General features: G+C 73.5%; 46 protein-coding genes, 1 pseudogene and 1 riboswitch (2 of these 48 only partly in view). Of the genes and pseudogenes, 17 read left to right on the plus strand and 30 right to left on the minus strand.

What is annotated here, in order from left to right; genetic code table 11:
- The 6 genes from FJK98_RS24975 to FJK98_RS25000 form a co-directional block, all read right to left on the minus strand.
- Positions 1 to 229: the beginning of an amidohydrolase family protein gene (locus FJK98_RS24975; protein ID WP_145921166.1), read on the minus strand. It extends 782 nt beyond the left edge of the window; only the first 229 of its 1,011 coding nucleotides appear in the window; the start codon lies at positions 227 to 229; its stop codon lies beyond the left edge, outside the window.
- Positions 226 to 1,209 carry a creatininase family protein gene (locus FJK98_RS24980; protein ID WP_240762331.1) on the minus strand — a complete coding sequence of 328 codons (984 nt, stop codon included), beginning with the start codon at positions 1,207 to 1,209 and terminating at the stop codon, positions 226 to 228. The genes FJK98_RS24975 and FJK98_RS24980 overlap by 4 nt, the downstream gene beginning before the upstream one ends.
- The gene (locus FJK98_RS24985) at positions 1,206 to 2,987 is read right to left on the minus strand and encodes an iron ABC transporter permease (RefSeq protein WP_240762333.1); all 1,782 of its coding nucleotides are present in this window, start codon (positions 2,985 to 2,987) and stop codon (positions 1,206 to 1,208) included. Before FJK98_RS24985 ends, FJK98_RS24980 begins: the two co-directional genes overlap by 4 nt.
- Positions 2,984 to 4,057 (minus strand): ABC transporter ATP-binding protein, encoded by a 1,074-nt coding sequence (locus tag FJK98_RS24990; RefSeq protein ID WP_145921168.1) that lies wholly within the window; start codon positions 4,055 to 4,057, stop codon positions 2,984 to 2,986. Before FJK98_RS24990 ends, FJK98_RS24985 begins: the two co-directional genes overlap by 4 nt.
- Before the next feature lie 94 nt (positions 4,058 to 4,151).
- Positions 4,152 to 5,195: an extracellular solute-binding protein gene (locus tag FJK98_RS24995; RefSeq protein WP_088644864.1), complete on the minus strand. Its 1,044-nt coding sequence runs from the start codon at positions 5,193 to 5,195 to the stop codon at positions 4,152 to 4,154.
- A gap of 48 nt (positions 5,196 to 5,243) precedes the next feature.
- Positions 5,244 to 6,407, minus strand: a complete 1,164-nt coding sequence (locus tag FJK98_RS25000; protein WP_145921169.1) for an ROK family protein — start codon at positions 6,405 to 6,407, stop codon at positions 5,244 to 5,246.
- Positions 6,408 to 6,823: 416 nt separating this feature from the next.
- Between FJK98_RS25000 and FJK98_RS25005 the strand changes: the two genes are divergently transcribed.
- Complete coding sequence (locus FJK98_RS25005; protein WP_145921170.1) at positions 6,824 to 9,517, plus strand: sugar-binding protein; 2,694 nt, start codon at positions 6,824 to 6,826, stop codon at positions 9,515 to 9,517.
- A gap of 72 nt (positions 9,518 to 9,589) precedes the next feature.
- On the opposite strand, the gene FJK98_RS25010 is transcribed toward FJK98_RS25005, so the two are convergent.
- Together FJK98_RS25010 and FJK98_RS25015 are read right to left on the minus strand one after the other, a co-directional pair.
- Entirely contained in the window at positions 9,590 to 11,311 is a 1,722-nt protein-coding gene (locus tag FJK98_RS25010) for a glycoside hydrolase family 3 protein (RefSeq protein ID WP_370517092.1), read from the minus strand.
- 352 nt (positions 11,312 to 11,663) lie between these two features.
- Positions 11,664 to 12,152, minus strand: a complete 489-nt coding sequence (locus FJK98_RS25015; protein ID WP_088647746.1) for a DUF3145 domain-containing protein — start codon at positions 12,150 to 12,152, stop codon at positions 11,664 to 11,666.
- A gap of 354 nt (positions 12,153 to 12,506) precedes the next feature.
- Here FJK98_RS25015 and FJK98_RS25020 point away from each other — a divergent pair, with 354 nt between their 5' ends.
- Positions 12,507 to 12,836: a hypothetical protein gene (locus FJK98_RS25020; protein ID WP_088647745.1), complete on the plus strand. Its 330-nt coding sequence runs from the start codon at positions 12,507 to 12,509 to the stop codon at positions 12,834 to 12,836.
- A 74-nt stretch (positions 12,837 to 12,910) separates the two neighbouring features.
- Here FJK98_RS25020 and FJK98_RS25025 read toward each other — a convergent pair whose 3' ends face one another.
- The gene (locus FJK98_RS25025) at positions 12,911 to 13,438 is read right to left on the minus strand and encodes a carbonic anhydrase (protein ID WP_240762335.1); all 528 of its coding nucleotides are present in this window, start codon (positions 13,436 to 13,438) and stop codon (positions 12,911 to 12,913) included.
- 285 nt (positions 13,439 to 13,723) lie between these two features.
- On the opposite strand from FJK98_RS25025, the pseudogene FJK98_RS25030 reads away from it, so the two are divergent.
- From FJK98_RS25030 to FJK98_RS25045, 4 genes and pseudogenes are all read left to right on the plus strand, one after another.
- Positions 13,724 to 14,635: pseudogene (locus FJK98_RS25030) on the plus strand (alpha/beta fold hydrolase); the annotation flags it as partial.
- A gap of 303 nt (positions 14,636 to 14,938) precedes the next feature.
- Positions 14,939 to 17,056, plus strand: a complete 2,118-nt coding sequence (locus FJK98_RS25035) for an AAA family ATPase (RefSeq protein WP_145921173.1) — start codon at positions 14,939 to 14,941, stop codon at positions 17,054 to 17,056.
- A gap of 107 nt (positions 17,057 to 17,163) precedes the next feature.
- A complete protein-coding gene (locus FJK98_RS25040) occupies positions 17,164 to 18,078 on the plus strand; it encodes a cation diffusion facilitator family transporter (protein ID WP_145921174.1) in 915 nt (304 codons plus the stop codon).
- A 166-nt stretch (positions 18,079 to 18,244) separates the two neighbouring features.
- A riboswitch (cyclic di-AMP (ydaO/yuaA leader) is annotated at positions 18,245 to 18,376 on the plus strand.
- A 4-nt stretch (positions 18,377 to 18,380) separates the two neighbouring features.
- Positions 18,381 to 19,436, plus strand: a complete 1,056-nt coding sequence (locus FJK98_RS25045) for a hypothetical protein (RefSeq protein WP_145921175.1) — start codon at positions 18,381 to 18,383, stop codon at positions 19,434 to 19,436.
- Between the two features lie 68 nt (positions 19,437 to 19,504).
- On the opposite strand, the gene FJK98_RS25050 is transcribed toward FJK98_RS25045, so the two are convergent.
- Both FJK98_RS25050 and FJK98_RS25055 read right to left on the minus strand, forming a co-directional pair.
- The gene (locus FJK98_RS25050; RefSeq protein WP_145921176.1) at positions 19,505 to 19,972 is read right to left on the minus strand and encodes an SRPBCC family protein; all 468 of its coding nucleotides are present in this window, start codon (positions 19,970 to 19,972) and stop codon (positions 19,505 to 19,507) included.
- Between the two features lie 98 nt (positions 19,973 to 20,070).
- On the minus strand, positions 20,071 to 20,433 hold the full coding sequence (locus tag FJK98_RS25055) for an STAS domain-containing protein (protein WP_067309377.1): 363 nt from the start codon (positions 20,431 to 20,433) through the stop codon (positions 20,071 to 20,073).
- A 343-nt stretch (positions 20,434 to 20,776) separates the two neighbouring features.
- Between FJK98_RS25055 and FJK98_RS33365 the strand changes: the two genes are divergently transcribed.
- Positions 20,777 to 20,920, plus strand: a complete 144-nt coding sequence (locus FJK98_RS33365; protein ID WP_158224263.1) for a hypothetical protein — start codon at positions 20,777 to 20,779, stop codon at positions 20,918 to 20,920.
- A 157-nt stretch (positions 20,921 to 21,077) separates the two neighbouring features.
- Positions 21,078 to 21,476 carry a hypothetical protein gene (locus FJK98_RS25060; RefSeq protein WP_145921177.1) on the plus strand — a complete coding sequence of 133 codons (399 nt, stop codon included), beginning with the start codon at positions 21,078 to 21,080 and terminating at the stop codon, positions 21,474 to 21,476.
- A gap of 206 nt (positions 21,477 to 21,682) precedes the next feature.
- Here the strand turns inward: FJK98_RS25060 and FJK98_RS25065 are convergent, their stop codons facing one another.
- On the minus strand, positions 21,683 to 24,478 hold the full coding sequence (locus FJK98_RS25065; RefSeq protein WP_145921178.1) for a cellulose-binding domain-containing protein: 2,796 nt from the start codon (positions 24,476 to 24,478) through the stop codon (positions 21,683 to 21,685).
- Positions 24,479 to 24,655: 177 nt separating this feature from the next.
- Positions 24,656 to 26,677, minus strand: a complete 2,022-nt coding sequence (locus FJK98_RS33720) for a hypothetical protein (RefSeq protein ID WP_205789199.1) — start codon at positions 26,675 to 26,677, stop codon at positions 24,656 to 24,658.
- 188 nt (positions 26,678 to 26,865) lie between these two features.
- On the opposite strand from FJK98_RS33720, the gene FJK98_RS25075 reads away from it, so the two are divergent.
- Together FJK98_RS25075 and FJK98_RS25080 are read left to right on the plus strand one after the other, a co-directional pair.
- On the plus strand, positions 26,866 to 27,363 hold the full coding sequence (locus FJK98_RS25075; RefSeq protein ID WP_145921179.1) for a redoxin domain-containing protein: 498 nt from the start codon (positions 26,866 to 26,868) through the stop codon (positions 27,361 to 27,363).
- Complete coding sequence (locus FJK98_RS25080) at positions 27,360 to 27,905, plus strand: DsbA family protein (RefSeq protein ID WP_145921180.1); 546 nt, start codon at positions 27,360 to 27,362, stop codon at positions 27,903 to 27,905. Before FJK98_RS25075 ends, FJK98_RS25080 begins: the two co-directional genes overlap by 4 nt.
- Positions 27,906 to 28,066: 161 nt before the next feature.
- On the opposite strand, the gene FJK98_RS25085 is transcribed toward FJK98_RS25080, so the two are convergent.
- The gene (locus FJK98_RS25085; protein ID WP_240762337.1) at positions 28,067 to 30,991 is read right to left on the minus strand and encodes a LuxR C-terminal-related transcriptional regulator; all 2,925 of its coding nucleotides are present in this window, start codon (positions 30,989 to 30,991) and stop codon (positions 28,067 to 28,069) included.
- 163 nt (positions 30,992 to 31,154) lie between these two features.
- On the opposite strand from FJK98_RS25085, the gene FJK98_RS25090 reads away from it, so the two are divergent.
- The 5 genes from FJK98_RS25090 (at position 31,155) to serS (ending at position 36,858) form a co-directional block, all read left to right on the plus strand.
- On the plus strand, positions 31,155 to 31,637 hold the full coding sequence (locus tag FJK98_RS25090; RefSeq protein WP_370516918.1) for a hypothetical protein: 483 nt from the start codon (positions 31,155 to 31,157) through the stop codon (positions 31,635 to 31,637).
- Positions 31,634 to 32,806, plus strand: a complete 1,173-nt coding sequence (locus FJK98_RS25095; RefSeq protein ID WP_145921183.1) for a zinc-dependent alcohol dehydrogenase — start codon at positions 31,634 to 31,636, stop codon at positions 32,804 to 32,806. The genes FJK98_RS25090 and FJK98_RS25095 overlap by 4 nt, the downstream gene beginning before the upstream one ends.
- A gap of 56 nt (positions 32,807 to 32,862) precedes the next feature.
- Positions 32,863 to 34,035, plus strand: a complete 1,173-nt coding sequence (locus FJK98_RS25100; protein WP_145921184.1) for a trans-acting enoyl reductase family protein — start codon at positions 32,863 to 32,865, stop codon at positions 34,033 to 34,035.
- An 84-nt stretch (positions 34,036 to 34,119) separates the two neighbouring features.
- Positions 34,120 to 35,199, plus strand: a complete 1,080-nt coding sequence (locus FJK98_RS25105) for a MerR family transcriptional regulator (RefSeq protein ID WP_145921185.1) — start codon at positions 34,120 to 34,122, stop codon at positions 35,197 to 35,199.
- Between the two features lie 372 nt (positions 35,200 to 35,571).
- Positions 35,572 to 36,858 (plus strand): serine--tRNA ligase, encoded by a 1,287-nt coding sequence (gene serS, locus FJK98_RS25110; RefSeq protein ID WP_145921186.1) that lies wholly within the window; start codon positions 35,572 to 35,574, stop codon positions 36,856 to 36,858.
- 49 nt (positions 36,859 to 36,907) lie between these two features.
- On the opposite strand, the gene FJK98_RS25115 is transcribed toward serS, so the two are convergent.
- The 4 genes from FJK98_RS25115 to FJK98_RS25130 are packed head-to-tail and all read right to left on the minus strand — an operon-like array spanning position 36,908 to position 41,468.
- Positions 36,908 to 37,756, minus strand: coding sequence for a cytochrome c biogenesis CcdA family protein (locus tag FJK98_RS25115; protein ID WP_145921187.1), 849 nt, complete (start codon positions 37,754 to 37,756; stop codon positions 36,908 to 36,910).
- The gene (locus tag FJK98_RS25120; RefSeq protein ID WP_145921188.1) at positions 37,756 to 38,382 is read right to left on the minus strand and encodes a TlpA disulfide reductase family protein; all 627 of its coding nucleotides are present in this window, start codon (positions 38,380 to 38,382) and stop codon (positions 37,756 to 37,758) included. Before FJK98_RS25120 ends, FJK98_RS25115 begins: the two co-directional genes overlap by 1 nt.
- A gap of 21 nt (positions 38,383 to 38,403) precedes the next feature.
- On the minus strand, positions 38,404 to 39,870 hold the full coding sequence (locus FJK98_RS25125; protein ID WP_145921189.1) for an NADH-quinone oxidoreductase subunit NuoF family protein: 1,467 nt from the start codon (positions 39,868 to 39,870) through the stop codon (positions 38,404 to 38,406).
- A complete protein-coding gene (locus FJK98_RS25130) occupies positions 39,867 to 41,468 on the minus strand; it encodes a ferric reductase-like transmembrane domain-containing protein (protein ID WP_240762339.1) in 1,602 nt (533 codons plus the stop codon). The genes FJK98_RS25125 and FJK98_RS25130 overlap by 4 nt, the downstream gene beginning before the upstream one ends.
- Before the next feature lie 317 nt (positions 41,469 to 41,785).
- On the opposite strand from FJK98_RS25130, the gene FJK98_RS25135 reads away from it, so the two are divergent.
- On the plus strand, positions 41,786 to 42,673 hold the full coding sequence (locus FJK98_RS25135; RefSeq protein WP_240762341.1) for a L,D-transpeptidase: 888 nt from the start codon (positions 41,786 to 41,788) through the stop codon (positions 42,671 to 42,673).
- Between the two features lie 34 nt (positions 42,674 to 42,707).
- On the opposite strand, the gene FJK98_RS25140 is transcribed toward FJK98_RS25135, so the two are convergent.
- The 4 genes from FJK98_RS25140 to FJK98_RS25155 are packed head-to-tail and all read right to left on the minus strand — an operon-like array spanning position 42,708 to position 46,251.
- Complete coding sequence (locus FJK98_RS25140; protein WP_088647048.1) at positions 42,708 to 43,331, minus strand: response regulator transcription factor; 624 nt, start codon at positions 43,329 to 43,331, stop codon at positions 42,708 to 42,710.
- Positions 43,328 to 44,467: a sensor histidine kinase gene (locus FJK98_RS34720; protein WP_145921191.1), complete on the minus strand. Its 1,140-nt coding sequence runs from the start codon at positions 44,465 to 44,467 to the stop codon at positions 43,328 to 43,330. The genes FJK98_RS25140 and FJK98_RS34720 overlap by 4 nt, the downstream gene beginning before the upstream one ends.
- A gap of 58 nt (positions 44,468 to 44,525) precedes the next feature.
- Positions 44,526 to 45,317, minus strand: coding sequence for an ABC transporter permease (locus FJK98_RS25150; RefSeq protein ID WP_145921192.1), 792 nt, complete (start codon positions 45,315 to 45,317; stop codon positions 44,526 to 44,528).
- A gap of 1 nt (position 45,318) precedes the next feature.
- Complete coding sequence (locus FJK98_RS25155; RefSeq protein ID WP_145921193.1) at positions 45,319 to 46,251, minus strand: ABC transporter ATP-binding protein; 933 nt, start codon at positions 46,249 to 46,251, stop codon at positions 45,319 to 45,321.
- A gap of 274 nt (positions 46,252 to 46,525) precedes the next feature.
- On the opposite strand from FJK98_RS25155, the gene FJK98_RS25160 reads away from it, so the two are divergent.
- Positions 46,526 to 47,371, plus strand: coding sequence for an alpha/beta hydrolase (locus FJK98_RS25160; protein WP_145921194.1), 846 nt, complete (start codon positions 46,526 to 46,528; stop codon positions 47,369 to 47,371).
- Positions 47,372 to 47,534: 163 nt separating this feature from the next.
- Here FJK98_RS25160 and FJK98_RS25165 read toward each other — a convergent pair whose 3' ends face one another.
- The 8 genes from FJK98_RS25165 to FJK98_RS25200 all read right to left on the minus strand — a co-directional run.
- Positions 47,535 to 47,945: a type II toxin-antitoxin system VapC family toxin gene (locus tag FJK98_RS25165; RefSeq protein WP_145921195.1), complete on the minus strand. Its 411-nt coding sequence runs from the start codon at positions 47,943 to 47,945 to the stop codon at positions 47,535 to 47,537.
- Positions 47,942 to 48,223, minus strand: a complete 282-nt coding sequence (locus FJK98_RS25170; protein WP_145921196.1) for a hypothetical protein — start codon at positions 48,221 to 48,223, stop codon at positions 47,942 to 47,944. Before FJK98_RS25170 ends, FJK98_RS25165 begins: the two co-directional genes overlap by 4 nt.
- A gap of 56 nt (positions 48,224 to 48,279) precedes the next feature.
- Complete coding sequence (locus FJK98_RS25175) at positions 48,280 to 48,642, minus strand: hypothetical protein (protein WP_145921197.1); 363 nt, start codon at positions 48,640 to 48,642, stop codon at positions 48,280 to 48,282.
- Between the two features lie 3 nt (positions 48,643 to 48,645).
- Positions 48,646 to 50,697: a prolyl oligopeptidase family protein gene (locus tag FJK98_RS25180; protein WP_240762343.1), complete on the minus strand. Its 2,052-nt coding sequence runs from the start codon at positions 50,695 to 50,697 to the stop codon at positions 48,646 to 48,648.
- 8 nt (positions 50,698 to 50,705) lie between these two features.
- Positions 50,706 to 52,790, minus strand: a complete 2,085-nt coding sequence (locus tag FJK98_RS25185; RefSeq protein ID WP_145921198.1) for a hypothetical protein — start codon at positions 52,788 to 52,790, stop codon at positions 50,706 to 50,708.
- 34 nt (positions 52,791 to 52,824) lie between these two features.
- Positions 52,825 to 54,006, minus strand: a complete 1,182-nt coding sequence (locus FJK98_RS25190) for an ammonium transporter (protein ID WP_240762345.1) — start codon at positions 54,004 to 54,006, stop codon at positions 52,825 to 52,827.
- A gap of 166 nt (positions 54,007 to 54,172) precedes the next feature.
- On the minus strand, positions 54,173 to 55,855 hold the full coding sequence (locus tag FJK98_RS25195; protein ID WP_168222549.1) for a vWA domain-containing protein: 1,683 nt from the start codon (positions 55,853 to 55,855) through the stop codon (positions 54,173 to 54,175).
- 38 nt (positions 55,856 to 55,893) lie between these two features.
- Positions 55,894 to 57,671 carry the 3' portion of a hypothetical protein gene (locus FJK98_RS25200; RefSeq protein ID WP_145921201.1) on the minus strand. It continues 649 nt past the right edge of the window, so the window shows 1,778 of its 2,427 coding nt (coding positions 650-2,427); the start codon falls outside the window, past its right edge; it ends in the stop codon at positions 55,894 to 55,896.

Below are 57,671 nucleotides of genomic sequence, written 5' to 3' on the forward strand. Positions count from 1 at the left end.
GGTCGGCCTCGTCCTGCCAGCGGGCGGCGGGGGGCTCCGGGTCGGGGAAGCTCCACGCCTGCCGCCACGCCTTCGCGTACGGGGCGGACCCGGCGGCCCGGACGGCCCGCTCGTGCTCCCCGCCCGGGTGCATCCCGGCGGCGTCCTCGCAGGCGTGGATCGTCTCGTCGGTGCCGATCCGGAAGTGCAGGTGGAAGTCGACGATGTCGAGTCCCCGGTCCACGCTCATCGGTCTCCCCCGGTCGCCCCGTCCGCCGCCGTCGGGTCACCGGCCGTCGTGGTCGGCCCGGCCGTCGGGGCCGGGCTGTCGGCCGTCGTGTCGGGCAGCGGGTCGGCGGTGGGTGGGGCGGGCGGCGGGGCGGCCACCCAGGCCGCGACGATCTCCCGCAGCCGCGCGCCGGCCGTGGCCCGCACCTGCCGGCCGGCCGCCTCGGACGCCAACGAGATGTGCCCGGACCAGCCCTGCCACGGATCGGGCCGGGACTCGACCAGCACGTACGGGTGGCCCACCGGCAGCTTCGGCTTCGGCGGCAGGTCGGTCACGGCGTCGAGGCGGACCGCGCCGGGATCGAACCCGAGCACCCCGGAGGTCTCGTACGCGCCGCCGTGCCCCCGGGCGGTCAGCGGCCCGTACAGCTCGGTGGTCTCCGCCGGGGTGACCAGCTGGAACCAGTTGACCAGCAGCAGGCTGGCGGTGCGTTGGCCGGAGACCCACTCCATCGCGGCCCGGACGGTGGACATGTTGGCGTCGTGCCCGTTGACGATCAGCAGCCGGGGAAAACCGGCGGCGACGATCCCCTCGATCACGTCGGCGAGATAGCCGACGGCGATCTCCGGCCGGATCGACACCGTCCCCGGCCAGGGCCGGGTCTGCCCCGGGCAGGCCGCGTACGGCACCGCCGGGAAGAGCACCCCGCGCGGCCCGGGAAGGCCGGTGGTCGTATCCCCCAAGGAGCCGGCGGCCGACGCGGCCCCGGCGGCCGGGGCGGATGCGCCGCCGGCCTCGGCGGCCGGACCGGCAGCGCCGCCGGCCTCGGCGGCGAAGCCCTCGGCGAGGATCAGGTCGGTGCCGAGCGGCAGGTGCGGGCCGTGCCACTCGACGGCGCCGACGGGCAGCACCGCGTAGTCGGCCGCCGCCGCGACGGCGGCCAGCTCACCGCCGGGAATCCGGGTGGCGGGCAGCAGCCCGCCGCCGGCCGGCCAGGTCACGCCGTCCACTTCGCCGCCTCCCGGGTGGCCCGGCCGCCGTTCTGCAGGCGGCCGGAGAACACCATCACCACGAAGATCAACACCACCTGGAGCATGCCGTACGCGGCGGCGGTGCCGACCTCGAACGAGTACATCCGGTTGTTGATCTCGACCGAGATGGGTGCCGTCTCCGAGGTGTAGATCAGCACCGAGGCGACGAACTCGCCCACCCCGTTGACGAACGCGAGCAGCGCGCCGGCCAGCACACCCGGCAGCATCAGCCGCAGGGTGACCGTGCCGAACGCCCGCCACCAGGGCGCGCCGAGATTGCGGGCCGCCTCCTCCAGCGACGGGTCGATCTGCGCCAGCGTCGCCGAACTCGACCGGAACACCAGCGGCAGGAACCGCACGAAGTACGCCAACGGCATGATCCAGAAGGTGCCGATCAGCACCTGGCCGAAGCTGAACGCGTTGCCCGTGCTGAACGCCGAGATCAGGTTGATCGCCACCACCGTGCCGGGCAGCGCCCAGGCCAGCATGACCGCCACGTCGAGCAGCCCCCGGCCCCGGAAGTCGAGCCGGCGCACCGCGTACGCGATCAGCACACCGACCACCACGCAGCCGACCGTGGCGAGCAGGCTCATCTGCAACGAGTTGAGGATCGGCCGGTACGCCCCCGGGTCCGAGAAGATCGTCACGAAGTTCGCGGTGGTGTACTCCGACGGGATCACCTCGGTGGTCCACGAACCGTCCCGGGAGAAGGCGACCAGGGCGATCGTCGCCACCGGGGCGAGCAGCACCAGGGTGGCCAGCACCGAGGCCAGCAGCGCCAGCCACTTGCCGAACGGGTTGGTGATCTCCCGGCGGTGCGAGGCGACGCCCTTGGACTGGGAACGGTAGCTGCGCCGCCCCTCGTACCAGCGCATCCCGAGCAGGAACAGCACCGACGCCACCGCCAGCACCGACGCGTAGGTCGAGGCCATCGGCAGGTCGCCGTTGGTGCGGTTGATGTAGATCTGCATGGTCATCGTCCGGTCCACCCCGAACAGCAACGGCGCGGTGTACGACGCCAGCGACGTCATGAAGACCAGCAGCGACGCCGAGACCAGCGCCGGGGTGAGCATCGGCAGCAGCACGGTGCGCCACACCCGGACCCGGCCCGCGCCCAGGTTGTAGGCCGCCTCCTCCACCGACGGGTCCATCCCCACCAGGGCTGCCGAGGCGGCGAGGTAGAAGAACGGGTACATGGTGAAGGTGTGCACCACCAGCACCCCGGCGATGCCGGTGAACGGCAGCACCGGGTTCTCGGTGCCGAACAGGTGTTGCAGGCCGCGCGGCAGGATGCCGGTCTCGCTGTAGAGCAGCTGGAACGAGATCGCCCCGATCAGCGGCGGCAGCGCCGCCGGCACCAGGATGATCGCCTCGATCAGCCGCCGGCCGGGAAACGAGAACCGCTTGAGCAGGAAGGCCATCGCCACCCCGACGATCCCGCAGAGCAGCACGCTGGCCGCCGAAATGCCCAGCGAGGTGAGCAGCGCCGACCGGGCGACCCCGGTGCCGGTGACGAACTCGGTGTAGTTGGCCACCCCGTCCACCCCGACGCTCTCGGCGAAGGTGGCGAACATCGGCTGCACCACGTAGCCGAAGAGGATCAGCGCCAGCGGGAACACCAGCAGGTACGGGAACCACGGTGAGTTGGCGTTGAGGCCGCGCCGGGGCCGGGCGGCCGGCGGCGGGGCGGGGTCCTGGGTGACCGGCGGCACGGTCGCCGGGCTCGGCGTGGCGGGAATGGTAGTCACGGGGTCACCACCCACATCCGCTGCCGGTTGAGCCGCAGGCCGACCTGGTCGCCGACGGTGATGCCGTCCGGGACGTCGATCGCGGCGACCTGCACCGGCTCGCCGGCCACCTCGACCACGAGGTTGGTGGCCATGCCGGTGAACTCCACCTCGGTCACCCGGCCGGGGAGCGCGCCGGCCTCGGTGGTCGAGGTGAGCCCGAGGTGCTCGGGGCGTACCGAGACCAGGGCGGTGTCCCCGGCGCGCAGGCCGTGGTCGGTGGGGGCGGCGACGGCGGTCTCGCTGCCGTCGGGCAGGCCCACGGTGACCGTCTCGGCCGCGGCGGTGACCACCGGCAGGCTGAGCACGTTGCTGCGGCCGATGAACCGGGCCACGAAGGCGGTCGCCGGCCGGTGGTAGATCTCCTGCGGGGCGCCGATCTGCCGGACCCGGCCGGACTCCATGACGGCGATCCGGTCGGACATCGCCATCGCCTCGGACTGGTCGTGGGTGACGTAGATGGCGGTGGTGCCGGCCTCCTGCTGGATGCGCCGGATCTCCACCCGGGTCTCCTCGCGCAGCTTGGCGTCGAGGTTGGACAGCGGCTCGTCGAGCAGCAGGGTACGCGGCCGGATGACCAGGGCGCGGGCCAGCGCCACCCGCTGCTGCTGGCCGCCGGAGAGCTGGTCGATCCGGCGGTCGCCGTAGCCGGCGAGGTGCACCTGACCGAGCGCCTCGGTGATCCGCCGGGCGGACTCGGCCCGCCCCACCTTGCGGATCTTCAGCCCGTACGCGACGTTCTGCGCGACGGACATGTGCGGGAAGAGGGCGTAGTTCTGGAACACCATGCCGGTGTCGCGCTTGTTCGGCGGCCGGTGGGTGACGTCCTCCGTGCCGAACCGGATCCGCCCCGAGGTGGGGAAGTAGAACCCGGCCACCATCCGCAGGGTGGTGGTCTTGCCGCAGCCGCTCGGGCCGAGCAGGGTGAAGAACTCCCCCGCGGCGATGCTGATGTCGACGTCGTCGACGGCAGCGGTGTCGCCGGCACGCGCGAAGCGCTTGCTCACCGACTCCAGCGTGACATCGATCATGATGTCTTCTCCTTCATGCGGTACCGGACCTGGCCGGGCGGTGTGGCGGGACGGGCGGTGCCGGGGGCGGGACGGCCCCCGGCACCCGATCAGGTCAGCCCTTGTTCTTGATCTGGCTGTTCCAGTGGTTGATCCACTCGGTCTCGTTCTTGCCGATGATGTCCCAGTTGACGTCGAGCGGCTTGAGGTTGAGCTGGGCCAGCCACTCCGGCTGCTGGGCGATCTCCACGGCCGGGATCTGGTAGTAGTCCTTGGCCAGGTCGGCACGCAGCGTGTCGTCGAAGAGGAACTCGATGAACTTCTGCGCGCCGGCGCTGTTGCCGCCCTTGACCGCGGCGAGCCCGTCGACCAGCACCGGGGCGCCGGAGGCCGGCATCACGTAGCCGAACGGCATGTTCGACTGGTTGGCCTGGAGCAGGATGTCCTGGAGGTTCCAGGCGCTCAGGGTGCCCTGCTGGCGGGAGAGCTTGAGGTAGAGGTCGGCCGGGTTGGCCGCGTACGCGCCGGTGTTGGCGTCGAGCTTCTTGAGCCAGTCGTAGCCGGGCTGCGGGTTGCTGCCGTCCGGCGACTGCCGCATGATCATCGCGGCGTAGATCGACCGCATGGTGCCCGAGGCGGCCACGTCACGGATGACGATCTTGTCCTTCCACTCCGGCTTCAGCAGGTCGTCCCAGTCCTTCGGGGCCTGCTCCGGGGTGAGCGCCTTGTTGTTGTACATGATGACCTCGGGCAGCAGGATCTCCCCGAACCAGCGGCCCTCGGCGTCCTTGTACTTGGCGTCCATCTTGCCGGCGAACGCGGGCTGCCAGGCGGCGAGCAGGTCCTCGCCGGCGCCGGCGGCCAGCCCCTGCTGGGTGCCGCCCCACCAGACGTCGGCCTGCGGGTTGGCCTTCTCGGCCCGGACCCGCTCCAGGATCTCCTGGGCGCCCAGGTTGAGGATCTCCACCTTCCCCTTGTACTCGGGGTACTTGGCGGTGAACTTGTCCACGACGAAGGTGGAGACCTTCTTGTCGCGGGCGGTGTAGATCGTCAGCTTCTCCGTCTCACCGGCCGCGGTGTCGTCCGAGCCGCCGCCGCAGGCGGTGCCGGCGGCGAGGACGGTGGCGAGCGCTCCGGCGAGCAGAAGTCGACGTCTCATGGGGTACCTCCGAGGGGTGTGGGCGGGAGAATCAGCGGTTCGAGCAGGTCAAGGGGCTGGCAACAGGGTGGGCAGCCCGGCGGCGGCGGCCGAGAGGGCGTAGCTGACCGCGCCGTGCAGCACCGCCCGGTCGCCGAGCACGGCCCGGCGTACCTCGGTGGTGCTGGGTGCGGCGGCGGTGACCAGGTCCTGGAGCCGGCCGACGGCGGCGTCGTCGAGTTCGGCGGCGGCACCGCTGAGCAGCACCCGCCCCGGGTCGATCACGCAGACGCAGGAGACGATCAGCCGGGACCAGGCGTGCAGCAGTTCGTCGAGGTAGCCGGCGGCGCGCGGGTCGTCGGCGGCCAGCTCGACCAGCGCGCGCACCGGCGAGTCGGGGCGGCGGCCGGGGGCCAGCGCGACCACCCGCTCGGCGATCGCGTTCTCCGACCAGCGCGCCTCGAACGGGCCGATCCCGTCGTGTCCCCGGTCGGCCGGGTCCAGCGGCAGGAAACCGACCTCGCCGGCCGCGCCCCGGGCGCCCCGCCGGACCTGGCCGTCGAGCACCAGGCCCGCGCCGATGCCGTCGGCGACGTGCAGCAGCAGCAGGTCGGCGACGTCGGTGCCGGCGCCGGCGGCGTGTTCGCCGGCCGCCATCAGGTTGACGTCGTTGTCCACCACCACGGGCACGCCGAGCGTCCGCTGGACCGACTCCCCTATCGGGCGGCCCTCGATCAGGCCGACCGAGGGGGCGAGCCGGACCGCGCCGCCGGAGATGACGCCGGGCGCGGCGATGGCCACCCCGCACAGCGCGGGCAGTCCGTCGCCGGCCAGTTCGGGCACCGACCGGCAGATGGTGTCGACGATGTCGCCGGTCAGCCGGACCGCGCGGTGGGCGACCACCGCGCCGTCGCTGTCGGCGATCTCGCAGCTGATCCTCGACGGCTCCAGCGAGACGGCGGCGACCAGTTCGGCGCGGGGGTTGAACTCCAGCATCGCCCGGGGGCGGCCGGACCGTGAGGTGCCCGGACCGCGTTCGATCAGGTATCCCTCGGCGATCAGATCCCGCACCAGCGGGGTGAGCGTGGCAGGGCTCAGGCCGGTGAGCTCGGTCAGCTCGGCCCGGGAGAGCACCCGGACCTGGCGGGCGGTGGAGATCACGGAAAGCCGCTTGATCTCCTTCGACCGCTCCCGGCTCACCGGGCTCGTTGGTGGCGTCACCACGTCTGTCACACTTCCTTCCTACGGCGAACGAATTAAAGAGTCAAGTAACAAGTCCGTCTCAGCCGGGCCACCTCAGACCGTCGGAGCAGCAAAAACGTCCGCAATTGGAAGCGTTGGGCGGGTTCGGGTCACCGTTCCGGCGCACCGTAGGACATCCCGGACACCACCCTCTTTATTTCTTCTGCAAAGGAAGAAATACCTTCCAAAGCATTGACGTGCCGCCGCGCTGGTCCCTAGCGTCACCGGGCGAAGGCCTTCCAGTGTGTACGGAACCCGTACCGCTGCCGTACCCGGTGCACCGCGTCCGACGACGCCCACCGTTCCCGTTCCCGCCGCCTCACCGTCCACCGACGACCCCGCGTCCGACGCCCAGCGTCCGACGCGGACGGTCGCTGCCCGGACATCGTGGTCCCGGAAGGATCTGCATGCGCATCAAGGGTTTCCTGCTACCCACCGCACTCGCCCTGGCCGTGGCCGGGGCGCCCGCCACCGCCGTCGCCGCCCCGGCCGACGTGCGCCCCGCCAAGGCCGTCGACCTCGACGTGCTCTTCGTCAGCGCCCACCCCGACGACGAGGCCGGCAGCCTCGCCACCCTGGGCCAGTGGAAGGAGAAGTACGGCGCCAAGGCCGGCGTCGTCACCATCACCCGGGGTGAGGGCGGCGGCAACGCCGTCGGCCTGGAGGAGGGCCCGCCGCTGGGCATCATCCGCGAGCGGGAGGAACGCACCGCGATCGGCAAGGCCGGCGTGGAGAACCTCTACAACCTCGACCGGGTCGACTTCTGGTACACCGCCTCCGCCCCGCTGTCCGAGCAGATCTGGGGGCACGACGACACCCTGGCCCAGATCGTCCGGGTGATCCGGACGACGAAGCCCGAGATCATCATGACGATGAACCCGTCGCCGACCCCGGGCAACCACGGCAACCACCAGCAGGCCGCCCGGTTCGCCGCCGAGGCGTTCCACGCCGCCGCCGACCCGAACGCGTTCCCCGAGCAGCTCAGCGCCGAGGGCCTCACCCCGTTCCGGGCCGCGAAGTTCCTACGTACCGGCGGCACCGGCAGCTCCGCCGCCGGCCCGCAGTGCGCGACCAGCTTCACCCCGACCGTCCCGACCGACCAGGTCTTCGGCGTCTGGGAGGGCACCCCGAGCGCCAGCGGGAAGACCTGGGCCGAGATCGAGGTGGACGCCCGCCGGGAGTACGTCACCCAGGGCTGGGCCGGCACCGCCGCCGCCCCCACCGACCCGACGAGGATCCGCTGCGACTTCTACACCCTGGTCGACAGCCGCGTCCCGTACGACCCGGCGGACACCTCCCCGGAGGCGATCCTGCGCGGCTCGGTGCTGCCGCCGGCGACCGGTGGCCTGCCCAAGGGCACCGAGCTGTACCTCACCACCGACCGGTTCGACCTGGCCCCCGGCTCGACCGTCGAGGTCACTGCGCACCTGCGCGCCCCGCACAACCGTGCCCTGGTCAAGCCCCGGATCGACCTGCGGCTGCCGGCGGGCTGGAAGGCCAAGGGCTCCGGCGTGCTCAACAACGACGTGCCGTCGGGCAAGGAGCGGACCCGGAAGTTCACCGTCACCGTCCCGGCCGACGCCGACACCAATCAGCAGCAGCTCATCGGGGCCACCCTGACCACCCGCCAGGGTGTCGGGCGCACCGACCGGGCCGTCCGGGTGGTCGCCGACGTACGCGGCACCCTGGAGCCGCTGCCCGAGGTCGGCATCTTCCGCGACTGGGCCGGCGACGGCGGATACCCGCAGCTGGACACCCTGATCAAGCCGGTGCTCACCATCGGCTCCGGAAAGCAGCGGTCGGTCCGGATCGACCTGCGCAACCACGGTCGGGTCAGCCGCGACGGCACCGTCACCCTCGGCCTGCCGGCCGGCTTCACCGCCGACGCGGCCACCAAGAGCTACCCCGCGCTGGCCCCCGGCGCGACCGGCTCGGTCACCTTCACCGTCACCAACTCCGACGCCACCCTGCCGACCGCCAACGAGGGCGGCACGGACGGGGACTACGGCATCACCATCACCACCACCAGCGCCGCCGGCAGCACCGTGGAGACCGGCGCGCTGGAGATCGTGCCCACCACCGAGGTCCCGCGCGCCGGTGACGGCACCGTCGACGGGGTCGCCTCGCCGGGCGAGTACCCCGGCCCGGAGCTGGACTTCTCCCGCATCTGGGAGGGGCAGGCCACCACTGCGCAGGACGCCTCGGCGACCGGTCGGATCGCCTGGACCGCCGAGGGGCTGAAGGTGATCATCCAGGTCACCGACGACGTGCTGGGCAAGAAGGTGGTTCCGCAGGACTGCAAGCGGCAGCGCCGCACCGACAGCGTGGAGATCATCGTCGACCCGAAGGGGAACTCGACGGACACCTCCACCGCGTTCAAGGCCGGCATCTTCCCGATCACCGACGACCCGGCCAACGGCGACCCGCCCTGCTGGCAGCGCGACGCCGACAACCGGCAGGGCCCGGGGGCGACCACCGCACCCGGGATGACCGTGGTCAGCAAGGTCAGCTCCCCGTACACCGGGTACACCATCGAGACGATGATCCCGTTCGCGGTGCTGCCCGACGCGGTGGACCCGGCCCGGATGGGCTTCAACGTGCTGGTCTACGACTCGGACACCCAGGACCTCAGCTCGCAGTCCCGGCTGGGCTGGTCCACCTTCACCGGGGTCCGGGCCGACCCGTACCGCTACGGTCTGGCCACCCTGCCCGGTTACCAGCCGGCGGCCCGGCAGCCCAGCAAGCCGGTGTTCCCGGACACCGCCGCGCGGAGCGTGCACAGCCCGCAGACCATCGCCCAGTCGGCCGTGGACGGGGTGGCCCCGGCCGCCGTGCCCCGGCTGAAGAACTCGGCGCTGCGGCTGACCTCGGCCCACCGGGTCACCGACGGCGTGCAGGTCACCCTGCGTGCCGACCGGGCCGGCACCGCCTACCTGTACGCCTGGGACGGCGACACGGCGCGGGGCGAGCACACCGTACGGCTGGCCGCCGGTGACCGGGTCACCGTGACGGTCCCGGTCAGCGGGGGCACCCCGACGTCGCTGCTGGCGGCCTTCGAGTCCGGTGGCGCGGCCGTGGCCCAGCAGGTCCCGCTGAACTGACCCGTCCAGCACCGTGCCGACCGTGGCCGGCCGTCGACCTCCGTCGGCGGCCGGCCACGCCGGTGTCCGGGGTCAGCCCGGGCAGCTGGTGGCGGGCAGCCCGGTCAGCGGCACCGGGGAACGGCCGGTCGGACGGGCCTTGCCGGCCAGCACCCCGGCGAGCGCGGTCATCGAGGCCCGGCTGGACGAATAGGTAGCCAGCAGGGTCGGCGAGGTCGCCTTCTCCAACACGTACGGGGTGTCCATCGCCACGGTGACCGCCGCGTCGGCGGCGAGATCCTTCGGGCCGTCGCCGTAGCCGACCAGGTGGACCCGGGTGCCGCCCTTGGCCACCACCCGCACGCCCGCGTCGGTCAACGCCGCGGTGAGCGCCGCCCGGGTCCGGTCCCGCCCGTCGGAGGTGGTGACGGTGACCGGGCCGGACACCGCGACGCCGCACTTCCCGCGCAGCTGGGTGACCGCCGCTGCGGCCAGCGCCGTGGCGGCGGCCCGGTGCGGGGCGCTGTCGAGCGTGGACATCGCCGGCGTCGGCCGGTCGGCGAGCCGGAACTTCATGGTCAACACCCGGGTGACCGCCGCCACCAGCCGGTCCCGGGGCAGCGTGCCGTCGCGCAGCGCGGCCAGCAGCCCGTCGTACGCCTGGCCGACGTTCGGGGTCATCAGGATCAGGTCGTTGCCGGCGAGCAGGGCCTTCACCGCCGCCTCGCCCGGCGGGTAGCGCTTGGCCGGCGGCATGTTCATCCCGTCGGTGATCACCACCCCCTGGAAGCCCAGCTCGCCCCGCAGCACGTCGGTGAGCAGCTTGTGGGAGAAGGTGGCCGGGGTGCCCGGGTCCACGGCGGTGACGTCGAGGTGCGCCGACATCACCGCCATCGCCCCGGCGTCGATACCGGCCCGGAACGGCGGGAAGGCGGTGCCGTCCAGCTCGGCCCGGGACTGGCCGACCACCGGGACCTCCTGGTGCGAGTCGGCGGCGCTGAGCCCGTGCCCGGGGAAGTGCTTGACGCTGGCCGCCACCCCGGCGCTCTGCAACCCCTGGACCGCGCCTGCGACCTGCGCGGCGGCCCGCTTCGGGTCGGCGCCGAAGGACCGCGAGCCGATGACCGTGCTGCGGGTGGCCAGGACGTCGGCGACCGGGGCGAAGTCCAGGTTCACCCCCATCGCCGCCAGTTCGGTGCCGGCGGCCTTCCAGGCGGCCTCGGTGCGGGCCGGGTCGTCGGCCGCCCCGGCGGCCAGCGCGCTGGGCAGCGTGGTCACCCCGTCGGTGATCCGGGTGACCACGCCGTACTCCTGGTCGGTGCCGACCAGGAACGGCGCCGGGCCGGCGGCCAGCTTCCCGGCGGCCTCGCGCAGCCCGGCGGTCAGCTTCTTCACCTGCGCCGGGTTGTCGACGTTGGTGGTCGACTGGTTGCCCGAGGTGGGATCGTCGGCGCTGAACCCGACCAGGATCAGCCCGCCCAGCCGGTACTTCGCGATCATCTCGGCCGGGGTGTCGACCCCGGCGAGGGCCTGGTTGCCGGCGGCCGAACCGGGGGTCACCGTCGTCGCCGAGCTGCCGTACGCGTAGGGCATCAGCACCTGGCCCACCAGGTCCTCGTCACCGAGCGTGCCGGCCAGCGCGGCGGCCCGGCCGGCCGGGTCGGCGGCGGCGGACGGGACGACGGTCGCCGTGGCCGTCGGGGTGGCTTCGGGGCGGACCGGCGCGGGAGCCTGCCCCTCCCCCGCACATCCGGAGGCGAGCAGCGCGGTCAGGGCGGTGACGGCGACGCCGGCACGTCGCGGGGAGATCGGCACCCGGCCCATCCAACCCGCGCCGGAGATCAGCGGCAACCCGGCCAGGTCAGGCGGTGGGCACGGCGTGCCCGTCCCCGACCGGGTGTCCGGCTCCCGGGCGTGTCCTGGTCGGGGCGCGGCCGGTGCGGGTGAGCGGATTCACCCGGGCCCGACCCGGCGTGCGCCTCGGGTGCGGGACAACTTCTCCGCGAGCTCTATGCCTGTCCGTCATAAATATGACGGACAGGCATAGAGCTCTCTGCGGGACCGTGCTTCGGGAGGGCAGCGGTCATGGAGACCGGCGTCGGTGCAGCGCCCGAGGAGGCACCGAGACTGCCGAGGGCCGCCCGCAGGGTGAGCGGCGGGGCCGCGGTCAGCCGACCCGGGTCAGCAGGGTCACCGGCGCGCCGTCCCCGGCGTAGCGGTAAGGCTCCAGCTCGGCGTCCCAGGCGGTGCCCATCGCCTTGTCCAGCGCGTGCGCGAGAGCCTCCGGGCGTACCGACGCCATGATGCTGCGCAGCCGGTCCTCGCCGAGCTGGATGTCGCCGGCCGCGCCCACCGCGGCCCGGAACAGGCCCCGGCCGGGCACGTGCATGAAGCGTTCGCCGTCCGCGCCGGTACTGGGTTCCTCGGTCACCTCGAAACGGATCATGGGCCACTGCCTCAGGGCAGCAGCCAGCTCGGCACCCGTCCCCGGCCGACCGGTCCATCCGCACTCGGCCCGGCGGGCGCCGGGATCGACGGGCTGGGCCGTCCAGTGCAGGTTGACCGGCGCGGCGAGGACGCGCGCGATCGCCCACTCGACGTGTGAGCACACGGCAAGCGGGGTCGAGTGGACGTATACGACGCCACGCGTTGGCACGGTGACCTCCCGGAGGGCGAGGTGCGTCTTCCCCTACGACCTCGACACCCGAGTGGCTGTTGCCACACATGATGACTGCTGTGACGGATGGTGCGCCAGGGAATCGGAAAATTCGCCGCCGGGAAATACCCGGACCGGTGACCCGGGTTGTGCACTCCGACGGGCACGGTGAGCTGCCAGGCACCGTGGTCGTGTATATTTCTCTGGGCGGTTCTGTGCCGTCGCACCACTTCGCGGGCCGACGACCCACCCGGGCGTCAGACGACCACCGAGCGTCAGACGACCACCGGGCGTCACCCGCTACAGCCCCCGGACGTTCCCCGTCCTCCCGTACGTCTTGCAAGGAGCATCTCCGTGGCGAGCAACACCTCGAAGACCGCGCGCGCGTCAGTCCGGGCCGGCCAGGCTGGCCAGGGTGGCGCCCTCAGCGTGCTGGGCGAGTTCAAGTACCTCATCCCGCTCAACGGCGGCAAGCACGCCTACGTGCGGAACCTGACCAACGGCAAGACCGCCCACCTGCGTACCGACTCCGACGCCTTCGTCGAGGAGATCCGGACGCTGGCCACCGCCGGTCACGCCGCCAAGATCCGCGCCGAGATCAGCAACCTCGCCGCCACCCACCCCGACCACGGGTGGGACAAGACCGAGAAGCGTCTCGTCGAGGCCGGCGTCTTCGAGGGCTGAGCCCTCCCCCGAGCACATCCGGAACCGCCCGTCGGGTCACCCCGGCGGGCGGTTCCGCGTCTGCGCCCACCGGGTCAGGCCCCGTCGTCGAGCAGGGTGACCTCGCCGGTGTCCAGGTCGTACAGGGCGCCGACGACGTCCACCGCACCCGCCGCGACCGGGCCGGCCAGCATGTCGTCGGCGCGCAGCGCCCGCACGGTACGGCGCACGTGCCGGCGTACGGCCAGGGGGTGCACGGCCGGGTCGTGCGGACCCGCCTCGGTCACCGCCGGGGTGATCCGCTCGACCAGGTAGCCCAGGTCACCGTCCGGACGCCGTCCCGTCCGCACGCTCTGCACCGTCGAGGCGACCGCGCCGCACCGTTCGTGCCCCAGCACCATCACCAGGGTCACCCCGAGCTGCGCCACCACGTACTCGATCGAGCCCCGCACGGCCCGGTCGAGCACGTGCCCCCCGGTGCGGATCACGCAGATCGAACCGAAGGTCTGGTCGAAGATCGCCTCCAGCGGCACCCGTGAGTCGATGCAGCCGAGCAGCACCGCGTACGGCTGCTGGTCGCCGGAGGCCACGGCCGCGGCGGCGGTCACGTCGTGCCCGTGCACCGGCCGACCGCTGACGAAGCGCCGGTTGCCGGTGAGCAGCTCGGCCAGCGCCGCCCGGGGGTGCGGGCGGCACGGGGCGGCCCGGCGGCGACGGGCGGCGGCACGGGGGTCCGGGCGGCCCCGGTGGGCGGACTCGGCATGGCTCCAGCCTGACCGTCGGCCCGGCCGTGTGCGGGCGGGTCGGGAATCTTCTCACCGACACGGTTGGCGTGGTCTGATGTCGGGTAGCCGGTGTTACCGCCGGGTTACGCCGGTGAATGTGTCCCGGGTGCCTGGGAGGTGGCGATGCCGGATCAGCGGGAGTTGCGGCTGCCCGACGGGGTACGCCTGCACGTCGAGGTGACCGGCCCGGCCGGGGCCGAGGTGACAGTGGTCCTGCTGCACGGCTGGACGCTCGACGGCCGGGCCTGGCACCGGCAGCTCACCGACCTGCGCAGCCGCTTCGGCGACCGGGTCCGGGTGGTCACCTACGACGCCCGGGGGCACGGCCGGTCCAGCTGCATGGCGCTGCGCACGGCGACCCTGGCCCAGCTCGGCGACGACCTCGCGGCGGTGCTGGACGAGCTCGACCCGGCCGGGCCGGTGGTGCTCGTCGGGCACTCGATGGGCGGAATGACCGTGATGGAGTACGCCCACCGGCACCCCGCCCACTTCGCCACCCGTACGGCCGGACTGGTCTTCGTCTCCACCACCGCCGAGGGGCACACCCACACCGTGTACGGATTGTCGCCGCGGATCGCCCGGCTGATCCGGCTCGCCGAGACCACCGGGGCGGGGGTGCTGGCCCGGTGCGGCTCCTGGCGGCCACCCCGTCCACTGCTGCGCGCCCTGGCCCCGAGCATCAGGTGGATGCTGTTCGGCGACCGCTGCTCGGGTGCCGACATCCGGCTGGTCACCTCGGCGGTGGCCCGCGCCTCGCTGCGCTCGATAGGTGGGTTCCGCGCCTCGATCGGGGCCCAGCACCGGCTGGCCACCCTCGCCGCGTTGGCGCACCTGCCGGCGGCGGCGCTGGTCGGGGACCGGGACCGGCTGACCCCGCCGCCGTGCGCCGAGTCGATCGCGGCGGCGTTGCCGGCCACCGAGCTGACCGTCTGCCCCGGGGCCGGGCACATGCTGATGATGGAGCGCCCGGACGAGGTGAACGCCGCCCTCGCCGGGGTGCTCGACCGGGTGCTGTCCGCCGCCCCGGCGGGTCCGCCGCCCGGTCCCCGCCGCCCGGTCGACACCCCGGGCGACCGGGCACCCGCCGGCATCCCGGGCCACCCGGCGTCCGCCGGGCGGACGACGCGCTGAGCCGACGCGCCGACGCCCCGCGCCGCCGCGTCCCGACGGGTCGACCCGTGCGTGGGGGCGTGCGACCACTGCCCCGGGCAGGTCGCGCGGAGGTGGTGGAGGTCGCGGTACGGGTATCGGCCCGCCGTGGGGTCGGCGGCTGCCCGTACCCTCATTCCGCCTGGCGTGCACCCGCGCCCGGCGTCGCCGTCGCACAGGAGCGGTACGTTGACCGACCAGAGCACCCTGGAGCAGGAGATCGCCGCCGAACAACGGCATCTCGACCGGGTGTACGCCCGGCTCGCCGAACTGCGCCGCTCGGCCGCCCGCGCCGAGCGGGACGGCTACCGGCTGGCCCGGGTCGGCAACTTCGGCGCGCTGGTGGAGCGGGATGCGATGGTCTTCCACGCCGCCCAGCGCCGGCACCTGCTCGACGCCGAGCACGAGGGGCTGGTCTTCGGCCGACTCGACCTGCGCGACCGGCAGGTGCTGCACGTGGGCCGGCTCGGGGTACGGGGCGAGGACGCCGAGACGCTGGTGGTCGACTGGCGGGCCCCGGCCGCCGCCGCCTTCTACCGGGCCACCCCGGCGGAGCCGCTGGGGGTGGTGCGGCGGCGCACGATCAGCTCCTCGGACGAGAAGGTCACCCGGATCGAGGACGACCTGCTCGACCCGGAGGCCGCCCCGCCGGACATGCCGGTGGTGGGCGACGGGGCGCTGCTGGCGACCCTGTCCCGGGCGACCGGCCGGGGGATGCGGGACATCATCGCGACCATCCAGCGGGAGCAGGACGAGGCGATCCGCTCCCCCGGTTCGGGGGTCACGATCGTCTCCGGCGGGCCGGGCACCGGGAAGACGGCGGTGGCCCTGCACCGGGCGGCGTACCTGCTCTATGCCGACCGCAGCCGGTACGCCGGCGGCGGCATCCTGGTGGTGGGCCCGTCGGCGGTCTTCGTGGAGTACATCGCCTCGGTGCTGCCGTCGCTGGGTGAGGAGACCGCCACCCTGCACTCGCTGGGTTCGCTCTTCCCCGGCATGTCGGCGACCCGCACGGACGGGCCCGAGGTGGCGGCGGTGAAGGGGTCGCTGCGGATGCGTCGGGTGCTGGAGCGGGCGGCCCGGGACGCGGTGCCGGACGGCCCGACGGAGTTGCGGCTGCTCTACCGGGGTGCGTTGCTGCGTCTGGAGCGGCGCGAGCTGGACGGCGTCCGGGACCGCGCGTTGCACCGGGGGGCCCGCCGCAACGAGGTCCGTCGGGTCGGCTTCGACGGGGTGCTCGCCGCGCTGTACGCGCAGGCCCGACGGTTGGCCGTCCCCGGCCTGCCCGAGCAGCCCGTCTTCGAGGACGAGATCATCGAGCGGCCGGAGTTCCGGGAGTTCCTCAAGGCGTGGTGGCCCCGGCTGCATCCCCGGCACGTGCTGGGCTGGCTGGCCCGGCCGGAGCGGCTGCACCGGTACGCGGCCGGCGTCCTGTCCCGGGCGGAGATCGGGTTGCTGGTCGGGGCGTACCGGTCGCTGGACACCGAGGGGCTGACGGTGGCCGACATCGCCCTGCTCGACGAGCTGGACGCGCTGCTGGGGCAGCCGGTCCGCCCGAAGAAGGCCCGCCGGGACCCGTTCCAGCTCGCCGGCGGGGTCCGGGAGCTGAGCACCTTCGGGGAACGGCAGCGTGCCGCGCGGGCGGCGGCGCGGGAGCGGCCCGAGGACTACCGGGACTACGCGCACGTGGTGGTCGACGAGTCGCAGGACGTCTCGCCGATGCAGTGGCGGATGATCGGCCGGCGCGGTCGGCTGGCCTCCTGGACGGTGGTGGGTGATCCGGCGCAGACCGCCTGGACGGGTGACCAGGCGGAGCTGGACCGGGCCCGGGACCAGGCGCTGGGCCGGCGGCGGCGGCACCGGTTCACGCTGTCCACCAACTACCGCAACTCGGCCGAGATCTTCGCGGTGGCGGCGGCGGAGATCCGCCGGCTCTATCCGGACCTGGAGTTGCCGAGCGCGGTGCGCTCGACCGGGGTGGACCCGGTGGCGTTGCACGTGCCGGCGGCGGAGCTGGCCCGCGCGACGGCCGACGCGGTGGACGCGTTGCTGGCCGAGGTGGCGGGGACGGTCGGCGTGATCACGCCGGTGCCCCGCCGGGACGAGGTCGCCGGCTGGTTGGGCGGCCGGGGCGGGGCCCGGCTCCAGGTGGTGACCAGCCTCCAGGCCAAGGGCATGGAGTACGACGGGGTGGTGCTGGTCTGCCCCGGCGAGATCCGGGCCGATCCGGGCTCCGGGGTACGGACGCTCTACGTGGCGTTGTCCCGGGCGACCCAGCGCCTCACCACCGTCGAACCGACCGGCTGACCGACCGGCACCCGGCCTACCTGGCCGAACGTCCGACCGTCACTTGCATACATAGCGATGTGAGCATAGATTGGATCCGGTCCGCAGCGGCGACGGAAGGTGTGGACGTGGGCGCAGGTCATGACCACAGCGCGACGGTGAGCAACGCCGCGCACCGGCACCGGGGTCGGCTCTGGGCGGCGTTCGGGCTGCTCACCGTACTCATGGTGGTCGAGGCGGTCGCCGCCTTCGGCACCGGTTCACTGGCCCTGCTCTCCGACGCCGGGCACATGTTCACCGACGTGCTCGGCATCGGGATGGCCCTGGCCGCGATCACCGCCACCCGGCGGGCCGCACGGGACCCGCAGCGCACCTTCGGCCTCTACCGGCTGGAGGTGCTCGCCGCCCTGGCCAACGCCGTCCTGCTCAGCGGGGTCGCGGTCTACGTGCTGATCGAGGCGGTCCGCCGGTTCGGCGAGCCACCCGAGGTGCTGGCCGGCCCGATGCTGGTGGTGGCGGTGCTCGGCCTGCTCGCCAACATCGTCGCGTTCGGCCTGCTGCGGGAGGGCGCCCAGGAGAGCATCAACCTGCGCGGGGCGTACCTGGAGGTGCTGGGCGACCTGCTCGGCTCGATCGGCGTGATCGTGGCGGCGCTGCTGATCGCCGGCACCGGCTGGTGGTGGGCCGACCCGCTGGTCGCCGTGGCGATCGGCGTGTTCATCCTGCCCCGCACCTGGCGGCTCGGCCGGGCGGCGGTACGCATCCTGGTGCAGGCCGCCCCGGAGCACCTGCCGGTGACCGCCGTGCACGACCGGCTGACCGCCGTGCCCGGTGTCGCCGAGGTGCACGACCTGCACGTCTGGACGCTCACCTCGGGCATGGACGTCGCCTCGGCCCACCTCACCCTGGCCGGTGACGCCGAGGTCGGCACGGTGCTGGCGGCTGCCCGGGGCGCCCTGCGGGAGGACTTCCACATCGAGCACGCCACCCTCCAGGTCGAGCCCGGGGCGACCCCCGGTGCCTGCGGCCCCGCCCACTGGTGACCCCCACCCCGGCCCGGACGGTCAGCCACTGCGGGTACTCCCGCACAGAGATCATGGGAATTTGCGCCGTTTGCACCTTTTAAGGGTATTCACTCTCGTACCCTCAGTCACGAGGTAGGCAGGTGTCACACGCGTACCGGTAGGCTCGGCCCCGGCCTCCGCCAGGCGGAGGCCGCCGCCTAATCGCCCGCCCGGGCGAACCGGGGAACCACGTTCCTGGGGTGCATCCGCGTCAGCGGTAGGGATCTTCCGTCCCGAACCCGTCAGCTAACCCGGTCGGCGGCTGACGGAAGGACATCCGCATGCACGTACGCACCACCACGCGGCTGCTGGCCGCGGTCGTCACGGCGCTGGCCCTGGGCGTGTCGGCCGCACCGTTCACCCCGGCCGTCGCCGCGCCCACCACCCGGCTCGCCGCCCCCGGCGACGACGAGGGCGGCACCCCGGCGCTGCGCGACCAGCTCGACGCGGCCAGCAAGGGCTGGCTGGAGGCCAAGGCCGCCCTGGAGCGTTCCACCAAGCGCCAGCAGGAACTCGACGGGCAGCTCAAGACCATCGAGTCGCAGTTGGTCACGCAGACCGCCAAGGTCGGCGAGATCGCCGGCGCGGCCTACCGCACCGGCCGGCTCGGACCGATGTCCGCCCTGCTCAACAGCAACACCCCGAGCGGCTTCCTGGACCGCGCGGCAGCGCTGGAGACGGTCGCCACCCGGGAGGACCAGGAACTGCGCACGATGATCGAGACCCGGGACCAGGCCACCCGGACCCGGGCCGCGGTCAGCCGGGAGATCACCGAACAGCGCAAGCAGGTCGCCACCATGGGCAAGCGCAAGGAGCAGGCCGAACGGGCGTTGGCGGTGGCCGCCGCCGACAAGCCGGCCCCCACCTCCCGCGACTCCGGCAGCTCGGACGGCACCTCCACCAGCAACGCCAAGGGGGCACCCCGCAACTCCGACGGCTCCTGGCCGTCCGAGTCGTGCAGCGTCAACGACCCGACGCCGGCCAACGGCTGCATCACCCCGCGTACGCTCAATGCCCTGAACCAGGCCAAGGCGGCCGGATTCACCAGGTACGTCTCCTGCTACCGGCCCAGCGGTTCCGGGGAACACCCCAAGGGCCGGGCGTGCGACTTCGCCGCCCAGAAGAACGGCTTCGGCGGGGTGGCCAGTGGCGGCGACCGGACGTACGGCAACAACCTCGCCGCGTACTTCATCCGCAACGCCGACCGGCTCGGCGTGCTCTACGTGATCTGGTTCAAGCGGATCTGGCTGCCGAGCAGCGGGTGGAAGGCGTACAGCGGGGGCAACGGGGACCCGTCCAGCGACCACACCAACCACGTGCACCTGTCGATGATCTGAGCCCGCCCGGTGGCCCGTCAGACCCGGGCGGGCCACCGACGCGAGCGTCAGGCGGGTCCCGGTGGTGGTCAACCGGCGGCGGGCGGGTCGCCGGCCCGGCCGTCCAGGACCGCGCCGAGGCGGCTGGCCAGCCCCAGGTGGGCGGCGCGGGCCTGCCGGAAGGCGTAGCCGAACAGCGGCGCCGGTGCGGCGAGGGTGATCTCCACGTCGATCCGCAGCAGGTCACCCTCCATCCGCAGCCGGGTGTGGTTGCGTACGGTGGTGCCGGGCTGCTGGCGGGCCACCGTCACGATCTCGTCGTCGCCGGCCAGCAGGACGTCGGCCTGGTAGGTGACGGGGAACCGCAGCGGCCCCAGCTCCAGCCGGTCGGTGATCGCGTAGCTGGCCAGGGCACCCGGCCGGGCGGGCAGCCGGCGCACCCGGACGATCAGCGGATGCAGCTCCTCCTGCCGGGACAGGTCGCTCAGCAGCGCCATCGCGTCCGCCGGTGAGCAGCGCGCCTGCACCGTGTAGCTGAAGCTCTCCCGCCGGACCACCGGGCCTCCTGACCGTCGTCGGTCGCACGATCGTGCCGCACCGGGGACGGACTGGCAACGTCCCTGGCCGGACGGCACGGAAGCCGACGGTGACCCGGTCAGGCGCCGGGCAGCACCTCCGGGGTGGCGGCACCGGCGAAGTACGGCTCCGGGGCACCGAAGAGACCGAGCAGGCCGGTCACCCAGAGCTGCCGGTGCACGAACCGGCTCGGTTCGGTGACGATGAGTTTGACGCCGCTGACCTCGGCGGTCTGGAAGCCGGCGACCATGGCGCTGATCCCGACGGAGTCGATGAAGGTGACGAGTCGCATGTTCAGCTCGATCCGCGCGGGCCGGCCCTTGGCCAGCACCTCGGCGATCGCCTCACGTACCTCGTAGGCGGTGTCGACGTCGATCTCACCACGGGGGGCGATCTCGATGACACCGGCCGGCAGGACCGACTTCACGATCGACAGGCTCACGCGAGCACCTCCACTCGCCCGTCCCCGGGCGCCTCATCAGTACGCGGGCCGCGACCGAGAGTATTCCTCCGATGGCCTCGGTCGCCACCCCTCGGGATGAGCAATTCGCGGATCCGGACGGACCGGACCGTCCCTCTCCACACCGTTGCTGGTCCTGTTCTCTCCGACGAACGGCTCAGCTCGACCGTTCCAACCGTCCCAGAGTAGCGGCCCCGGTCCATCGGTACCCGGATGCGGTGGGCCGGGCGAGCCCCGGCGCGGCCCGCCGACTCCCCCGGTGCAGGTTGTGACAGGTGCCTACCGTGGGCGAGAGATGGGTCACCACGATCGAGGAGACGGATCGATGCTCAAGAGACTGCTCGGCCTGGCCGGGGTCGGCGCGCTACTCGCTCTCGTACTGGCCTGCGGCTTCGGCGGCGGGGACGACGACGATGACGACGACGGGGACGATTTCGCCCGCGCCACGTCCGTGGTCGTGGTCCGCTGAGCGGTGGCGGTCTCCCCGGCGCACCGGGTTTGCGACCCGGCCGGGCGGGGCACTGCTCGGATACCGGCCGGGCGACCGGTCGGCGCGAGGACCGTCCCGCGGCACAGAGACGACGTCCGAAGTGGCCGCAGACTTCGGCATTCGAGGAGGTAACACGATGATCGGCAGCAACCTTCTGGAGCGCCGCAGCAAGCCCGAGCGGATCGCCGACCAGGCCTGGCACCACCTGCTCTCGGCGGTGGACTCCGCCGGTGACAGCGTCCGGGACGCCGCCCGGTCGGTCCGGGACTCGGGGCTATCCGACGCCGGCGACCTGGTCGGCTCGACCGCCGACGAGGCCCGCCGTCGGGCGACGCTCGCCTTCGACGCGCTCGCCGGCCGGCGTCCGGCCCTGCCCTGGACCCTGCTGATCGGCGCGGCGCTGGTCGGCGCGGCGATCGGCTGGGCCGCCGGCACCGCCGCGCGGGCCGCCGGCAGCGGGGGTGACCGGGCCGTCGACGACATCGAGTTCGTCGACGTGGACCGGCCGAACTCCCCCGTCGGGCTGGACGACTGACCGTCCCACGGCACGCACAGGCCCCGGTCGCGCTCCTCAGCGTCGACCGGGGCCTTCGCCGTCTCTTGATCCACTCCGTTGGGGCGATGTTGCGGTAAGGATCCGTGGTTGATGCCGCAACTTCGCCCCCACTGAGTCGATCACCCACAGGCCGGACGTGCCGCCGGCTCCCCCGATCGGGGGAGCCGGCGGGTGTCGGATAGTTGTCAGCGGCTGGTGCAGGTCACCGTCGGGACGGCGTTGGTGCCGGTCACGTTGGCGGTGAAGCCGATGCTGGTGCTCGCGCCGGCGCCGAGCGCACCGTTCCACCCGGCGTCCCGGACCGAGACGTTCGCCCCGGTCTGGGTGAAGGTGCCGCCCCAGAGCGAGTTGACCGTCTGGCCGTTGCCGAACGTCCAGTTCACCGTCCAGCCGGCGATCGCGCTGGTGCCGGCGTTGCGGACCGTCACCTCACCCTGGAAGCCACCCGGCCACGACCCGGTCACCTTGTACGTCGCCGCGCACCCGCCGGTGGGCGGCGGAGTCGTCGGCGGCGGAGTCGTCGGCGGCGGCGTGGTGGGCGGAGGCGTCGTAGGCGGAGGCGTGGTGGGCGGAGGCGTCGTAGGCGGAGGCGTGGTGGGTGGCGGCGTGGTGGGTGGCGGGGTCGTCGGCGGCGGCGTGGTCGGGTTGGGGGTGGTCGGCGTCGGGGTGGGGGTGCCGCCGAGCCGGTCGGCGACCAGGATGCCCCGGCCGTTGGTGCCCAGGTAGACCCGGCCGTAGACCCGGGGGTCACCGGTCAGCGCCTCGCCCGCGTTGCCGTACTGGTGCTGGTCGTCGTTGATCCGCACCCAGGCCGCGCCGGTGTTGTCGGAGCGGTAGACACCGCTCTTGCCGTCGACGGTGCCGAAGGTGAACACCGCCGGGTACGTCTGCCCGGGGGCCGCCTTGCCGAAGCCGACGTTCACCGCCGAGGACACCCCGGCCAGCTTGGTGAAGCTGGCCCCGGAGTCGGTGGAGCGCCACAGCCCGCCCTCGCCGGCCAGCCAGATGTCGCCCTCCTTGCCGGGCACCGCCTTGTACTTGACCGTGCCGGTGGTCGGCAGGCCGGTGGCGGCGGACGCGGTGAAGCTGGCCCCGCCGTTGGTGCTGACGTAGAACTTGCCGCCGCTGAAACCGTAGAACTTGTTCTTGTTGACCCGGTCGGACTCGACCACCGCGTTGGCCGGGATGCCGGTGGCGGCGGTCCACGAGTTGCCGAACCCGACCGAGCGGATCACCTGCTGCCCGGCGTCACCCGGGGCCCAGACGAACTGGCTGCCGTCGGCGGCGGCGGCGACCGTGCCGCCGTTGTTGACCCCGCCCGGCTCGCTGCCCTGGAACCAGTTCGCCCCGCCGTCGGTGGAGAACGCGACGTGGCTGTCGTTGGGGCGGTCGGCGTCGGTGAAGTTGCCGGCCCGGACCATCGTCGCCGGGTTCGCCTCGGCGTAGTCGAGGCTGGTGGTGCTGGTGAAGACCGGCTGCGTGAACAGCATCGGCGGCACCGCGTTCAGGTCGGTGTGCCGGAACCCGCCGATGTCACCGAGCCCGCTGACCAGCGGCGCCCCGGTGGGCGGGCTGATCAGGTCCAGCACGGCGGTCTCCTCCAGGCCCTTGACCATCGGCTTGATGGTGAGCTTGCCGCCGGTGTCCCACTTGGTGAGGTCGGTGCTGCCGTAGATGGTCGCGCCGGTGCCGTACATGAAGCGGTTGGAGTCGAACGGGTCGATCTCCACCGACTCGTTCATCCAGCCCAGCTTCGGGGACTCCTCCGGCGGGGCCGGGTTGGCCCCGAAGGTCAGCCACGGCACCGAGCTGATGTCCATCGTGAACTTCTTGGTGCGCTCCGGGTAGCTGCCGAACTCCCAGATCCGGGTCCAGGTCGCGCCGCCGTCGGTGCTGCGGAAGAAGATCGCGTCCGGCCACCAGGAGATCTGGGTGGCGACCATGAGGGTGTTCGGCTTCTGCCGGTCGATGGTCAGCCCCGAGTAGCCGAAGTAGGCGTCGCTGCTGGACGACGGGATCGGGCTGATCTGCGTCCACGCGCCGGTGGCCCGGTTGAACTTCCACACGTCACCCTTGCCCCCGTCGTACGGGCCGCCGGTGTCGCTGGTGGCGATGTAGAGGAAGCCGCCGACCGGGTCGACCACGCCCTTGTGGGCCAGGTAGCCGGTGGGCTGGCCGGCGATCCGCTCCCAGCTCGTGCCACCGTTCGTGGAGCGGTACACCGGGTTCGCCTTGTCCGCCACGCCGACGTAGATGGTCTGCGTGGCGTTGCCCGCCGTACCGGTGCTCTTGTCGAAGGTGACCCAGGTCAGACCCTGGTTCTGGCTCTGGTAGCCGGTGGTGTCGTTGGGGTCGGCCCGGTAGTTGCCGACGTTCGGGAAGTTCGCCACCTTGGCCCAGGTGACCCCGTAGTCGGTGCTGCGCCACAGGCCGTTGCCGCCCTCGGCACCGTAGTACAGGATGCTGTTCTTGTTGGGGTCGACGGCGAGCCGCTCCCCCATGCCCCGGCCGGGCATGTTGCCGCCGTTCTTGAACGGCAGCGCGGTGGCCTGCCAGGTGGCGCCCTTGTCCGACGAGCGCAGGATCGCGCCGTTGTTCGGGTCCCAGTCGTTGGTGTACATGCCGACGGCCGCGTACACCCGGTTGGTCTGCACCGGGTCGGTGGCCAGGCTGACCACGCCGTTGTAGCCCCACTTGTCCGCGCCGACCCAGTCGAGCAGCGGCGTCCAGGACTGGCTGGCCTGCTCCCACCGGTACGCGCCGCCGATGTCGGTACGCGCGTAGATCAGGTTCTTCTCGGTCTGGTTGAAGATGATGCCGGGGACGAAGCCGCCGCCGTCGATCCGGACGTTCTTCCAGCTGTACGGCTCGGCCGCCGCCGCGGCGGCCGGTGTGGACGGTGCGACGGTGAACTGTACGGCCACGACGGCCGTCGCGGCGGCCAGCACGGTGGTGACCGCGCCGACGAGACTTCTCCGCATCTGCGGTTCCTCTCGGGATGCCAGGGTCAGGGTGCGACGGCCCCGTGGGGGGACGTCGACGGGTGCGAAGAGCTGCCCTGGCTCCCCGCCGGCACGCTTGGCTCCCGCTGCCGAAGAAGAACCCAACAGTAACCGGTACGCCGCCGAATTAGGAAGCGCTCCCAACTAACTCGGCCCTCAGAGCCGGTAGATGACGTCCTCGCCGACGATCTCGCGACTGATGCCCAGCCCGTCCACCGGTCGGGCGGCCACGTCCGCCCACGGTGTGCCGGCCGCCCAGCCGGGCAGCAGCACCACCGTGCGCACCCCGACCTGCCGCAGGTACGCCACCGAGGTGGCGTCCGGGAAGGTCATGCTCACCGCCCTGATCCGCTCCTGGGACTGCGGGGTGAACGAGGCGAGCCCGTTGACCACCTTGGGGAACCCGTCGGTCGACCAGAGCATCACGTGCAGTTCCCGGATGCCGTCGCTGGGCAGCACCAGCGCCGGGCCGGTCAGCCCACGCAGCACGGCCGGCTGCTCCGGCGCGGGCACGTGCGGGGTCCGGTTGACCCCCTCCACGCCGACCAGCAGCAGCGGCACCAGGAGCGCCAACCGGGCCAGCCGCCACTGCCGGCCGGCCCGCTTCGGGGCCGGCTCCCGGGTGACCGCCTGCTCGGCCGCCGATCCGGACCACGCCGCCGACCGCAGTGCCGGCCGTGGTCCCGGTGCCGCCTCCGTCGGTGCGGACGCCTCCACCAGCACCGGCGCTCCCGCCGGTCGCAGCGCCGGCACGGCCGGCTCCGACCCGGGTTCCGCGTCCGGGCCCGGCGACTGGTCCCCGGCCGACCCTGCCCCGGGCTCCGCGTCCGGCCCCGGCGGCTGTTCCCCGGCCGGCTCCGACCCCGGGGCCGGCTCCGCGCCGGGGTCGGCCTGCCGCGCCGGCTCGCGCACCGTCAACGCCCCGGCGGCGAGCAGGCCGAGCAGCAGCGTCGTCCACAGCACCAGCCGGCCCGGGGTGCGCACCCCGTCCCAGCCCGGGGCGTGCTCGACGAGCGTCACGTACCCGGGGTTGCCGTCGCCACCGAACGTGGTGCCCGCGGCGAGCGCCACGCTGACCAGCGCCGCGCCGGCCAGCATCAGCCGGTGCCGCAGCCGCCACGCGGAGAAGAACAGCCCGGCCACCGCCAGCGACAGCAGCACCACCCCGGGCAGCAGGGTCATCTCGCCCGGGAACCCGAGCGTGGCGCGCGCCGCCTCGTGCCGCTCCCCCCACAGCCAGGACTCCGGCGGCGCGGTGACGAACCCCCGCCACGGCGGGGAGAACATCTCGATCTGGGCCACCGTCCGCCGGCCCGACGGGTTACGGGCCACCACCTCGAAGTACGGCGCGGCCATCGCCAGGGTCACCCCGGCGAACCCGATCCCCCCGGCCAGGTCGGCCAGGAGCAGGCCGCGCGGCACCACCGGCCGGGTCCGCCGCCGCAACCACACCACGCCGTACGTGACGACCGCGCCGAGGCAGAGCAGACCCAGCACGTACGCGAAGGGCAGGCCGATGCCGAAACCGAGGGTGACCTGCCAGGCGGCGACCGCCCACCCGGCGACCACCCAGCCGGGACGGACCCGGTCGGGCCGGTGGCCGTGCCGCAGCGACCAGCCGTGGCCCCGGGCCAGCATGGCCAACGCGAGGGCGATCCCGCCGATGCTGAGCACGTGCAGGTGCCCGGCCTGGGCGAGCTTCCACGGGGCGTACGCGAAGGACACCCCGGCCACCGCCGCGCCGGCCCGACCGGCCCCCACCTGCCGGGCCAGCGCGTACGCCCCGAACAGGGCGAGGGCGTGGGTCAGCATGTAGAGCAGGTTGTAGCGGATCACGGCGGCCACCGGACCGTCCCCGATCATGCCGAACGGGGCGTACCCGAGCAGGGTGTCCGAGTAGGCGTAGGTGTACGGCTCGGGATAGAACGTGTTGGAGTGCCAGACCTGCAACGGGTTGGTGAGCAGGGCGTGCCCGCCCCAGGCCACCTGCCACGCCTGCAACGTCGGGTCGCCGGTGTCCTGTGGGATCGTGCTCGCCGGATCGCGCAGGGTCGGCCAGGTCAGCACCACGGCCAGCAGCAGCGCGGCGAGCGCCGCCAGGGTCCACTCGTGCCGGGCCACCCGCCACGACACGCCCGCCAACCGGCGACCGAAAACCCGCATCTGATCGACGTCCATCTTTCCACCCCGTCCTTCGCCGTCCGTCAGACTGCCCGAGTCCGATCCGGTTGTCGACACCGCGACCCGCCCGAATTTCGCCACCGGGTCCCCTTCGGCGGTCCGAATCCGATCTGACGACGCCGTGCCGCAGGACCACCCGGGTCGGGTGAGCCGCCCTCACCCGACCCGGCGGGACGGTGGGCGACATGACTGGACCCGACGGACTGATCCGACCCGGGACCCCGGCCCCCGAATTCACCCTGCCGGCCACCCCGGACGGGCGACGGACCGGACCCGCGCAGTTCCGGGGTCGGCCGGTGGTGCTCGCCTTCTACCCCGCCGACTGGTCCCCGGTCTGCGGCGACCAGATGGCGCTCTACCAGGCCGCGATGCCGGAGTTCGAGCGGTACGACGCGGCGGTGCTGGGCATCTCGGTGGACAGCCTCTGGTCGCACCGCGCGTTCGCCGAGGCGAAGGGCGTCCGGTTCCCGCTGCTGTCCGACTTCGAACCCAAGGGCGAGGTGGCGCGGGGCTACGGGGCGTACACGCCGCAGGGGCAGGCCGGCCGGGCCCTGGTGGTGCTCGACCCGGCCGGGGCGGTGGCCTGGAGCTACCTGTCCCCCGCCGAGGTCAACCCCGGCGCCGACGGCATCCTCGACGCGTTGGAACAGCTCGGCACCGAACGGCAGGTGATGACCCGATGAGCACCCCGTTGCAGGTCACCGCCCGACTCCGGGTGCCGGTGACCGAGACCGACCATGTCCGTGGCCCCCTGGACGCCCCGGTCACCCTCGTGCAGTACGGCGACTTCCAGTGCCCGTACTGCGGGGCGGCGTACCCGAACCTGGCCGAGGTGCTGCGGCAGCGGCGGGACACCGTCCGGCTGGTCTACCGGCACTTCCCGATCACCAACCTGCACCCGTACGCCGAACGGGCCGCCGAGGTGGCCGAGGCGGCCGGCCGCCGGGACCGGTTCTGGGAGATGCACGACTGGCTCTACGAACACCAGGACCAACTGGACCCGGTGCACCTGTCGCTCGGCGTGGCGCAGGTGGGGCTCCCGCCGGACGAGATCGACGCCGAGGTCGACCGGCACGCGCACGCCGACCGGGTACGCCACGACTTCACCGGCGGCATCCGCAGCGGCGTCAACGGCACACCCACCCTCTTCGTCGGCGACCACCGCCACGACGGCCCACTCGACCTCCCCACCCTCCTCACCACCGTGGACACCGCCACCCCCTGACCCAGCCCAGCCCCGCCCCGCCCTTGGTGATCAAGAGGTTTAGGTCAGTTGATCAAGAGGTTTGCGTCAGGTTGAAGATCAATCTTGACGTAAACCTCTTGATCACCGGGGGCGGGCGGGACGGGCAGGCGGGGCGGGGATGGGCGGGGCGGGGGTGGGGGTTAGAGGAGGTGGAGGTCGCGGGCTCGGCGGACGGCTTCGCGGCGGCGGGTGGCGTCGAGCTTGCGGTAGATGTTGCGGACGTGGGTCTTGACGGTGTTGACCGACAGGGACAGCTCGCTGGCGATCTCCACGTTGGACAGGATGCTCTGCAGGTACCGCAGGATGGTCAGCTCCCGCTCGGTGAGCGGCTCGTCCAGGGGGCGCTCGGGGTCGTCCCGCCGGGGATCGGCCGGCCCGCGCCGGGTGCCGTACGCCCCCTGGCCGGACGGCGGGGCGACGTCCCGCACCAGGTCACTGACCTGCGGCCAGTACGCCGTACCGGAGTCCAGGTGGGCCGCGAGCAGTTCCCGCACCTCCGGTTCGGCCCGGGTGAACACCCGCCGGTGGCCGTGCCGCCCCGCCAGGTCCAGCACCCGTTCCAGCAGCCGCCCTGCCCGGCGTTCGTCACCGGCCCGCCGGGTCAGCAGCGCGTCCAGGACTCCGGCGGCGAGCCGTACCGACAACGGCCAACCAACCGCGCCCGGGGCGTCCCAGTCGGGCAGGGCGTGCCGGGCGGCCCGCAGGTCACCGGCCCGCAACTCCACCCGGGCCAGCGCCAACGCCAGCACCGGCACCGGGTCCGGCCCGTGCGCCCGCTCGCCGAGCAGCCGCCGGGCCGTGTCCACGTCACCTTGCTCGCCGCGCAGGTCCGCTTCCAGCGCCAGCAACCGGTCAGCCAGCTCCCCGGCACCGCTGGTGGTCAGTTCGTCGCGGGCGCGTTGCACCGCTGCCATGGCCGCCGCCGGCTCGCCCGCGTCCCGGAGCAGGGCCGCCCGGCACAGCGCCGCCACCGCCCCGGCCAGGGTCGTCCCGGTCACCGCGCCGGCCGCCGCCAGCTCGGCGGTCGCCTCGGCGGGCTGGTCGCGCAGTACCGCCACCAGCGCCAGTGCCAGGTGTGCGTGGCCGCAGTCGACCCGCCCCGACCAGCCCTGGCAGGGGGGCATGGCCAGGGCCGCCCGCGCGGTCTCCTCGGCCGGCGACAGCTCACCGGCGAGGGCGAGCAGCAGCGCCGCCCGGCTCGCGCCGACCAGTTCGGTCCGGGGTCGGCCGACCCGCCGGGCCGCCGCCAGCGCGGCACGGAACCACGCTGCGGCCCGGCCCAACTCCCCCTCGGCGAGGTCGGTCAGGCCGAGCGCGGTGCCGGCCACCGCCCGGACATCCGCGTCGTCCTCGCCGGTCCGTGGATCATCCCCGGTCACCACATCTTCGCCGGTCACAAGGTCGGCACCGGTCGGCGGGCCGAGCACGTCGGTGCCGGCGGGCGGATCAGGAGGAACCGGGGCGACGGAAGCCGCACCGGTGGCCAGCCCCGAACCGGCAGGCGGCACCGAACCGGCAGGAAGCGCCGAACCGGCAGGAAGCGCCGAACCGGTGGCGAGCAGGCGGGCGGCGGCAGCGCGTACCGTCGCGGGGTCGCCGGACAGCCGGGCCAGGGTGAGTTCCAGTGCCACGGCCAGCCGCCGGAACCGGTCCCGGCGGGGGGCCGGCAGCGTGCGGGCGGCCTGCACCGCGTCCCGCAGGCGGGCGGTCGCCGCCGCCACGTCCCCCGCGTACGCCCGCTCGGTGCCGGCGGCCAGCGCCAGTTCCGGGTCCCGGCGCACCGCCCCGGCGGGCGGTGGCGGGGGCGGCGGCAGGGGCGGCGGCTCCTGCTCGTACGGGACCAGCTCCGGCCAGTGGGCCAGCAGCAGTTCGGTGGCGCGGTCCCACTGCCCGGCGGTCAGGGCGTGGTGCAGCGCGTCGGCCGGCCGGTCGTGCTCGGCGTGCCAGTCGGCGGCCCGCCGGTGCAGTTCGCCGCGTTCCCGCCCGTCGAGGCCGGCGAGTTCCTCGCGTAGCAGGTCGGCCAGCATGGGGTGCGGCCGGTACCAGGGTGGATCGCTGTCGTCGCGGTGCAGGAATCCGCCGTCGCGGGCCAGTCCGGCCAGGAGCTGACCGGTGTCGGCACGTCCGGTCAACGCGTCGGCCAGGTCGGCGCGGACCGCCCCGCCGACGGCGCACCGGCGCAGCACCTCCCGGGCCGGCCCCGGCAGCGGGGCGAGCACCTCGGCGCGCAGGTAGGCGGCGACGTCCGGATGGTCGCCGCCGAACCGCCGTACCCAGCGTTGCGGGTCGGCCTGGCCCCGGGCGGCCAGCGCGGCGAAGCGCAGGCCCGCCGGCCAGCCGCCGGTGCGTTCCCGGAGCCGGGCGACCGCCGCCGCCGGCAGCGGCACCCCGTGCGCCACCAGCAGGTCGGCCACCTCGTCGGTGGTGAAGGCCAGGTCGTCGGGGCCGATCTCGGTCGGCTCGCCGGCCAGCCGCAGCCGGTGCAGGGCCGGCGGCAGGCCGGTCCGGCCGGCGGCGACGAGACGTAGCCGCCCGGCGGCGTGCCGGAGCAGGAACTCCAGCCCGGTGAGGACGTCCGGATCGGTCATCCGGTGCAGGTCGTCGAGGACCAGCCGGACGGGGCGTTCCCGGGCGGCCAGCGTGGCGGCCAGCGCCTCCAGCCCGTCGGGCCGCCACGGACCGGCGGGGGCCGGCGTCAGGTCGTCCGGCCCGGCCCGGAGCGCGCCGCGCAGGGCCCGGGTCAGGTACGCCCACAGCCGCTGTCCGCTGTCGCCGGCCTCGACCTGCACCCAGGCCACCGGGTCCCCGGTCGGTTCCGCCGCCTGCGCGGCGGCGGTGAGCAGTGTCGTCTTGCCCCAGCCGGCGGGCGCGCGGACCACGGTGAGGATGCCGGCGGCCCCGTCGTCGAGGCGGGCCAGCAGCCGGGGCCGCAGCAGCATCGGCTCGGGCGCGGCGGGCGGGGTGAGCCGGGAGGCCAGCAGCGGCGGCTCGGCGGACGCCCGGGTGGTCGCGGCGCCGCCGGGGTGGGGTGTCGGGTCGAGCGCCCGTACGGGCTGCTGCGGCATTGCACCCCACCCCCAGTCGGCGCGTTCCTCCCCCGGTCGGCGGCGGTTACCCGGCGCGGCCCGGTTCACCCCTTCGGGACGAGCCCGGTTCACCCGGGCCGCGCCGACGATGGGCGAGCCGGACGGCGTGGACCGGTCCCGGCGGGAGAGGCGGGTGGTACGGATGGGACGGCTGACCCGGGGCGCGGTCATTGTCGCCGCCACGGCGTTCGGCGCGGCGACGGCCCGCACCGCGACCGGCCGTACCCCGAGGACCGGCCGGACCGGGCAGGGGCGGTCGGGGCGCGTACCCCGGCGGTCGGCGGCCGGGTCGGGGCGTTGGCAGGTGGTGACGGTCGGGGTCCCGGCGGCGGAACTGCTGCCCGGCGGACGCTGGCCGGAGCCGCTGCGGCCCCTGGCCGGCGCGGTGGAGCTGGACCTGCGGCCGGCCCCCGGCGGGCGCGGCACCGAGCTGGCGGTCCGGCCGCTCGGCGGGCTCGCCGCCCTCCCCGGGATGGCCGCCCACCTGGTCGGCGACGACCCCGACGGCTACCTGTGGCAGGTGTTGCGCGCGGTACGGCAGCTCGTCGAGACCGGTGAGGTGCTGCGCGCCGACCGGCCGGCCGTCGAGCGGCCCGCCCCCGACCGGCCGGCGGTGCCCGGATGAGGGCGCTGTGCTGGGAGGGCGTCGACCGGCTCGCGGTACGCCAGGTGCCCGATCCGGAGCTGCGCAACGCCCACGACATGATCGTGCGGGTACGGCGCAGTGCCACCTGCGGGACCGACCTGCCGTTGCTCGCCGGGCGGGTGCCGGGCCTGTCCGCCGGTGACGTGCTCGGGCACGAGTTCCTGGGCGACGTGGCCGAGGTCGGCCCGGCGGTACGCCGGCACCGCGTCGGGGACCGGGTGGTGGTCTGCGCCGCCGTGGCCTGCGGGAACTGCTGGTACTGCCGGCAGGGGCTGTACTCCTGCTGCGACAACGGCGCGCCCGCCGCGACGGTCACCGAGGCGGCCTGGGGGCAACCCACCGGCGGCTGTTACGGCCATCCCCGGACGGCGGGTGGGTTCGCCGGCAGCCACGCCGAGTACGTCCGGGTGCCGTACGCCGACGTGGGGGCGTTCACCGTGCCCGACCCGGTCAGCGACGACCGGGCGGTGTTCGCCTCGGACGCCGCCCCCGCCGGTTGGATGGGTGCCGAGCTGGGTGCGGTCCGCCCCGGTGACGTGGTGGCGGTGTGGGGGGCGGGTGCGGTGGGTCAGCTCACCGCGCAGGCGGCGACGGTGCTCGGCGCGGACCGGGTGATCGTGATCGACCGCTACCCGGAGCGGTTGCGGATGGCCGAACGGCACACCGGTGCCGAGACGCTGCACTACGAGCACACCGACGTCCCCGCCGAGCTGCGGGAACGCAGTGGGGGCCGGGGTCCCGACGTGTGCGTGGAGGCGGTCGGGGTGGCCGACGGCGGTGGCCGTCCGCTGTCGCTGGCCGACCGGTTCACCGGCCGGGGCGGCCCGGTCGAGGACCCGTTGGCGCTGCGGGAGGCGGTGCACGCCTGCCGTAAGGGCGGCACGGTCTTCGTCTCGGGCACCTTCACCGGTTTCGTGGACGCCTTCCCGCTGGGCGCGGTGATGCACAAGGGGCTCACCCTGCGCAGCGCGCGGCAGCACGGCCAACGGTGGATTCCGATGCTGCTGGACCGGATGGCCCGCGACGAGCTGCGTACCGAACACCTGGCGACGCACCGGTTCGACCTGGACCAGGCTCCGACCGGGTACGCGCTGTTCCGGGACCGGGCCGACGGCTGTGTGCGGGCGGTGTTCACCCCGCACGGCTGAGCCGCCCGGTGGCCCGCCAGCCGCTGCGGGTCGGGCGCGGGTGGCACACTCGGCGGATGCGCCCCGACCGCCCGTACGACCTCGTCCTGTTCGGCGCGACCGGTTTCACCGGCGGGCTGACCGCCGAGTACCTGGCCCGGCACGCCCCGGCGGGGCTGCGCTGGGCGCTGGCCGGCCGCAACCCGGCGAAGCTGTCGGCGGTGCGGGACCGGCTCGCCGCCATCGAGCCGGCCCTGGCCACGCTGCCGCTGCTGACCGCCGACGTCACCGACGCCGGGTCGCTGCGGGCGGTGGTGGAGGGCGCCCGGGTGCTCGCCACCACCGTCGGGCCGTACGTGCACCACGGGGAGCCGCTGGTCGCCGCGTGTGCCGCCGCCGGCACCGACTATCTCGACATCACCGGCGAGCCGGAGTTCGTGGACCTGATGTACGTGCGGCACCACGCCGAGGCGGTCCGCACCGGGGCCCGGCTGGTGCACGCCTGCGGCTTCGACTCGGTCCCGCACGACCTGGGCGTCTGGTACACCGTCCGGCAGTTGCCGGCGGACGGGCCGATCAGCGTCGACGGGTTCGTCCGGGCCGGGGGCAGGTTCTCCGCCGGCACGTACCATTCGGCGCTCACCGCGTTCTCCCGTACCGCGCAGACGAAGCGGGCGGCGCAGGCCCGGCGGGCGGTCGAGCCCCGGCCGGACGGACGCCGGGTCCGTGCGGTGGCCGGGAAGCTGGGCCGGTCGGCGGCGACCGGCATGTGGGCGGTGCCGCTGCCCACCATCGACCCGCAGGTGGTACGTCGGTCCGCCGCCGCCCGCCCGGAGTACGGCCCGGACTTCCGCTACCGGCACTTCGCCGCCGTCAGGCGGCTGCCCACGGTGCTGGCGGCGGGGGCGGGGATGGCCGGGGTGGTGGGGCTGGTGAAGCTGCCGCCGACCCGGCGTTGGCTGCTCGGCCGGCTCGCCTCCGGGCAGGGGCCGAGCGCGGAGCAGCGGGCCCGGTCGTGGTTCCGGGTGCGGTTCGTCGGCGAGGGCGGCGGCCGGACCGTCCGCACCGAGGTCGCCGGCGGCGACCCCGGCTACGACGAGACCGCCAAGATGCTCGCCGAGTCGGCCCTCTGCCTGGCGTACGACGAGCTGCCCGCCACGTCCGGGCAGCTGACCCCGGTGGCGGCGATGGGGGACGCGCTGCTGGACCGGTTGGTGCGGGCGGGGATCACGTTCCGGGTGCTCCCGTAGTGGGGACGACGGCCGGGTCGCGGGGCCGGCGGCGGCCGGTGCGGGCTTGACCCTCGACCTGGTTGAGGCGACAGCATCGTGGGCATGGAGAGCGAGCTGCTGAGCATCGGCGAGCTGGCCCGGGCCAGTGGCCTGACGGTCAGCGCGCTGCGGTTCTACGACCGGTGCGGGGTGCTGACCCCGACGCTTGTCGACCCGGTGAACGGGTACCGCTGGTACACCGCCGCGCAGGTGACGCCGGCCCGGCTGGTGGCCGGCCTGCGCCGGATCGGCATGCCGCTGGCCGGGATCACCGCCGCGTTGCGGCTGCGCGACGAGCCGGCGCGGGTCGGGCGGCTGCTCGACGCGCACCTGCGCCGGTTGGAGGACGGTCTCGCCGACGCCCGCCGCGAACTCTCCCGGATCCGTGCCCTGATCGATCCCGAGGAGTGTCCGATGACCACCCGAATCACCCTGTCCCCCGTCGCCCTGGCCGCCGCCGTCGACGCCGTCCGGTTCGCTGTCGGCACCGACCCCGACCTGCCGGTGCTCGGCGGTGTGCTGCTGGACGTGGAGTCCGACGGCGTACGGCTGGTGGCGACCGACCGATACCGGATGGCGCTGGCCCGCGCCGGTGGCCGGGTGGACGGCCCGCCGGTGCGGGCGCTGCTGCCGGCGGCGGCCGTCGACGAGTTCCGGGCGCTGCTGGACACCACCGAACAGGTGCGGCTGACCGTCGCCGGCGGGGAGGTCGCCGTCGCCGTCGCCGGGGTCGAGGCCCGCTCGGCGGTGCTGCCGGACGAGTTCACCGACTACCGGCGGCTGCTGCGCCGTCCGGCGGACGCCACGGCCCGGCGGGTTCCGGTCGACGTGGCGGCGCTGCGTACCGCGCTGCGGTCCACCACCCCCACGGTGACCCGGGAGCACGAGGGGGTGGCGCTGCCGGTGACGGTGCTGGGGGTGGACGACCGCGACGGGCTGCGCCTGGTCGACGCCGCCGAACTGGCCGGGCCGGACCCGACCGACCTGCTGGTCGGGGTGAACGGGGACTTCCTGCTCGATGCCCTGGACGCCGCCGGCGGCCCGCAACTGGTGTTGGAACTCGACGGTCCGATCGCCCCGCTGGCCGTGCGCCGCCCCGACGACGAGGACACCTTCTCGATCCTGATGCCGATCCGGCTCTGACTCCCGCCTTCCGGTAGCGGTGGCGGGCACCCCGCGTTCAACGGCGTCGTTAGGGCAGCAGGCCGCAGCAGGGCTCGAAAGCGGCACCGACAGCGATTACCGGGAGTGAATTGAGAGATCAACCCGGCATCGTCACCTTCGGTGATGGGCAAAGTCGCCGGCCGTCAAGCCGGGCCGGGCACGAGGCAGAGGGCCGGGTGGCGAAGGCAGGCGCGTCCCCGTCGCCAGCGGCGGGTGCGGATGACGCCGGTGCGGGCCCCCGCCCCGGGGGTCCCGGGCAGCGCGCGTCAGCACCGGGGCCGGGGGCCGGCGGGCGCGACGGTAGCATCGGAGGGTCCCACCTGACCGCCTGGACGGAGCGTACGGAGCAGCATGCTCGACATGGAGTTGATCCGGAAGGATCGCGAGGCGGTGGCGACCGCGCTCGCGAAGCGACTGGATCCCGCCGAGGTCAACCGGGTCCTGGACGACATCCAGCGACTCGACCAGGAACGCCGCGCCCTGATCACGGAGATCGACGCCGAGCGGCAGCGCCGCAAGGCCGAGGCCCGGGCGTACGCGCAGGCGAAGCGGGCCGGCACCACGCCGGAGTCCGTCGCGCCGGAGGTCGAGCGCAAGCAGCTCGCCGAGCTGGAGTCCCAGCTCGACGAGGTGCAGTCCCGGCTGCGCGGCACGATGAGCGAGCTGCCCAACCTGCCCGCCGACGACGTGGTGCCCGGCGGCAAGGAGGCCAACCGGGTGGTGAAGACCTTCGGTGCGCCGCCGGTCATCGAGACGATCCGCGACCACGTGGAGCTGAGCCGGGCGCTCGGCCTGGTCGACCACGAACGGGGCGTCAAGCTCGGCGGTTCGGGCTTCTGGATGTACACCGGCCTGGGCGCCCGGCTGGAGTGGGCGCTGATCAACTGGTTCATCGACGAGCACGTGCGGGCCGGCTACGAGTTCCTGCTCCCGCCGCACCTGCTGCTGGACACCGCCGGTTTCGCCGCCGGCCAGTTCCCCAAGTTCTACGACGACGTCTACCACCTGGACCGGGAGTCCGCCCCGCGCGGGCAGTTCCTGCTGCCCACCTCGGAGACGGCGATCCTCGGCGCCTACCAGGACGAGATCCTGGAGACGTCGAAGCTGCCGCTGAAGGCGTTCGCGTACACCCCCTGCTACCGGCGGGAGGCGGCCGGTTCGCACTCCGACGAGCGCGGCACCGTACGCGGGCACCAGTTCAACAAGGTGGAGATCTTCCAGTTCACCCTGCCCGAGCAGGCCGACGCGGCGCTGGAGGAGATGCTCGCCCACGCGGAGAGCCTGGTCGAGAAGCTGGGCCTGCACTACCAGCGCAGCCTGCTGTCGGCCGGTGACGCCAGCGCTTCGATGAAGAAGACCCTCGACATCGAGGTGTGGATGCCGAGCACCGGCAAGTACAAGGAGGTGTCGTCGGTCTCCTGGGCCGGTGACTACCAGGCCCGCCGGGCCGCCATCCGCTACCGCGAGCCGGGCGGCAAGCAGACCCGGTTCGTGCACACGCTCAACGGTTCGGCGCTGGCCACCAGCCGGCTCTTCCCGGCCATCCTGGAGCAGTTCCAGCAGCCCGACGGTTCGGTACTGGTGCCCGAGGTGCTCCGCGACCGGCTCGGCACCGACCGGCTCACCCCGGTGCGCTGAGGCGTCCGGTGGGCGGCGGGGTCCTGCGGGCACCCGCCGCCCACCGCCCTCACGTCCGCCCGGCGTCGCGGGTGCGGGTGCGGTGCCGCAGCGCCGCCACCGCGAGCAGCACGACCAAAAGCCCGGCGAGCACCGCCGGGCCGGCCGTGTCCAGCGCCGTCACCAGCGTCCGTTGGACCCGGGCCGCGCCGACCACCACCGGGTCGCCGAAGGCGTCGTGCCGGCCCTGGGCGAGGCGGACCTCGTACCAGCCGTACCAGGCGACGTAGCCGCCGGCGACGAGCAGCACCAGACCGCTGAGCCGGGGCACCCACGCGCCGACGCCGCGCAGCCCACGGACCACCCGGCCGCGCAGCAGCGCCACGCCGAGCGCCGCCACCGCCACCACCAGCCCCATCCCGATCGCGTACGCGACGAACAGCGCCAGCCCGCGCAGGGTCGACCCGGCCTGGAGGCTGGTCACCACGATCGCCAGGAACGGGGCGATCGAGCAGCTCAGCGACGCCAGCGCGTACGCCATGCCGAACAGCGCCATGGACGGCAGCGAACGGGTCAGGCGGGGGGCGCGGGCCGACGGGCGCGGGGTGGGCAGCCGGCGGCCGGCGAGCAGCCAGCAGCCCAGCGCCAGCAGACCCAGCCCGAGGGTCACGGTCAGCCACGGCAGCCGGGGGCGCAGCCAGTCGGCCAGCGGCGCGACGGCCAGCCCGAAGGCCCCGAACACCACGACGTACCCGCAGGTCAGGCCGGCCGCCGCGGTGAGTGCCCGGCCGACCGTGCCCCGGCCGTCGGCCGGCCCGGCGACCAGCAGCGACAGGTACGCCGGCAGCATCGCGAAGCCGCACGGGTTGACCGCGCCGAGCATCCCGGCGGTCAGCGCGAGCAGCAGCGGGCCGGTCATCAGCCGGCCAGGGCGGCGACCCGGCGGGTGAGGTCCTCGCCGTCGAGGAAGCCCTGGTGGACGACCTTCCCCTCCCGGTCGATGATGAGGAAGGTGCTCTGTTCGACGATCTCGAAGCGCCGCCACAGCGCGCCGGCCCGGTCGTCGATCTGGGTGGTGCCGCCGAGTTCGAACTCGGTGACGAAGCTGCGCATCGCCTTCTGCTCACCGAGGCCGGCCACCCCGACGATCGGCACGGTGTCCCGGTACTTCGGGGCGATCTCGGCGACCGTCCACGCCTGGCTGGCGCAGGTGGCGCACCAGGGCGCCCAGAACCACAGCACCACCGGGCGGCCGGCCAGGTCGGCGGCGGAGAACGCCGTACCGTCGAGGGTCCTGGCGGTGAAGCGCAGCGCGTCGGGCACCACGGCGGGTGCGCCGGTCGGGGTGGTCGCGACGGACGACGGCGCGGCGGAGGTCGACGCGGTGGCGACCGGGACGGCGACCTCGGCGGCCGGCTGCGCCGACGTCGGCCCGACGGCGCAGGCCGAGGCGGCCAGCAGGGTGCCGGCGAGGGTGGCGGCGACGGCGAGCCGGGCGGCCGGTCGACCCTCCGGCCCGTTGCTGGGTGACGACGACGACCGCATCCGGTGCTCCTCTCGGTGGTGCTACTCGGCCTCGACCAGCCGCAGCGCGAGTTCGGGGCAGACCTTGACCGCCTTCATCGCACCTTCCTTCAGCCAGGTCGGCACAGGGGTGGACGGGAAGGCGGGGTAACCGTTGCCGTCGAGCCGGATGAAGTCCGGTACGACGTGGGCGCACAGCCCGTGCCCGTCACAGCGGGACCAGTCCAGGGTGAGCTTGCGGGGGTTGGCGTCGGGCGCGCCGGGCAGCCCCATCACGCCCTTGACCCGCTTGCCGCACCCCTCGCCGGTGGTGTGTTGCCGCAGGTCGTCGGCGAACACCTCCATCGCGGAGAGCGCGAAGCGGGACGTGCCGTCGGGGTGGCTGCACGCGCCCCGGCCCTTCACGTCACCGGCGGCGGCCCGGACCACCTCCACCGGGGCGCTGCCGGAGACCGCCAGGTCGACGGCGCGGGCCAGGTCGGGCAGGCCGCGCTTGCACGGCCCGCACTGGCCGGCGGACTCCCCGGCGAGGTAGCGGACCACCTGGGCGGCCTCGCCGAGCGGGCAGGTGTCCCGGCCGAGCGGGATGATGATGCCGGCACCGAGGGTGCCGCCGACGCTGGTGAGGCTCTTGCGGGTGATCTCGGCCCGCTGCGCCGCCTCCCAGGTGATCCACCGGCCGTGGTAGCCGCCCATCAGGATGCCCGGCCCCTCCGGCACCTCGCACAGGTCGAGGATGTCCCGCAGCGGGGTGCCGGCGGCGCATTCCACCACGGCGGCGCGTTTGGCCTGGCCGGTCACGGTGAGCAGCACGGTGCCGGGCTCGTCGTCGGTGCCGAGCGCGGCGTACTCGTACGGGCCGAGCCGGGCCGCGATGGCCACCTGGGCGTACGTCTCGGCGTTGGACAGCAGGGTGGGCAGGTTGCGTACGCCCGAGTCGCTGGACCGTTTCTTGGTGCCGGGCGGGATGTGCGGCAGTCCGTTGATCCCGTTGACCAGCGCGCCGCCCTCGCCGGAGATGAACCGGTGCGGCACGGTGACGATGGTGGTGGGCACCGGCATCCGGCGTTCGGCGAGGGCCTCGGTGAGCGATTCCCGGCCGATCAGGTCGTCGGCGACGCAGAGCACGATCTCCTCGGCGTCCAGCGCGTACGCGGCCAGGGCGGCGCCGTCGAGGATGAGGTGCGGGGCCCGGGTGAGCAGCACCTTGTCCTTCCAGCTCGCCGGTTCCCCCTCGGTGGCGTTGACCACCACCACGGCGGGCAGGTCCTGCCGTTCGCAGGACTCCAGCACCGCCTTGAACTTGCGGTAGAACGGGAAACCCGCCCCGCCCTTGCCCTTGAGCTGGATGGCTTCGGCCAGCCGGAGCAGGTTGGCCGGTTCCATCGGGCCGATCGGCCCGTGCTCCATCTCGTGTGCCATCAGGTCGAGCCGGCCGAACTCGGCGAAGCCGGCGGTCAGCCGGGGCTCGCCGATGCAGGCGACCGGTGGGACCTTCGTGCGCATCACTTGGCCTCACCGCGCAGCCCGGCCCAGTACGCCCCGTCGACGGCGTCCGCGTTGGCCTTGCCCTTGCGCCGGCTGCGGCTGTCGCCGGTGGCCTTGCGGGCCCGCCGGGACGCCAGGTCGACCAGGGTCGGGGTGTCGTCGACGGGGATGTCGTCGGCGACGTAGCGGGCCGGCGGGCGCCAGTAGTCCGGCTCCTCCGGCACGTCCGCCTCGACGCTGTGCCGGCCGGAGCCGCTGCGCGGGGCGGCGGAGATCGGCTCGGCCGAGACGGGCCGGTCGGACCCCTCCCACCGGCGCGGGCTGTCCCACGGCTCCTCCGGCTCCTCGGTGCGCCGCCGGGGCGGGGCCGAGTAGCGGGCGGCCAGGTCGTCGTCGTCCCGTCGGGCCCGGCGGCCGGTGGAGACGGGGGCGATGTCCTCCTCGTAGCGGGAGCGGCGGCCACCGGACACCGGGGCGACGTCCTCGTCGTAGCGGGAGCGCCGGCCGCCGGAGACGGGGGCCACGTCCTCGTCGCGGTCGCGGCGGCGGCTGCCGGACACCGGAGCGACGTCCTCCTCGTAGCGGGAACGCCGGGCACCGGAGACGGGGGCGGCGTCCTCGTCGCGGCGGCGGGGCCGCTCGTCGCGGTCGTCCCGCTCGGCGGTCCGGCGGCGCGCGGCCGGTTCCAGGTCGCGCTCGCGGCGGGGGGCCGGCGCGGTCTCCTGGGTGGTACGGCCCCGGCCGCCCCGCACGGGTTCGCGCAGGGTGCCCGGTTCGGGGACGACCGGGACGGTGAACCGCTCGGGGTCCCGACGCCGGGCGCTGCCGGTCGGCGCGTTCCAGGACGGGGCGAGGGCGGTCTCGGCCCAACTGCTCCGGCTCTCCCTCTCCTCCTCCTTCTTGCGGCCGAGCCCGGTGAGCAGCGTCCGGCCCTTACCCTCGTCGACGCCCTTGCCCGTCATGGCCTTGTTCAGCGCGACGGCCTGCTGCTGCTCGCGGCTGCGCTTGCCGAGGTAGACCGACATCCGCACCAGCAGCGCCACCACGACCAGCAGGACGCAGGCCAGGTAGCTGAGCACCACCCAGGACTTGGCGGCCCGGCCGGCGTTGAGGCCGTGGAACAGGGCGAACGGCCAGGAGAGGTACGCCAGGGAGTGCAGGCTGCGCCAGAACCACTTGGGTCCGACGCCGGCGAAGCGGACCCGGACGATGCCGGTCCACAGCACGCTCACCATGAGGAAGGCGGCCACCGTGCCGAGCCCGACGTAGAGTCCGCTGCCACCGATGAACGGCACCACGGCGTCGGTGGGTCCGGCCCGACCGATGGCGATCTTGGTGATGACGTGGAAGACCAGGCCGACGACGCCGAGGATGCCGGTGGCCCGGTGCGCGGACTGCAGGAGCACCCGGTGGCGGATCATGAGGACCAGCCGGTCGGTGGCGAGCAGGCCCATCATCACGGTGAGGCTGAGCGACACCAGGGCGACCACCCCGGCGAAGAACTCGGTGAAGAAGAAGCCGTACGCGTACATCGCCGTGCCGTTGCCGGTCATCTCGACCCCGGCCCAGAACAGCCCCAGCGCGGACGCCACCATCAGCGCCATCGTGCCCTTCGACATTGTCCGGACACCACGGCTGCTGGTGGAGGTCCGGACGGTCGCCGCCTTCTCGTTCTGCTTTGCCCGGGCCATCTGCTCCTCGATCGTCTAACGGCGGCGCCACCACCGGCCGACCCTGCTCCCACCTCCAGTACGGACCTCCGACGCGTACGGATCAGTGCCGCCGCCGAAAATTCTCGGCGGATCGTCGAACCACCCCGGTCCGGGACGCGTGTAAGGCTCGGCGTACGACGTCCCGGCGGGTGGACGGCCGGGGATCGGGAGCCTGTCGGGACGATTCGCGCCGGGTGGAGCCACCTACCCCTTAGAGTGTTTTCGTGGCTTTTGACCGGATGATCGAACGGTGGGGGCGGGGGCCGCTCGTCGCCGTCGTCGGCGTACCGGCGCTGCTGGTGCTGGCCCTGCTCGTCGGTGCGGCGCTGCGCTACGACGCACCCACCCCGACCCGTCGGGCGGCGACCCCGCCACCGACCGTGGCCGTCCCGCACGAGGACGAGACCGTGCCGCCCGCCGCACCGGCCCCACCCGGGCTGCCCGTGATCGACTACGACCCGGCCCCCGCCGGTTTCCCGGCCGACCCGCACCCGCTCGACGTCACCCCGTTGACCGAGGGCGTCACCCCGACCCGCAACATCGCCGCGTACGACGCACCGGGCGGACGCCCCCGCGCCCTGCTCGCCCCCACCATCAGCGGGGTTGAGCTGACCATGCCGGTGGTGCAGCGGCGCACCGGCTGGACGGCGGTCCTGCTGCCCTCGGCGAGCCGTCGACTGGCCTGGCTGCCCGAGGGGGGCTGGAGTCCGGTCGTCCTGCGGGACCAGATCGTGGTGCAGCGGCGCACCCACCAGCTCACCTGGTACCGGCACGGCCAACCGGTGCACACCTGGCCGGTCAGCCTCGGCCAGGCCGGCCAGGAGACCCCCCTCGGCCGCACCTTCATCCTCGGCACCACGCCACCGCCCGAACCGGTCTACGGCGGGGTGGACGTCTTCGCCCTCGGCGCGGTCCCCGACGACCCGGAGGCGGTGCCCACCGGGCTGCGGGGCGCGCACATCGGCCTACACACCTGGCAGGACGACGACACCCTCGGCGAGGACGTCACCAACGGCTGCATCCGGCTGACCCGCACCGCCCAGCAGACCCTCCTCGACGAGGTACGCCCCGGCACCGAACTGGTCGTCGTCGACGCCCTGACCACCTCCTGAGCCGGCCGCCACCGCCACCCGGCCCCGGCGGGGCTCAGTCGCCGAGCAGCCAGCCGTTCTGTTCGGCGAGCCGGACGGCGGTGGCCCGGTTACGGGCGCCGGTCTTGCCGATCGCCGCCGACAGGTGGTTGCGGACCGTGCCCTCGGACAGGTGCAGCGCCGCCGCCAGATCGGCCACCGTGCCACCGCCCCGGGCCGCCCGCAGCACCGCCGTCTCCCGTTCGGTCAACGGGCTCGTCCCCGCCGCGAGGGTCTCCGCCGCCAGCGCCGGGTCGACCACCCGCAGCCCGGCGTGCACCCGGCGGACCGCGTCGGCGAGCTGCCGGGCCGGGGTGTCCTTGACCACGAAGCCGCCCGCCCCGGCCTCCATCGCCCGCCGCAGGTAGCCGGGCCGACCGAAGGTGGTGACCACCAGCACCCGGCAACCGGGCAGCGCGGCCCGCAGCGCGGCGGTCGCGGCGATCCCGTCCAGCCCCGGCATCTCCACGTCGAGCAGCGCCACGTCCGGGCCGGTGCGGCGGGCCGCGTCCACCACCTCGTCACCCCGACCCACCTCGGCCACCACGTCGAGATCCGGTTCGAGGGACAGCAGCGCGGCGAGCGCGCCCCGGACCAACGCCTGGTCGTCGGCGAGCAGCAGCCGGATCGGGTCGCTCACCGCCGCTCCACCGGCACGGTGACCCGCAGCAGGAAGCCGGTGCCGTCCGGCCGCCGGCCGACCGTCACGGTGCCGTCGAGCCGCCGGCCGCGTTCCCGCAGGCCGAGCAGCCCGTGCCCGCCGTCGCCGGCCGGCTGCGGCCCGGCCGGCCCGCGCCCGTCGTCGGCGATCTCCACCCGGTCCGGGTGGACCCGGATCACACACCGCCGCGCGCCGCTGTGCCGCACCACGTTGGTCACTCCCTCCCGGACCGCCCAGCCGAACAGTTCCTCCCGCGCCGCCGGCAGCGTCGGCAGGTCGTCCGGCAGGTCACCGACGATGCCCGCCGCCGCCAGCGCCGTCCGGGCGCCGGCCAACTCGCCACTCAGGCTGATCTCCCGGTACGCCCCGACGGTACGCCGTACGTCGGCCAGCGCCTGCCGGGCCAGCCGCTCGACGTCGGCGATCTCGGTGCCGGCACGGGCCGGGTCCAGCTCCAGCAGCCGCCCGGCCAGCTCCGCCTTGACGGCCACCACGGTCAGCGAGTGCCCGAGAATGTCGTGCAGGTCGCGGGCGGTGCGGGCGCGTTCCTCGGCGACCGCGAGCCGGCGGATCTCGGCCTGGGCGGCCCGCAGTTCGCCGTTGCGCTGCGCCAGCCGGCTCACCCCGAACATGGCGAACGAGGCGAGCAGCACCGCGAAGACGACGGTGCTCTCCGCCTCCCAGCCGGGCACCAGCGCGGCGGCGACCGGTGGGGCCACCGCGCACAGCACGACCACCACCAGGGCGTCCACCGGGGGCAGCAGGAACACCGCCGCCGCCGCGACGAAGACCAGGGTGGTCAGCCAGTCCCCCGCGGTGCCGGGGATACCGGCCAGGCCGAGCCCGAGCAGCAGCCCCACGGACGCCCGCGCCCGGCCGACCGGGATCGGCCGGTGCGCCTGGCGCAGGCCACGCGCCCACTGGAAGATCAGCACGTAGAGCACGCCGAAGACGACCAGGGTGCCCACCCCCACCGCCCGCCGCCAGGGTTGTGCCTGGTGCACGGCGGTGAACAGCGGGATGTTGAGGAAGAACAGCCAGACCCCGGCGAGCAGCCAGCCGGTGATCCGCCAGCGGCGGGTCACCGGCGACGGCCGGTCGAACGGAAGGTCCATCGGATCCACGCTAGTCTCCGCCGGCCGGTGTCCGGGCCCGCCGGTGCCGGGCCACGGCTCAGACCCGCTGGGTGTCGCGGCGGAACAGCCGGGCCGCGCCGAGGGCGAAGCCCGCCGTCCAGCCGAGCACGTTGACGAGCACCCCGACGGTCACCGGGTCACCGGTCAGCGGGGCACGGGCCAGTTGACCCACCCCCCACACGGGGGTGAACTGGGCGATCCGCTGCATCACGTCGGGCAGCATCTCCACCGGCAGGAACAGGCCGCCGAACATGGCGAGCAGGGCGAGCACCGGCCCCATGAACTGCATGACGTTCTCGGCCGGGCCGAGGTAGCCGATGAGCAGCCCCAGCGCGGCGAAGACCAGCGAGCCGAGCCAGGCCGCCGCCCCGGACAGCAACCAGACGGACACCGGCAGCCGGACCCCGGCGGCGGCCCCGACCGCGAACTCGATCACCACCGCGACCAGCCCGAGCACCATCGCGGTGGCGACCTTCGTGGCGACGTACGCGGCCGGGTGCAGCGGGGTGAGCCGGAGCTGACGGCTCCAGCCCAGGGCACGTTCCGTGGCGACCGCCGCGCCCGCGCTGGTGGTGGCGACCATCGCACCGTAGACGGCGAGGCTGACCATGATCCAGGCGAGCACCTGCCGGCCGTTGGGCAGTGTCTCGCCCCGCTGCGGCAGCCCGAACAGCAGGAAGAACACCGCCGGCATGACCATGGTGAACAGCAGGGTCCGGCGGTTGCGCAGCACCCGGCGCATCTCGATCAGCAGCACCGCCGGGGAGAACCCGCCGAGGGCCGGCGGCCGGCGGTCCGCGGTGGGGGTGGTCAGGGCGGAGGTGGTCATCTCAGGCTCCAACGGTCGCGGTGGGGGTGACTTCGGGCAGGACGGCTTCGGTGGCGGTCAGGGCCAGGAAGGCGTCCTCCAGGTTGCGGGAGGTGATCTCCAGGTCCCGGGCCGCGGTGCGGGTGAGCAGGTGCCGGGCGACGGCGTCCGAGTCGCCGGTACGGATCAGCACGGCGTCGCCGCGTACCTCGACGGCCTCCACGCCGGGGAGCGCGGCCAGGCCGGACTGGTCGGCGTCGGGCAGGGTGGCCCGGACGATCCGGCCGGCGGCCAGGTTCTTGATCTCGGCGGTGGTGCCGTCGGCGACCACCCGACCCTGCCGGACCAGCACGATCCGGTCGGCGTACGCGTCGGCCTCGTCGAGGTAGTGGGTGGCGAAGATGACGGTGCGGCCGGACCGGGCGTCGGCCCGGATCGCCTGCCAGAAGTCGCGTCGCCCCTCGACGTCCATGCCGGTGGTCGGCTCGTCGAGGACCATCACCTCCGGGTCGGAGAGCAGGGCCAGCGCGAACCGCAGCCGCTGCTGCTGGCCCCCGGAGCACTTCCCGACGAGCCGGTCGGCCAGGTCGGCGATCCCGGCCCGGGTCAGCACCTCGGTGACCGGCCGGGTCCGGCCGAAGAAGGACGCGGTCATCCGTACCGTCTCGGCGACGGTGAGATCCTTGAGCAGGCCGCCGCTCTGCATGACGGCGGCGACCCGGCCGTGGCGGACGGCCTCGGCGGGGGTGCCGCCCAGCAGCCGGACCTCCCCGGCGTCGGGGCGGGCCAGGCCGAGCAGCATGTCGATCGTGGTGGTCTTGCCGGCCCCGTTGGGGCCGAGGAACGCCACCACCTCGCCCGGGTGGATGGTCAGGTCGAGCCCGTCGACGGCGGTCACCGGCCCGAAGCTCTTCCGCAGGCCGCTCAACTCGACGGCCGGACACTCACTTCTCATGCCACCGAGCATGCGTCCGCCGGGCCGCCCCTCCCCGGCCCGCCCGTCACCTTCCACCCGTGACAAATGTCAGCGGTGTCGCACCCGGTGTCCGTTCCGCGCGGGAGTCGTATGCCTGCTGGGCATATTTATGACTGACAGGAATAGCGGTCCCCAGCGACCTGTGTCCGCCGGCCCACGCGCCCCACCCCGCCGACAGTCGGGCCCGCGTGGGGCATCGGGCGGTGGAAGGTGGGTATGCCGCCGCGGTCGGGGCGAGGTCGGGGAGGACGGCATGGGGAACGCGTCGGACGGGCAGGTCGACACGGTCGTGTTCGTGCACGGGCTGTGGATGACGTCGCGCAGTTGGGAAGGCTGGGCCGAGCGGTACGCGGCACGCGGGTTCCGGGTGCTCGCCCCCGCCTGGCCGGGCTTCGACCGGGAGGTGACCGCGCTGCGCGCCGACCCCGGGACGATCGCCGGCACCACCCTGCGCCAGGTGATCGACCACTACGCGGCGGTGATCCGTGAGCTGCCCGGCGCACCGATCGTGATCGGCCACTCGTTCGGCGGGCTGGTCGCCCAGGTGCTTGCCGACCGGGGGCTCGGCGCGGCCGTCGTGGCGGTCGCGTCCGCCCCGGTCAAGGGGGTGCTCCGGCTGCCGATCAGCACGCTGCGGGCGTCGTACCCGGTGCTGCGCAGCCCGGTCAACCGGCACAGGGGGGTGCAGATCAGCCCGGACGAGTTCCGGTACGCCTTCGGCAACACCCTCCAGCCGGACGACTCCGACCGGGCCTGGCGGCGCTACGCCGTCCCGGCCGCCGGGCACGTGCTGTTCGAGGGGGCGTTCGCCAACCTCGACCCGCACTCCGCCGCGACCGTCGACACCGGCCGCGACGACCGCCCGCCGCTGCTGCTGATCGCCGGTGGCGAGGACCACGTGGCCCCGCCGTCACTGGTGAAGGCGAACGCCGGGCTCTACCAGAAGTCCCGGGCGGTCACCGCGTACCACGAGTTCCCCGGCCGCTCCCACTTCACGGTGGGTGAGCCCGGCTGGGAGGCGGTCGCCGACTACGCCCTGGACTGGGCGGTACGCATGGCACAGGCTCCGGCGACGGCGGGCGGCCCGTCCTGCCGCTGAGCCGGGACCGCCCCGCCGGACGAGCTACACGAGCGTAGGCCGAGCCTGACTGACCGTTCGACCGTGCCGGCCTACCCGCCGGGCAGCCCGGCACGCACCGTCACCGCCGACAACCGCTCGCTGTCGTGGTCGGGCCGGTGCAGCGAGCACTTTTCCGGGAACGTCAGTCCCAGGTCTCGCTGATGTCGAGGATCTCCATTCCCGGGGGCAGCGCCGGCGTCAGGGCCTTCGGATCCCGGGTGACCAGATAGCAGCGGTAGAGGACAGCGGTGGCGACGGCGTGCGCGGCATCCAACGACACCTGTGTGCGCGCCGCCAGGCGCGCCACCCGCCGGCTCGTGGCGGCGTCGTAGACGGCCACCTGAATGTCACGTTCCTCGGTGAACAGCAGGTCGAGCAGGGCGGCGGAGGCGGTACCCGCCAGTTCGAGCTGCGCCTGCCCGAGGCAGAGCGCGGGCACCCACAGCTGCTGCTCCGGGTCCTCCTCGGCGAGGGTGAGCATGGCACCGGGCTCGACACTGGTTCCCGAGGCGTAAGCGAGCAGCGCAGAGGTGTCGAGGACCAGGCCGTTCACGCCGCGGCGCTGCCGTCCTCGTCGAACTGGCGGAGCCATTCGAGATTCCGGGCATGCTGCTCGTCACTGATCGGGGGAAGAGCTGCCAGACGACTCCTCGTCGACTCGACGTCGTCGTCGGTGACGACGTAACCGAGCTGCGCCCAGCGCGCCCGGAGGTCGTCCGCCCGCATCTTCCGACGGAGGACTCCCGCGATGAAACCGGACGTGTTGCCCTGGGTGCGTTCGACGTAGGCGGCCACGTCGTCGGGCAAGCTGATCGTGATACGACGAGTCATACTCTCAGCATATCTGCTGCATACTGACGATCGGCCCATCACGTCATGACGCGCCGTCACCGCCGGGGGTGCTGCTGTGCGGGCCACCCCACGTGTACCCCGCCGGAGATGTCGCGCGCCTGCACCACCGGGCCGGTGACCTGGCCGGACACCGTGTTGGTCACCGCTTCGGCCCGTACGGTCGTCTGGTGGAAGGTCGCCCAGCGGCGGCGTAGCTCCTGGTCGAAGTCGGGATCACGGTCGGCGGCGTCGACAAGTGCCCGGCGCACCGCGACGGTCCGGTCGTCGCCCCCGCCGGACGCGGGCTCGGCGGTGAGCGCGGCCCGCAGCGCACGGTGCTCTGCCGCCTTCCGGCGGACGAGGCGCATCACCGACGCGAGGGATTCCCGTGCCGCGTCGGTGAGGCCCTCGACCGGCACCGGTCACCGATCGCCCAAGCGCCGCCACAGAAAGCGCACCGTCAACGCCGACAGGAACGCCCGCTGCTCGTTGTTGCTCGCCGCCCCGTGCCCGCCCTCGACGTTCTCGTAGTACGACACGTCGTAGCCGTACTCGCCCAGCAGCGCGGCCATCTTGCGGGCGTGCGCCGGGTGCACCCGGTCGTCGCGGGTCGAGGTGACGAACAGGACCGGCGGGTACGTCACCCCGGGCCGCACGTTGTGGTACGGCGAGTACCCCCGCAGGAACGCCCAGTCGGCCGGGTCGTCCGGGTCGCCGTACTCGGCCGTCCAGGAGGCCCCGGCGAGCAGCAGGTGGTAGCGCCGCATGTCCAGCAACGGCACGTGCGCCACCACCGCCCCGACCAGCGCCGGATAGCGGGTCAGCATCGCCCCCATCAGCAGCCCGCCGTTGCTGCCGCCCTCGATGCCGAGCTGTCCCGGGGTGGTGATCCCCCGGGTCACCAGGTCGGTGGCGACGGCGGCGAAGTCCTCGTACGCCCGGGGGCGGTTCTCGCGCAGCGCCGCCCGGTGCCAGCGCGGCCCGTACTCGCCGCCGCCCCGGATGTTCGCCACCACGTAGGTGCCGCCCCGGGCCAGCCAGCCCCGGCCGAGCACCCCGTCGTAGTGCGGCGTCAGCGAGATCTCGTAGCCGCCGTACCCGGTGAGCAGGGTGGGCCCGGCGGACGCCGTCGGGTCGCCGACCACCGAGTAGGGCACCCGGGTCCCGTCGGCCGAGGTGGCGAAGAACTGGCGCACGGTCAGCCCGGTGGCGTCGAAGAACGCCGGCTCCCGCTTCAGGGTCTCGACGGGGCCGCCGATGCGGCCCAGCCGCAGCGTCGCCGGCCGCAGATAGCCGGTGGAGGCGATCAGGTAGTCGTCGCCGAGGTCCGGGTCGGTGTCCACGATCCAGGTGTCGTCGTCGGCCGACACCCCGGCCAGCGGCGTCCGCCGCCAGCCCGACCCGCCGGAATCCCCCGGCCCGTCGGGGGTCAGCACCTCCAACCGCCGCCGTACGTCGACCAGGGTGGCCAGGATCAGGTGGTGCCGGGTCCAGACGTGGTAGCTCAGCGCGGTCCGCTCGTCGGGCTCGAACAGCACGGTGAGGTCGCGGCCCCCGGCGAGGAAGTCGTCGAACCGGGTCGCCAGCAGCGCCCCCGCCGGGTGGGTGACCCCGGCGACCTCCCACGGGGTACGCAACCGGACCAGCAGCCACTGCCGGTGCACGTCCCACTGGGCGTCCTCCGGCACCGGGACCGGGACCTTGTCGCCGTCGGGGGTCAGCAGGAAACTGCGGGTCCGGTAGAAGTCCAGGCTGCGGCCGACGAAGTCCCGTTCGTACCCGGGTGTCGGATCGTGCGAGGCGTACGCGGAGACGTCCCCGGCCTGCCCCTCGTAGACGATCTCGGCCTCGCTCACCGGGGTGCCCCGCCGCCACCGGCGGACCACCCTCGGGTAGCCGGAAACGGTCAGCGAGCCGGGGCCTAGGTCGGTGCCGACGTAGATCCGGTCGGCGTCGATCCAGGTGACGTCGCTCTTGGCCTCGGCGAGGGTGAACCCGTCGGGCACGAAGCCGCGCGTGTCGAGGTCGTACTCGCGGACCACCACCGCGTCCTTGCCGCCCCGCGACAGGCTGACCAGGCAGCGGCGGTGACCGGGCCGCAGCACCGTCACCCCGTCCCAGACCCAGTTCTCGTCCTCGGCGGCGGCCAGCGCGTCCAGGTCGAGCAGCACGTCCCAGGCCGGCTCGGGCCGCCGGTACTCCGCCGGCGTGGTACGCCGCCACAGCCCCCGGGGATGCGCCGCGTCCCGCCAGTAGTCGTAGTAGTACCCGTCGCCGCGCCAGCCCGGGTACGGGATGCGGTCGTCGGCGTCGAGCACCTGCCGGATCTCGGCCTGCACCTCGACGAACGCGTCGTCGCCGGTCAGCGCCGCGACGGTCGCCGCGTTGCGCTCCCGGACCCAGGCGGCGGCCGGCTCCGCGTCCAGCTCCTCCAACCAGCGGTACGGGTCGTCACCCTCATCGATCAGCGTCACCCCTTCCACTATTCCCGACCGGTCAACCCACGGAGTCCCTCGAGGATCTCCGCCCCGGCCCGCACCTGTGGGTCGAGACCGGCGACCAGGCCGCTGAGGTCCGTGAGCCCCGGCTCCTCCAGACGCCCCTGCACGAGCACGATCTGCTGGACGATCTCCTCGGTCCGCTCGGTGAGGATCTCCATCGCCCGGCCGATCATCGCGGTGCCGCACAGGTGGGCCAGGGCGACGAAGGACTCCCGGTATTCGTCGGCGGCGGTGTCCAGGTCCTCCAACCACCGCTGCCGTAGCTGGTGAAGCTCGGCCGAGCGCTTCCGGTTCCGGGCGAGATAGGTGTAGAGGACCCCGGCCACCACGGCGACACCTGCGGGGAGCACGGCCACCGCCGTCCCAGCACCGACCAGTGTCGCCAGCACGGTCAGGACCGGGGTGGAGAGACTGACCACCCCGGCAGCATGCTGCAGCCAGTCCTGCTGGGTCGGTCGGTAACGCGCGGAGGGGGTCACCGACAGGTCCGCGATGTCCAGTCGGGCGGTGTCCGGCCCCAGATTCGCACCCCGGGTGTCGTTCAACGCCAGCCGGACGGCACCCAGGACGTCGTCGGAGAACTCCTGGAACCGCTTCTCCCAAACCTGCTGCGGGCCCCGGGTGACCCACTCCTGGATCACCTGGGCCTTGCGCGCCTCCAGCCGGTTGACCGTCTCCTCGTCTGCCAGGTTGGCAGCGGCGATGTCGTCGGCCAGCTTCATCCGGAGTAGTTCGGCGAGCCCGTCGAATCGGCGGTCGGTGACCCGGACATGCTGGTTGAGCGCCACTTCGAGGCGCTCCCGGGTGACGCTGATGGCCGCCCTGAGCGTCTCCAGCCGAGCGTGCAGGCCGGCCAGCTCGGTGGACAGCTGATCCAGCGGGGTCCGCGCGTACTCCAAGATCTCGATGAGCATCCGCTGGTGTGAGAGCAGCAACCCGCGGGCTTCGACGGCCACGGCCGCGAGATGACTACGGCCGGTGTTGGCCTCGATGAGATTCCGCAGTGACCGGCGCAGCGTGTCCATCCGACTGGCGGCGATCAGCCCTCGGCCCTCGCCGACCTCGCCCCGGGTGAGGTGCCACCGCCCCTTCGCCTCCCAGGCGGGCGAGACGGCGACGAACCCCTCCCCCAGGAAGGTGTCGACCCCGCCGGCCGGTGGCGGGAAGTTCTCGGTGAGATAGGCGTTGTTCGCCGCGACGGCAGCCTTCCACTGAGGCTCCCCGTCGAAGTCCACCGAGGCCGCCCGGTCGATGCCGGTAAGTGCCCAGATCACCGGCCGACCCGTGCTCGCGTGCTGCCGGTACAGCCGGCCGATCAGTTCGGCCTCCTGCCGGGTCAGGGTATGTGTGGCCTGGCTGACGTACACGAAGCAGTCGGCGTTCATCCACGCGTCGTTCGCGATCTGGTCGTGGACCGCGTACACCGAGTTCATGCCGGGTAGCTCGTAGAGCTTCGCGGGGAGCGCCGCGTCGGGAAGCAGGACCTCCACCTCGGCGACGGTGAGGCCGCGGTGGGCCGGTTCCCGGCCACGGACGACGGTGTGCGAATCCTGGGTGGTGTAGGCGGCCACCACCGCCGGAGCGGGTGACCAGCCGAGGTCCTCCCAGGCCGAACTCTCCACGAAGCGGACCCGGTAGAACGCCTCTCCCGGCCGACTGACCGTGCTGTCCGGACCGCCGACGGCCCCGGCCTCGACCGGTACGACCACCGCCGGGCAGGCGTTGACCGGTTGGGCGGCCGAATGGAGCAGGCCGAGGTACTGCTCGGCGGTCAGCCCGTCGCCGGCGGCGACCTGGAGGTGTTCGAGTCGCTCCTGGAGGCCCCCGATCAGAAAGCTCTTGCCCGAGGAGAACTGCCCCAGGAACGCCACGGTGAGCAGGTTCGACACGGCACGGGTCCGCAGAGCGCGCACGCCGTGCAGGCTCTCGGTCAGAGCCGAACGTCGACTGTCCTCGAAGTGGATGCCGGACCCGACGATCCCGTCAAGCCATCGTTCGGCCCGGTCCAACAGTTGCCGAAGCTCGGCCCGCAGCACCACAACCTCACCGGCGAGGCTCTCGCTCACCGGGGTCCGCCTTCGCGTCGGAACGCTGCCCTGATCACAGCCGGTACGCCTCCTCACCGTGTTGGGACAGGTCGAGACCGAGCTCCTCATCCGACGGCAGCACCCGGCCTCGCCCCACCAGCCGACCCAGCACGTAGGTCACCACGAAGGAGTAGCCGACCACCGCCAGGATGGTGATGGTCTGCAGCAGCAGTTGGGCGAAGCCCCCGCCGTAGAACAGACCGTCGGTACCGCCCGGGTTGACCTCCGACGAGGCGAACAGGCCGACCGCCAGTGACCCGATCACCCCACCGACCAGGTGCAGACCGACCACGTCGAGCGCGTCGTCCCACCGCCGGCTGCGGTTGAGCACGGCCAGACCGCAGCCGACCGCGGCGAGTGCCCCGACGGCGATGGATCCGACCGGGGTGACGTAGCCGGCGCACGGCGTGATCGCCACCAGGCCGGCCACGATGCCGGACGCAGCACCGAGGGTGGTGGTGTTGCCGAGCTTGATCCGCTCGATCAACGCCCACACCAGCATGGCGGACCCGGCGGCGATCGTGGTGTTGATGAACGCGTACGTGGCGATGCCGTCGGGACGCAGGGCGGACCCGGCGTTGAAACCGAGCCAACCGAACCAGAGCAGCGCGGTGCCCAGCAGCACGAAAGGCATGTTGTGCGGGCGGACGTCGTCACCCGGCGAGATCCGCCGCCTCCCGAGCACCAGGGCCATGGCCAGACCCGCCGCCCCGGCGTTGGCGTGTACGACGGTGCCACCGGCGAAGTCCAGCGCCCCCCGGTGTCCACCGATGGCGAGATTCTCCGCCCAGCCGAAGGGTGAGAACACCCAGTGTGCGACCGGCCCGTAGACCAGGATGGTCCAGAGCACGATGAACGGAATGAACGACGCCAACCGCCACCGGTCAGCCGTGGCACCCGTTATCAGAGCAGCAGTGATGATGGCGAACATCAGTTGGAAACTGACGAAGGCCAGCGGCGGGATGGTCATCGCATCGTCACCGGTGAACCCCGGCACCACCTCGTCCATCCGCGCGAGGCCGACGAAGTCGAACCCGCCGTGGAATCCGTTGCCTTCGCCGAACGCCAGGGAGTACGACACCAGCACCCAGGTGATGCCCACCAGCCCCATGGCCAGGAAACACTGCATCATCATGGCCAGCACGTGCTTGGCCCGCACCAGACCGCCGTAGAAGAGCGCCAGCGCAGGGGTCATCAACAGCACCAGAGCGGCACTGACCAACACCCAGGCTGTCGCACCAGGGTCTATCGAGGTGGGATCGAACTTCATGTCACCCTCACGGTTTCGAGCGGTTGGGATCGGCTGTGCAAGCGCATCCGGGTACGGGCGTGACTGACGTACGTCGTTCGCCCGGCTCAGGTCACGGACGCTGTTTCCGGTGTTCCTGATTCGGTAGAGGGCTGCTCCGGTGGAGGCGGTTCCGAGCCTGCCGAGGGCTGTCCGGCAGGCGGGCGGCCGTGGTCGAGACGTTGTCGGCAGCCGCTCCACGCGGACGGAGCCCGCGGCCCCGACCGGGTCCGCCAGCCGGCGTGAGACGCCGGTCGGACTCCCCCACCGACCACTCGAACCGGACGCCGTTGATGATGACCGGATGGTCCGGTAGGCAGTCGGCCCAGGTCAGGCGACTCGGATCGGCGCTCGGGTGGTAGCCGACACGAAGCACCGTCCCGGTCGGGGTCGCCGAACCCGACACCGATCCGCTGCCTTCGACGTTGAGAGTCTCCGGGCTGATCGTCATCTGCCGCCCGGCCAACCGGAGTTCCCCGATGGTGTGTCCGTCGACGAGCGAGGTCGCTCGCAGCGTGCCGAACAGCCGGGGACGATCCGCGTGTCGGCGACGGAGCACGACGGCCACCGCGATGATCCCCAGCAGTGCCAGAGCGAGCAGCCAGGGCACCGGGTCACCCCGCTCGGCGGTTCCACCGATCTGCTGCGGCGCCGCCTCCACACCAGGCTCGAAAGCGATGCCGAGGTCCCGCCGCAACACCTCGGTCCAGGGTGAGTCGACGCTCGCCCGCGCCGTCACCAGGGCGGTGAGATCGCGCCGGTCCAGTGGCATGACGCCGCGACCACCCGGGTCCCACCGGATCTCCACCGGAACCGACCGTTCCTGCCCCGGTGCCAGGGGCAGCGGATCTCCGCTCACCCGGATACGGACCCGCGGGTCGTCGACGGTGAGCTCCAGATCCTTCAGGACCAGGGGGACCTGCCGGGTGGTGGAGCGAACGGACAGGTCGACCCGGTTCGCGCCGGAGCCGAGCCGGTCCACGTCGGTCGGCCACTGGACGACCACCCCCCGAGCGGTGTCCGGGCCGACCAACGTGCGGGCCTTCGCCGCCCGGATGGCCTGCTTCGGCACCTCCAGCTCACGAGCCAGCACCCCGATCGAGGACACCGGCAACGTACGGGCATCGGGCAGGACCGTACGCAACGACTGGACACCCGCGTCGCCGCGCAGCGGAAACCCGTACGCCAGCACCTGCTCCTGCTTGAACGTGGCAGCCGTACGGGCCAGGGCCGTCCAACTGGCCCCCTCGGCGAAGGGATACGGGCTGTTCGGTGCCGGGTCGTGGGCGCCGTCGGTGAACATGACGATCGTCGCGACCGGCGCCGTCGACCGCCCCACCAGCCGTACCGCTGTCTCGACCGCGCGACCGATGTCGGTGTGGGTGCCATCGGCACGTGGCGGGAGACGGGCGAGAAGCTGATCCGGATTCCGGCCGGCGGGCCCGTGGAACCGGACCGAGGCGATCTCGTCGAAGGTGACCAGGGCCACCGTGTCGTTCGCGCTCAGCGCGGCGAGGAAGCCGCGTAGGCCGTCACGGACCGCCCGGTACCGATCAGCGCCCTGCTGCATCGATGCGGAGGTGTCGATGAGAACGACGTACTCGGCAGCGACCTCGTCGACACCCAGCGTCTGGTAGACCTCCTCACGGGACGAGGGCCCGGCCATCGCCGGTCCGGCGAAACCCCCTCCCAGCACCGCGACGACCACACCGAGCAGCACCACCGTCCGGGTCGCCCAACGAACCTCGCCATTCATCGCTCCGCCTCCTGCTCGATCCACCCCGTACGGTCCGGTCATTGCCGTCGCCTACGCCGGTACCGCCAGAGCCGTACCAACGGTCGCCCCTTCCCGGCCTGAACCAGCGCCCGGTTGACCGCGGTCGAGTGCAGGTGCAGCGGGCGACCGACCGAGGTCAGGTAGGCCCGGTAGTCGGTGGCCATCTGGTCACCGAGTGCGCCGGCGAGGATCGCCTCGTGGGCTGCCTGAACAGCGGGAACGACAGCCTGGTGGCCGGTGGCCAGGAGGCGGTGCAGCAGCCCTTCGACCACCGCGAAGAGTTGGGCCGGGTGCGCCGCGTCCGGCCAGCGGTGGATAGCCCACAGCACGTCCTCGGGCCGGCACCCGAGGTGGACGCCCTCCGCCCACAACTCGATGACCTCGTGCTCGTCAATGCCGTTCGCCACGGCACCGGTCAGCCGGTCCAGCAGCCGGCGCATGCGCAGCGGGGCCGACATCTGCAGCAGGAGTTGCTGCAGTAGCGCCGGTAACAGGCGCAACGTCTCCGGGGCCGCCTCGACCGCCGGCAACAGGGCGCTGGGAAGATCCTGGTAGATCTGCTCAGAGAGCAGCCGCTCGGTCAGCGCCACCGCCCGGGTGATGCCCTCCGACTTCGGCGGCGGGTTCGTCAACCCGTGGATGAGCCGCAGCACGACGACACGACGGCGCGGCGGCGCCAACCAGGCAGCGAGTTGGTTGCTGACCGCGAGGGCGTACTCCGCGGGGTCGACCGGGCCGGCTGCGGCGGGCAGTTCCTCCCAGACCGCCAACAGCAGGTCGATCAGTGCCTCGGTCCGGGCCGGCTGGGTCGGCAGCCCGGCCAACGCCGCCACGCCCGCCCGCCGTACCGGACCGGGGTCGATCCGGGCGAGGTCCGGCCAAAGGCCGGGGAGCACCACCGGTATCGTCCCCGCGTCCCGGGCCACCGTCAGCACCGCGACGACCATCCGCTGCCCCCATTCGGCCAAGGCCACCACGTCGCCGGGGACCAACGGGACATCCGGCCGGCATGCCGCCGCGAACGGCGCGAGCCACTTGGGCGAGGGACCGGCCACGGTCAACCAGCGCAGCCAGGGAACGAAGCACACCGGTCCGGCGTCCACGGCCGCTGCCACGAGGTCGACGCAGAACGCCGGATTCGCGTGCAGCGCCCCACGTAGGCCGGACTCGTCGACCGGCACGGGCAGCCCGGCGAGGAACCGGGCCAGCCGGGCACGGTCCCCCGGGGAGGTGTCGGGGCTGGCCGCCTCGATGATTCCCTGCCAGAACCTGGCGGACTCGTGGTGCCGCTCGACGAGCACGGCGTACCGCTCGACCAGTTCGGTGGGAACGTCGCCGACAAGGCCGGTCAGCACCGGCACCGTCTCCGGGCACCACAACCGATCCAGCAGGACGAGATCCGCGTCGGTGGCCTCCACCGCGAGGCGACGGAGCAACTCTCCCCGTACCTCCGGCTCGAGCAGGGCCGACGGGGTCTCCTCCAGGGCCGTCCGGGCCTCGCCCGGGCCCGCGGATCCCTCGCGGTAGCGGACCATCGTGTGGTACGGACGGTCTTCCTCGTGGAGGTAGCGCAGCGCGATCGTCGCACCGTCCGCACCCGACGGCAACGGGGTGGATCTCCGCCAGAGACGGTCGACGACGCCACGGGTGCTCGTGCGCTGACGGAGCCTCAGCAACTGCGTAAGGTACGCCGGCGCGGGCCCGGACAGGGTGGACAGGTCTGGCTGCACCTGCCAACCGACCTGGTGTTGCCCCTCTTTCACCCGATCGGCGAACGCCAACCGGATCTGATGGG

Source organism: Micromonospora sp. HM134, assembly GCF_007833915.1.
Lineage (GTDB): Bacteria > Actinomycetota > Actinomycetes > Mycobacteriales > Micromonosporaceae > Micromonospora > Micromonospora wenchangensis.

Bases quoted from the DNA above. Each gene is read 5' to 3' on its own strand.
- FJK98_RS25080 (WP_145921180.1), top strand. From the start codon at position 27,360: ATGAGCACCCCGTTGCAGGTCACCGCCCGACTCCGGGTGCCGGTGACC.
- FJK98_RS25045 (WP_145921175.1), top strand. From the start codon at position 18,381: ATGCACGTACGCACCACCACGCGGCTGCTGGCCGCGGTCGTCACGGCG.
- FJK98_RS25060 (WP_145921177.1), top strand. From the start codon at position 21,078: ATGATCGGCAGCAACCTTCTGGAGCGCCGCAGCAAGCCCGAGCGGATC.
- FJK98_RS25155 (WP_145921193.1), bottom strand. From the start codon at position 46,251: ATGAGAAGTGAGTGTCCGGCCGTCGAGTTGAGCGGCCTGCGGAAGAGC.
- FJK98_RS34720 (WP_145921191.1), bottom strand. From the start codon at position 44,467: ATGGACCTTCCGTTCGACCGGCCGTCGCCGGTGACCCGCCGCTGGCGG.
- FJK98_RS25160 (WP_145921194.1), top strand. From the start codon at position 46,526: ATGGGGAACGCGTCGGACGGGCAGGTCGACACGGTCGTGTTCGTGCAC.
- FJK98_RS25120 (WP_145921188.1), bottom strand. From the start codon at position 38,382: ATGCGGTCGTCGTCGTCACCCAGCAACGGGCCGGAGGGTCGACCGGCC.
- FJK98_RS33720 (WP_205789199.1), bottom strand. From the start codon at position 26,677: ATGGACGTCGATCAGATGCGGGTTTTCGGTCGCCGGTTGGCGGGCGTG.
- FJK98_RS25085 (WP_240762337.1), bottom strand. From the start codon at position 30,991: ATGCCGCAGCAGCCCGTACGGGCGCTCGACCCGACACCCCACCCCGGC.
- FJK98_RS25005 (WP_145921170.1), top strand. From the start codon at position 6,824: ATGCGCATCAAGGGTTTCCTGCTACCCACCGCACTCGCCCTGGCCGTG.
- FJK98_RS25075 (WP_145921179.1), top strand. From the start codon at position 26,866: ATGACTGGACCCGACGGACTGATCCGACCCGGGACCCCGGCCCCCGAA.
- FJK98_RS25195 (WP_168222549.1), bottom strand. From the start codon at position 55,855: ATGAATGGCGAGGTTCGTTGGGCGACCCGGACGGTGGTGCTGCTCGGT.
- FJK98_RS25190 (WP_240762345.1), bottom strand. From the start codon at position 54,006: ATGACCCCTGCGCTGGCGCTCTTCTACGGCGGTCTGGTGCGGGCCAAG.
- serS (WP_145921186.1), top strand. From the start codon at position 35,572: ATGCTCGACATGGAGTTGATCCGGAAGGATCGCGAGGCGGTGGCGACC.
- FJK98_RS25170 (WP_145921196.1), bottom strand. From the start codon at position 48,223: ATGACTCGTCGTATCACGATCAGCTTGCCCGACGACGTGGCCGCCTAC.
- FJK98_RS25105 (WP_145921185.1), top strand. From the start codon at position 34,120: ATGGAGAGCGAGCTGCTGAGCATCGGCGAGCTGGCCCGGGCCAGTGGC.
- FJK98_RS25095 (WP_145921183.1), top strand. From the start codon at position 31,634: ATGAGGGCGCTGTGCTGGGAGGGCGTCGACCGGCTCGCGGTACGCCAG.
- FJK98_RS25150 (WP_145921192.1), bottom strand. From the start codon at position 45,317: ATGACCACCTCCGCCCTGACCACCCCCACCGCGGACCGCCGGCCGCCG.
- FJK98_RS25115 (WP_145921187.1), bottom strand. From the start codon at position 37,756: ATGACCGGCCCGCTGCTGCTCGCGCTGACCGCCGGGATGCTCGGCGCG.
- FJK98_RS33365 (WP_158224263.1), top strand. From the start codon at position 20,777: ATGCTCAAGAGACTGCTCGGCCTGGCCGGGGTCGGCGCGCTACTCGCT.
- FJK98_RS24990 (WP_145921168.1), bottom strand. From the start codon at position 4,057: ATGATCGATGTCACGCTGGAGTCGGTGAGCAAGCGCTTCGCGCGTGCC.
- FJK98_RS25065 (WP_145921178.1), bottom strand. From the start codon at position 24,478: ATGCGGAGAAGTCTCGTCGGCGCGGTCACCACCGTGCTGGCCGCCGCG.
- FJK98_RS25090 (WP_370516918.1), top strand. From the start codon at position 31,155: ATGGGACGGCTGACCCGGGGCGCGGTCATTGTCGCCGCCACGGCGTTC.
- FJK98_RS24995 (WP_088644864.1), bottom strand. From the start codon at position 5,195: ATGAGACGTCGACTTCTGCTCGCCGGAGCGCTCGCCACCGTCCTCGCC.
- FJK98_RS25100 (WP_145921184.1), top strand. From the start codon at position 32,863: ATGCGCCCCGACCGCCCGTACGACCTCGTCCTGTTCGGCGCGACCGGT.
- FJK98_RS25130 (WP_240762339.1), bottom strand. From the start codon at position 41,468: ATGTCGAAGGGCACGATGGCGCTGATGGTGGCGTCCGCGCTGGGGCTG.